Origin of the sequence: Burkholderia paludis (assembly GCF_000732615.1) — a bacterium.
Classification (GTDB): Bacteria; Pseudomonadota; Gammaproteobacteria; order Burkholderiales; family Burkholderiaceae; genus Burkholderia; species Burkholderia paludis.
The window spans coordinates 56,514-109,219 of the sequence record NZ_JPGL01000031.1; the positions used below are offsets into that span (position 1 = coordinate 56,514).

General features: G+C 69.0%; 48 protein-coding genes and 1 pseudogene (1 of these 49 only partly in view). 27 read left to right on the plus strand and 22 right to left on the minus strand.

Translation table 11 applies throughout. The annotated features are described in order from the left end of the window. Positions 1-584, minus strand: partial view of a bifunctional isocitrate dehydrogenase kinase/phosphatase gene (aceK, locus tag GQ56_RS0120450; RefSeq protein WP_031400391.1) — the beginning only. The gene continues 1,234 nt to the left of window position 1, outside the view; only the first 584 of its 1,818 coding nucleotides appear in the window; the start codon lies at positions 582-584; its stop codon lies beyond the left edge, outside the window. Between the two features lie 304 nt (positions 585-888). Between aceK and GQ56_RS0120455 the strand changes: the two genes are divergently transcribed. The 3 genes from GQ56_RS0120455 to GQ56_RS0120465 all read left to right on the plus strand — a co-directional run bounded on the left by GQ56_RS0120455 (position 889) and on the right by GQ56_RS0120465 (position 4,114). Further along, complete coding sequence (locus GQ56_RS0120455) at positions 889-1,965, plus strand: MBL fold metallo-hydrolase (protein WP_031400392.1); 1,077 nt, start codon at positions 889-891, stop codon at positions 1,963-1,965. Between the two features lie 78 nt (positions 1,966-2,043). Further along, positions 2,044-3,831, plus strand: a complete 1,788-nt coding sequence (locus tag GQ56_RS0120460; RefSeq protein ID WP_031400393.1) for an SWIM zinc finger family protein — start codon at positions 2,044-2,046, stop codon at positions 3,829-3,831. Positions 3,832-3,859: 28 nt separating this feature from the next. Next, positions 3,860-4,114: a DUF6429 family protein gene (locus tag GQ56_RS0120465; protein WP_031400394.1), complete on the plus strand. Its 255-nt coding sequence runs from the start codon at positions 3,860-3,862 to the stop codon at positions 4,112-4,114. A gap of 7 nt (positions 4,115-4,121) precedes the next feature. On the opposite strand, the gene GQ56_RS0120470 is transcribed toward GQ56_RS0120465, so the two are convergent. Next, on the minus strand, positions 4,122-5,762 hold the full coding sequence (locus tag GQ56_RS0120470) for an ABC-F family ATP-binding cassette domain-containing protein (RefSeq protein ID WP_031400395.1): 1,641 nt from the start codon (positions 5,760-5,762) through the stop codon (positions 4,122-4,124). A gap of 299 nt (positions 5,763-6,061) precedes the next feature. Next, positions 6,062-7,450 (minus strand): tetratricopeptide repeat protein, encoded by a 1,389-nt coding sequence (locus GQ56_RS0120475; RefSeq protein WP_031400396.1) that lies wholly within the window; start codon positions 7,448-7,450, stop codon positions 6,062-6,064. Positions 7,451-7,771: 321 nt separating this feature from the next. Between GQ56_RS0120475 and GQ56_RS0120480 the strand changes: the two genes are divergently transcribed. After that, entirely contained in the window at positions 7,772-8,047 is a 276-nt protein-coding gene (locus GQ56_RS0120480; RefSeq protein ID WP_031400397.1) for a hypothetical protein, read from the plus strand. A gap of 335 nt (positions 8,048-8,382) precedes the next feature. On the opposite strand, the gene GQ56_RS0120485 is transcribed toward GQ56_RS0120480, so the two are convergent. The 5 genes from GQ56_RS0120485 to argS form a co-directional block, all read right to left on the minus strand. After that, positions 8,383-9,978, minus strand: coding sequence for an ABC transporter substrate-binding protein (locus GQ56_RS0120485; protein ID WP_031400398.1), 1,596 nt, complete (start codon positions 9,976-9,978; stop codon positions 8,383-8,385). A 359-nt stretch (positions 9,979-10,337) separates the two neighbouring features. After that, positions 10,338-11,111: an SDR family oxidoreductase gene (locus tag GQ56_RS0120490; protein ID WP_031400399.1), complete on the minus strand. Its 774-nt coding sequence runs from the start codon at positions 11,109-11,111 to the stop codon at positions 10,338-10,340. Positions 11,112-11,130: 19 nt separating this feature from the next. Beyond that, positions 11,131-11,769, minus strand: coding sequence for a thiol:disulfide interchange protein DsbA/DsbL (locus tag GQ56_RS0120495; RefSeq protein WP_031400400.1), 639 nt, complete (start codon positions 11,767-11,769; stop codon positions 11,131-11,133). 69 nt (positions 11,770-11,838) lie between these two features. After that, a complete protein-coding gene (locus tag GQ56_RS0120500) occupies positions 11,839-12,747 on the minus strand; it encodes an SPOR domain-containing protein (RefSeq protein ID WP_031400401.1) in 909 nt (302 codons plus the stop codon). A 96-nt stretch (positions 12,748-12,843) separates the two neighbouring features. Continuing rightward, on the minus strand, positions 12,844-14,625 hold the full coding sequence (gene argS, locus GQ56_RS0120505; protein WP_031400402.1) for an arginine--tRNA ligase: 1,782 nt from the start codon (positions 14,623-14,625) through the stop codon (positions 12,844-12,846). A gap of 200 nt (positions 14,626-14,825) precedes the next feature. Here argS and GQ56_RS0120510 point away from each other — a divergent pair, with 200 nt between their 5' ends. Continuing rightward, positions 14,826-15,149 carry a DUF1840 domain-containing protein gene (locus tag GQ56_RS0120510; protein WP_011353361.1) on the plus strand — a complete coding sequence of 108 codons (324 nt, stop codon included), beginning with the start codon at positions 14,826-14,828 and terminating at the stop codon, positions 15,147-15,149. 299 nt (positions 15,150-15,448) lie between these two features. Here GQ56_RS0120510 and metH read toward each other — a convergent pair whose 3' ends face one another. From metH to GQ56_RS0120535, 5 genes are all read right to left on the minus strand, one after another. Then, positions 15,449-18,166 carry a methionine synthase gene (gene metH, locus GQ56_RS0120515; protein ID WP_031400403.1) on the minus strand — a complete coding sequence of 906 codons (2,718 nt, stop codon included), beginning with the start codon at positions 18,164-18,166 and terminating at the stop codon, positions 15,449-15,451. Between the two features lie 42 nt (positions 18,167-18,208). Next, positions 18,209-19,276 carry a homocysteine S-methyltransferase family protein gene (locus tag GQ56_RS0120520; RefSeq protein WP_031400404.1) on the minus strand — a complete coding sequence of 356 codons (1,068 nt, stop codon included), beginning with the start codon at positions 19,274-19,276 and terminating at the stop codon, positions 18,209-18,211. 194 nt (positions 19,277-19,470) lie between these two features. Then, entirely contained in the window at positions 19,471-19,728 is a 258-nt protein-coding gene (locus GQ56_RS0120525) for a BTH_I0359 family protein (protein ID WP_006477667.1), read from the minus strand. A 254-nt stretch (positions 19,729-19,982) separates the two neighbouring features. Continuing rightward, complete coding sequence (locus GQ56_RS0120530; protein ID WP_031400405.1) at positions 19,983-21,251, minus strand: DUF3108 domain-containing protein; 1,269 nt, start codon at positions 21,249-21,251, stop codon at positions 19,983-19,985. Positions 21,252-21,357: 106 nt separating this feature from the next. Next, entirely contained in the window at positions 21,358-22,230 is an 873-nt protein-coding gene (locus GQ56_RS0120535) for an IclR family transcriptional regulator (protein ID WP_031400406.1), read from the minus strand. Positions 22,231-22,358: 128 nt separating this feature from the next. On the opposite strand from GQ56_RS0120535, the gene GQ56_RS0120545 reads away from it, so the two are divergent. From GQ56_RS0120545 to rfaE2, 6 genes are all read left to right on the plus strand, one after another. Then, on the plus strand, positions 22,359-23,351 hold the full coding sequence (locus GQ56_RS0120545; protein ID WP_031400407.1) for a fumarylacetoacetate hydrolase family protein: 993 nt from the start codon (positions 22,359-22,361) through the stop codon (positions 23,349-23,351). 123 nt (positions 23,352-23,474) lie between these two features. After that, positions 23,475-24,302 (plus strand): enoyl-CoA hydratase/isomerase family protein, encoded by an 828-nt coding sequence (locus GQ56_RS0120550; RefSeq protein ID WP_031400408.1) that lies wholly within the window; start codon positions 23,475-23,477, stop codon positions 24,300-24,302. Positions 24,303-24,384: 82 nt separating this feature from the next. Further along, the gene (locus tag GQ56_RS0120555; RefSeq protein WP_031400409.1) at positions 24,385-25,125 is read left to right on the plus strand and encodes a PhaM family polyhydroxyalkanoate granule multifunctional regulatory protein; all 741 of its coding nucleotides are present in this window, start codon (positions 24,385-24,387) and stop codon (positions 25,123-25,125) included. Between the two features lie 24 nt (positions 25,126-25,149). Then, positions 25,150-26,376 (plus strand): patatin-like phospholipase family protein, encoded by a 1,227-nt coding sequence (locus GQ56_RS0120560; protein ID WP_031400410.1) that lies wholly within the window; start codon positions 25,150-25,152, stop codon positions 26,374-26,376. A gap of 463 nt (positions 26,377-26,839) precedes the next feature. Continuing rightward, positions 26,840-27,718 carry a ferritin family protein gene (locus GQ56_RS0120565; RefSeq protein WP_034198945.1) on the plus strand — a complete coding sequence of 293 codons (879 nt, stop codon included), beginning with the start codon at positions 26,840-26,842 and terminating at the stop codon, positions 27,716-27,718. A gap of 167 nt (positions 27,719-27,885) precedes the next feature. Beyond that, complete coding sequence (gene rfaE2, locus GQ56_RS0120570; RefSeq protein ID WP_031400412.1) at positions 27,886-28,371, plus strand: D-glycero-beta-D-manno-heptose 1-phosphate adenylyltransferase; 486 nt, start codon at positions 27,886-27,888, stop codon at positions 28,369-28,371. A gap of 16 nt (positions 28,372-28,387) precedes the next feature. Here rfaE2 and GQ56_RS0120575 read toward each other — a convergent pair whose 3' ends face one another. The 5 genes from GQ56_RS0120575 to GQ56_RS0120595 all read right to left on the minus strand — a co-directional run bounded on the left by GQ56_RS0120575 (position 28,388) and on the right by GQ56_RS0120595 (position 33,877). Further along, positions 28,388-28,630 carry a hypothetical protein gene (locus tag GQ56_RS0120575; RefSeq protein WP_031400413.1) on the minus strand — a complete coding sequence of 81 codons (243 nt, stop codon included), beginning with the start codon at positions 28,628-28,630 and terminating at the stop codon, positions 28,388-28,390. Positions 28,631-28,896: 266 nt separating this feature from the next. Further along, on the minus strand, positions 28,897-29,682 hold the full coding sequence (locus tag GQ56_RS0120580) for a type III pantothenate kinase (RefSeq protein ID WP_031400414.1): 786 nt from the start codon (positions 29,680-29,682) through the stop codon (positions 28,897-28,899). Further along, positions 29,679-30,599, minus strand: a complete 921-nt coding sequence (locus GQ56_RS0120585; RefSeq protein WP_031400415.1) for a biotin--[acetyl-CoA-carboxylase] ligase — start codon at positions 30,597-30,599, stop codon at positions 29,679-29,681. The genes GQ56_RS0120580 and GQ56_RS0120585 overlap by 4 nt, the downstream gene beginning before the upstream one ends. A 354-nt stretch (positions 30,600-30,953) precedes the next feature. Next, on the minus strand, positions 30,954-31,799 hold the full coding sequence (locus GQ56_RS0120590) for a tetratricopeptide repeat protein (protein WP_031400416.1): 846 nt from the start codon (positions 31,797-31,799) through the stop codon (positions 30,954-30,956). Positions 31,800-31,807: 8 nt separating this feature from the next. Further along, complete coding sequence (locus tag GQ56_RS0120595; protein ID WP_031400417.1) at positions 31,808-33,877, minus strand: bifunctional 2',3'-cyclic-nucleotide 2'-phosphodiesterase/3'-nucleotidase; 2,070 nt, start codon at positions 33,875-33,877, stop codon at positions 31,808-31,810. A 294-nt stretch (positions 33,878-34,171) separates the two neighbouring features. Between GQ56_RS0120595 and GQ56_RS0120600 the strand changes: the two genes are divergently transcribed. The 10 genes from GQ56_RS0120600 to GQ56_RS0120645 all read left to right on the plus strand — a co-directional run bounded on the left by GQ56_RS0120600 (position 34,172) and on the right by GQ56_RS0120645 (position 43,305). After that, complete coding sequence (locus tag GQ56_RS0120600) at positions 34,172-35,296, plus strand: MlaE family ABC transporter permease (protein WP_031400418.1); 1,125 nt, start codon at positions 34,172-34,174, stop codon at positions 35,294-35,296. Next, positions 35,293-36,207, plus strand: a complete 915-nt coding sequence (locus GQ56_RS0120605) for an ABC transporter ATP-binding protein (protein WP_031400419.1) — start codon at positions 35,293-35,295, stop codon at positions 36,205-36,207. The genes GQ56_RS0120600 and GQ56_RS0120605 overlap by 4 nt, the downstream gene beginning before the upstream one ends. Positions 36,208-36,225: 18 nt before the next feature. After that, positions 36,226-37,155 carry an MlaD family protein gene (locus GQ56_RS0120610; RefSeq protein ID WP_031400420.1) on the plus strand — a complete coding sequence of 310 codons (930 nt, stop codon included), beginning with the start codon at positions 36,226-36,228 and terminating at the stop codon, positions 37,153-37,155. Positions 37,156-37,243: 88 nt separating this feature from the next. After that, on the plus strand, positions 37,244-37,867 hold the full coding sequence (locus GQ56_RS0120615) for an ABC-type transport auxiliary lipoprotein family protein (protein ID WP_031400421.1): 624 nt from the start codon (positions 37,244-37,246) through the stop codon (positions 37,865-37,867). 19 nt (positions 37,868-37,886) lie between these two features. Continuing rightward, the gene (locus GQ56_RS0120620) at positions 37,887-39,038 is read left to right on the plus strand and encodes a VanZ family protein (RefSeq protein WP_031400422.1); all 1,152 of its coding nucleotides are present in this window, start codon (positions 37,887-37,889) and stop codon (positions 39,036-39,038) included. 158 nt (positions 39,039-39,196) lie between these two features. Further along, positions 39,197-39,514: a (2Fe-2S) ferredoxin domain-containing protein gene (locus tag GQ56_RS0120625; RefSeq protein WP_031400423.1), complete on the plus strand. Its 318-nt coding sequence runs from the start codon at positions 39,197-39,199 to the stop codon at positions 39,512-39,514. A 13-nt stretch (positions 39,515-39,527) separates the two neighbouring features. After that, a complete protein-coding gene (locus GQ56_RS0120630; protein ID WP_031400424.1) occupies positions 39,528-40,172 on the plus strand; it encodes an alpha/beta hydrolase in 645 nt (214 codons plus the stop codon). Positions 40,173-40,703: 531 nt separating this feature from the next. After that, positions 40,704-42,017: a D-alanyl-D-alanine carboxypeptidase family protein gene (locus GQ56_RS0120635; RefSeq protein ID WP_031400425.1), complete on the plus strand. Its 1,314-nt coding sequence runs from the start codon at positions 40,704-40,706 to the stop codon at positions 42,015-42,017. Between the two features lie 53 nt (positions 42,018-42,070). Further along, a complete protein-coding gene (locus GQ56_RS0120640; protein WP_031400426.1) occupies positions 42,071-42,997 on the plus strand; it encodes a D-amino acid aminotransferase in 927 nt (308 codons plus the stop codon). Then, the gene (locus GQ56_RS0120645; protein ID WP_011353335.1) at positions 42,997-43,305 is read left to right on the plus strand and encodes an HP0495 family protein; all 309 of its coding nucleotides are present in this window, start codon (positions 42,997-42,999) and stop codon (positions 43,303-43,305) included. The genes GQ56_RS0120640 and GQ56_RS0120645 overlap by 1 nt, the downstream gene beginning before the upstream one ends. On the opposite strand, the gene GQ56_RS0120650 is transcribed toward GQ56_RS0120645, so the two are convergent. Further along, positions 43,289-44,275, minus strand: a complete 987-nt coding sequence (locus tag GQ56_RS0120650; protein ID WP_031400427.1) for a transcriptional regulator GcvA — start codon at positions 44,273-44,275, stop codon at positions 43,289-43,291. The two genes, GQ56_RS0120645 and GQ56_RS0120650, sit on opposite strands and share 17 nt — an antisense overlap. Positions 44,276-44,377: 102 nt before the next feature. Between GQ56_RS0120650 and GQ56_RS0120655 the strand changes: the two genes are divergently transcribed. The 3 genes from GQ56_RS0120655 to lipA all read left to right on the plus strand — a co-directional run bounded on the left by GQ56_RS0120655 (position 44,378) and on the right by lipA (position 46,523). Beyond that, the gene (locus GQ56_RS0120655; RefSeq protein WP_031400428.1) at positions 44,378-44,704 is read left to right on the plus strand and encodes a DUF2917 domain-containing protein; all 327 of its coding nucleotides are present in this window, start codon (positions 44,378-44,380) and stop codon (positions 44,702-44,704) included. Positions 44,705-44,788: 84 nt separating this feature from the next. After that, positions 44,789-45,538: a lipoyl(octanoyl) transferase LipB gene (gene lipB / locus GQ56_RS0120660; RefSeq protein WP_031400429.1), complete on the plus strand. Its 750-nt coding sequence runs from the start codon at positions 44,789-44,791 to the stop codon at positions 45,536-45,538. Continuing rightward, the gene (gene lipA / locus GQ56_RS0120665) at positions 45,531-46,523 is read left to right on the plus strand and encodes a lipoyl synthase (RefSeq protein WP_031400430.1); all 993 of its coding nucleotides are present in this window, start codon (positions 45,531-45,533) and stop codon (positions 46,521-46,523) included. Before lipB ends, lipA begins: the two co-directional genes overlap by 8 nt. Positions 46,524-46,663: 140 nt before the next feature. Here the strand turns inward: lipA and GQ56_RS0120670 are convergent, their stop codons facing one another. Next, positions 46,664-47,068 (minus strand): hypothetical protein, encoded by a 405-nt coding sequence (locus GQ56_RS0120670; RefSeq protein WP_031400431.1) that lies wholly within the window; start codon positions 47,066-47,068, stop codon positions 46,664-46,666. 329 nt (positions 47,069-47,397) lie between these two features. Between GQ56_RS0120670 and tauA the strand changes: the two genes are divergently transcribed. The 3 genes from tauA to GQ56_RS0120685 all read left to right on the plus strand — a co-directional run bounded on the left by tauA (position 47,398) and on the right by GQ56_RS0120685 (position 50,211). Then, the gene (tauA, locus tag GQ56_RS0120675) at positions 47,398-48,414 is read left to right on the plus strand and encodes a taurine ABC transporter substrate-binding protein (protein WP_031400432.1); all 1,017 of its coding nucleotides are present in this window, start codon (positions 47,398-47,400) and stop codon (positions 48,412-48,414) included. 28 nt (positions 48,415-48,442) lie between these two features. Next, complete coding sequence (locus GQ56_RS0120680) at positions 48,443-49,240, plus strand: taurine ABC transporter ATP-binding protein (RefSeq protein ID WP_031400433.1); 798 nt, start codon at positions 48,443-48,445, stop codon at positions 49,238-49,240. 71 nt (positions 49,241-49,311) lie between these two features. Then, on the plus strand, positions 49,312-50,211 hold the full coding sequence (locus tag GQ56_RS0120685) for an ABC transporter permease subunit (protein ID WP_031400434.1): 900 nt from the start codon (positions 49,312-49,314) through the stop codon (positions 50,209-50,211). A 174-nt stretch (positions 50,212-50,385) separates the two neighbouring features. Here GQ56_RS0120685 and GQ56_RS0120690 read toward each other — a convergent pair whose 3' ends face one another. After that, positions 50,386-52,230, minus strand: a complete 1,845-nt coding sequence (locus tag GQ56_RS0120690; protein ID WP_031400435.1) for a YadA family autotransporter adhesin — start codon at positions 52,228-52,230, stop codon at positions 50,386-50,388. A gap of 110 nt (positions 52,231-52,340) precedes the next feature. Next, positions 52,341-52,706: pseudogene (locus GQ56_RS46560) on the minus strand (hypothetical protein); the annotation flags it as partial.

The window sequence follows — 52,706 nt, forward strand, 5'->3', positions numbered from 1 at the left end:
AATTCGTCGTGGATCGCCTGCATCACGCACCCGATGTCGCGCGTGAGATCGTCGAACGCCGGCTCGAGCTGGAAGTTCGTGACGATGCGCTCGAGCGTGGCCGCGAGCCCGTCGGTGGCCGGATAGTACGCGCGGTAGGTCGGCTTCGCGGCCGGCTCGTCGTTCTCCAGATACTCGGTCGAGATCGCCGGGCGCACGAAGATGAAATCGTTGCTGAAATACGAGCGGTGCAGGATCTTGCAGCACACCGAATTGAAGAAGGTCTCCGCGCACTCGGGCTGGCGGTGCGACGTGAGCAGGCCGATGAAGTGCAGCTTGATCTGCTGCCAGACCTCGTCGTCGATGTTCTCCGCGTCGTATTCGTCCTCCAGCACCTCGACGCATTCCGCCACGCGATCGTCGTACGACGTGATCCGTTCGCGCGCGAGCCGCTGCAGCCCGTGCCAGTCGCCGCGTTCGTACAGCGTCTTCGCCTCGACGGCCGCCTCGCGGAAGATCCGGTAGTGGCGATCGAAGTTTTCGAGGATCGTCTGTGCGACGTCGAAACCGATCTGCGAGGACAGCAGTTTGGGGAAGTGATTCATCGCGTGCAGGCTCGTTCGGGAGGGGCTGTAAGCACTCGCCATTTTAGCGCCCAAGCGGGCGGTTCAACGACTATGCGGCAATGCGGGGCCGGCCGGCAAGCGGCGGTTTATCCGCCGTTGGGGGCCGTTCGGCGCATCTTCGCGTAAAGATACGGGTACGGAACCGATTCTGGCACGAACTTTTTTTGACGGGCCGGCGGCCGGCGGACACGCGTTGCGCACGACGGCGATAGAATCGACGCAACGCCCGCCGCGGCCTGCCGCCGGCGCGCATTCGCACAGATAACGACGAGACGCCCCACCGATGAACGCACTGGAACACCAACTCGACTATCCCTTCGCCGACACGCTGCCCGCCGCGGGCGACACGTTCGAGGTCGCGCCCGGCGTGCGCTGGTTGCGCATGCCGCTGCCGTTCTCGCTCGACCACATCAACCTCTGGCTGCTGCGCGACGAGATCGACGGGCAGGCCGGCTGGACGATCGTCGATTGCGGGATCGCGTCGGAGGCGATCCGCGCGCACTGGGAGCGGATCTTCGACGCGCATCTCGACGGCCTGCCCGTGCTGCGCGTGCTCGTCACGCACTGCCATCCCGATCACTTCGGGCTGGCGAACTGGCTGTGCGAAGGCGGCGACAAGGGCCGCTGGAACGTGCGCCTGTGGATGACGCTCGGCGAGTACATGTTCGGCTGCCTGATGGCGGCCGGCAACGGCTCGAACGCGGGCGGCGCGGCCGCCGCCGATCACTTCGCGCGCCACGGGCTGACCGATCCGGCCGCGCTCGACAAGCTGCGCAACCGCCGCCACTACTACTCGGACCTCGTGCCGGCCGTGCCGCCGCGCTACCGGCGCCTGCGCGAGGGCGACGCGGTGACGATCGGCGCGCGCACGTGGCGCGTCGTCACCGGCTTCGGTCATTCGCCTGAACATTGCGCGCTGCACAGCGAGGCGGACGGCGTGCTGATCTCCGGCGACATGGTGCTGCCGCGCATCTCGACGAACGTGTCCGTATTCGATCTCGAGCCGGAAGCGAACCCGCTCGCGCTGTACCTGCAGTCGCTCGGCCGCTACGAGACGATGGCGCCCGATACGCTCGTGCTGCCGTCGCACGGCAAGCCGTTCCGCGGCGTGCGCACGCGCATCGCGCAACTGCGCGAGCACCACGACGCGCGCCTGGCCGAAGTGCGTGTCGCATGCGCGGAACGGCCGACGAGCGCGGCCGACATCGTGCCGATCATGTTCCGCCGCCGCGAGCTGGACATCCACCAGATGACGTTCGCGCTGGGCGAGGCGCTCGCGCACCTGAACCTGCTGTGGCTCGCGGGCGAACTGAAGCGTAGCGAAGACGCGGATGGCGTGATCCGTTTCGTGGGGCGTTGAGCGGGCGAGCCTGCCTCGATTCGCGTCGCGCCTTCCTTCGTATAATTCGGGTCTCGAACCGCATCGATGTCGCAACCCATGGCAGGTAATCTTTCCCTCGCCGATGTCATCACGCTCGCGCAAATCCGCGCGCTGGCCGACCCGCAATCCTTCGTGCGCGGCAAGGCCTATTTCCACGACGGCGCCGTCTCGCGGCTGACCGAGCGCGGCGGCGTGCTGTCGGCGACCGTGCGTGGTACGTATCGCTATCACGTCGAGTTCGCGGTGAGCAGTGACGGCGGGCTGGACTACGCGTGCAATTGCCCGGTAGGCGACGAAGGGGTGTTCTGCAAGCACGCGGTTGCGGTCGCATTGTCGTGGCTTGAAAACAGCGGCGAAGAGGTCTTCCACGATGAGGCGCTCGAACAACCCGCGCGTTCGCGACGCAAGCGCAAGACCCATGCGGAACTGATTCGCGATTATCTGACTACGCTCGACGAGGATGCGTTGCGGAGCTGGCTGCTCGACGCGGCCGAGCGCGATCGAACATTGCGCGACAGGCTGCTGTTCGATGCACGTGCCGCGAATGCCGGCGATGCGGCAAGTCTGCGCGCCGCCGTCCGGCAATTGACGCGTGTGTCGCGGCCGCTCGGCTGGGATGAAGCGCACACGTACGGAGAGGCGCTGTTCGAAGTGGCCGCCATGCTGCGGCGGCAGTTGGCGGGCGTTCATGCCGCGCAGGTGGTCGAACTGGCGGAACTGGCGATTGCCGACGCTGAAGCGAGCCTCGAACAGATCGACGACTCGGACGGCAGTGTGGCGCCCGGAATCGGCGAACTGGCCGGCGTGCACCTCGACGCGTGCATCAGCACTCGGCCGGATCCGGTGAAACTGGCCGAACGCCTGTTTCGCCTGCAGATCGGTGGGCAGTGGGATACGTTCCGCGCCGTGCTGCCGGCCTATGCCGAACCGCTGGGCGAGGCGGGATTGAGCCACTATCGGGAACTGGTCGAGCGTCAATGGACCACGCTGCCCTCGCTGCCGGCCGGGCGGGACGATCGGCGCTCGTACGATTCGGTGCGCTTGAATCTCGAGCATGCGATGGAGTCGCTGGCGAGGCGCGACGGTGACGTCGACGCGCTGATTCGCATCTGGTCGAAGGATCTGTCGGCATCCGGCCGATTCGCGCAAATCGCGGAATTGTGCGCGGAACATGGCCGTTTCGACGAAGGATTGGCGTGGGCCGAACGCGGGATGCGCGAAATGAAGGACCGGCCCGACGATCGTCTGCTGGGCTTTTGTATCGACGATCATGTGCGTCGGCGCGCGTTCGATCGGGCGGACGAACTCGCGTGGCAACGCTTTGCGTACCATCCAACCGCAGACGCATTCAGGGCGCTGATGAAGGTTGCGAAGGCGGCGAAGCGATGCGACGCCGTGCGGGAGCGGGCGATTTCTCATCTGCTGTCGCTCGCCCGGACGCGGGAAACGCCGGGGCGGGCGACTCCGGCCGTACGGCGCTGGGAACCGTCGCCGCGTACCGAACTGGTGAAGCTGCTGCTTGCCGAGCAGAACCACGACGCCGCGTGGGATGCGTTTCTGGGCGGACCTGTCGAGGCCGACGTCTGGCTGACGCTGGCGGCAGCGCGTGCGAAGACGCATCCGGAACAGGCAATCGCACTGCTGCACCGGTACCTGCCGCTCGCGGTCGACCATGGCTCGGGCAGTGCGCGGTATGACGAGGCGTTCGACACCGTACGCAAGATTCGTGCGTTGCGGGTCGCGCATCGGCAGCACGCGGCATTCGACGGGGAACTTGAAGAGATCCGCAAGACCTACCGAGCGAAGCGCAACTTCATCAAGCTGCTCGTGACGCTTGGCGCGTGACAGGGTGACCGGGCCGGAGAAAATGGCGATGAATATAGATCTCGGCGCCATCGATGACGCCGTTCTTGCGCTCCTTTATCTGACCTTGCATGACGGCAATCGCGCATGGAAATCCCTCGATTGGAACGTACTGAATCGGTTGCATGAACGTGGCCTGATTGGCGATCCTGTCAACAAGACGAAATCTGTCGTGCTGACCGATGAGGGCTTGCGGGAGTCCGAGCGACTTTTCATGCAATTGTTCGTCGATTCCGGTGCCACGCCAGCAGGCGACCCGCGATGATTTTCAGTCACGCGACGGGTTCGTAACGCCACCCGTCGCGATGCCACTGCATCGTGTGGGTCGGGTCGAGCGCCGCGAGAAACGCGGTGTCGTGCGACGCGACCACGATCGCGCCGGGAAAGCCGGCGAGCGCGGCTTCGATCGCGCGCACCGATTCGAGATCGAGGTGATTGGTCGGCTCGTCGAGCAGCAGCAGTTGCGCGGGCGTGCCGCGCCACAGCGCGCATGCGAGCGCGGCCTTCAGGCGTTCGCCGCCGCTCAGTTGCCGTGCGGGCTGGGTCGCACGCGCCGCGTCGAGCTGCAGCAATGCGAGGCGGCTGCGCAGGTCGCCTTCGGCGAGCGGCGTGTCGAGCAGCCCCAGTTGCTCGACGATCGAGCGTTCGGGATCGAGCAGGGCGAGCCGCTGGTCGAGATAGGCGGCGCTCACGTGCGTCGTGCAGGTGCCCGAGCGCGGCGCGAGTTCGCCCGCGAGCATGCGCAGCAACGTCGATTTGCCGCAGCCGTTCGGGCCGGTCAGCGCGATGCGCACGGCGCCGCTCGCCGACCAGGTGATCGCCTCGGCCGCGCCGGCGACGCGCCACGGCAGTTGCGCGCGTTCGAGCGTGAACAGCTGGCGACGCGCGCTGACCTCGGTGCCCGGCAGCGACACGAGCACCGGCGCGTCGGCTTCGACGCGCGCGGCCGCGTCGTGCACGCGCTCGTCGAGCGTCGCCTTGAATTCGTTCTGATGGCGTCGCACCTGCCCCATGATGTTGCGGGCCGCGCCCTTGCGGCTCTGTTTCGCCCCCGACGAAAGGTTGGCCGTCTTCGCTTCGCGCAGCGACGCGGCCGCGTGGCGCTGGATCGTGTCGTGCTCCTGTTCGAGCCTGCGTCTCACGCGTCCGCGTTCGGTGCGTGCGTGTTCGAGCGCCGCTTGCGCGGCCTCCTGCTCCGCGTCGCGCAGCGCGCGATAGTGCGCGTAGTTGCCGCCATACGAGCGCGCGCCGTGCGGCGTCAGCTCGACGATGCGCTGCACGCCGGCGAGCAGCGCGCGGTCGTGGCTCACGACGACGAGGCCGCCGCGCCAGCCGTCGAGCGCCGTGCGCAGCCATGCACGGCCCGGCGCGTCGAGATGGTTGGTTGGTTCGTCGAGCACCAGCAGGCCGGCGCCGGACAGCAGCGCGCCGATCAGTGCGACGCGCGCGAGTTGCCCGCCGCTCAGCGCCTGCGCGGGCGTGGCGGCGTGCACGTCGTGCAGGCCGGCCGTGTCGAGCGCGGTGCGCAGCCGTTCGGCGAGATCCCAGCGATCGCCGATCAGATCGAAGTCGTGCGGTTCCGCGCAGCCGTCGGCGAGACGCGCCAGCGCGCCGAGCGGCGCGTCGAGCGCGGCGACCTGCGCGACGGTTCGCGATTCGGCCGACGTGTCGCCGTGCTGCTGCGCGACGTAGACGGCCGGCGCATGCCGGTCGATCGTCCCCGCGCTCGGTGCGCGGCGGCCCGCGACCAGTTGCGCGAGCAGGCTTTTGCCGATGCCGTTGCGGCCGACGATGCCCGTCGGCGTGCGGTCGATCGACAGGTCGAGCGAATCGAACAGCGTGATGCCGTCGTCGAAGCGGAAGGAAACGTGATGAAGCGCGACGAGCGCGCCGGTGGGCGTGGCTGCAGCCATAAGCACCTCCGAAAATGCGTGAAGACCTTCGCGCGCGGTGTGCGTGGCACGGCGGCGAAAACATTTCGGGAAGGCTTAGTTGTTCACTTCGGCTGACGTCCGGTATGAGGAATGAGCGCGCAGTGTAGCAAGCGCGGCGCGCGCCATGCAAGCGGCGGCCCGACGCGTCGTCGCCTGCACGCCACGCGCGACAGGTGTGCGACTGTCCGGTGATGCGCCGCGACGTTGCACGGCGGGGACGCGCTCGTGCGACGGCCGCTCACGCGCGGGCGCGTGAGCATGGCCCGGGGCGGGCGGAGTCAGCTCGCGTCGCGAGGCGCCGCCGCGGCCCGCCGCGCGAGCAGCGCATGGAACGCCTGCCGGATGCGCTCGACGGCGGCCGTCTTGTACGGGAAGCTCGCGTTGTTGCCGTGTACCAGCATGCTCGCATTGACCTCGAACACGACGACCGCACCGTCGCGGTCGAGCCCGCAGTCGATGCCGAAATAATCCAGCCCGATCGCGTCGCGGATCGCCTGCAAGCCGTCGCGCTGCGCGGTGCCGAACACCTGCCACGGATCGTCGAGGAACGCGCGCTCCTCGTCCTGCATCCACGCGTGGTGCGCCATGTCGGTCGTCGCGTGGTGGACCTTCCACTGGCTGCCGATCGCGAGGTGATACGGCAGGATCTCGTCGTCGACATAGACGAAACGGTACTTGCGGAAGTAGCCGTCGGCGGATTGATAATCGGCGTACGGCGTCAGGTAGAAATGTTCCGCGTCGAACCGGTCGACGAATGCCAGCAGTTGTGCCGCGTGCTCCATCCGTTCGAAATCGTCGCCGCCGTGCGTGCCGGCCGGCCTCGCCAGCAGCGGAAACGGCAGCGTCGCCGGCGACGTGCCCGACAGCATCGCGTGCAGCCCGGCTTTGTCGTGCAGCGACGTTTGCGGCACATGGCAGCCCGGCATCTGCGCCAGTTGCCGCGCCACTGCATCGCGGCTCGTCTGCGCGATCACGGCGGGCGCATTCACGACGGGGCGGCCGACGCCCGCGACGAGCGCCTGCGCCGGCGCGAGCAGCGCCCGGCCGCGATCGACGTCGGACACCAGGTTGACGACCACGTCCGCATGGATGCGCAGCCGGTCGACGTCGTACGCCATGTCGGGCAGCAGCGTGATGATGTTGCTTTCGAAGTGCGCCCGTTCGATCAGGAATTCGAACGGTGTATTGCCGGCGCCCGGCGCGAACACGAACAGCGCGCGGAACGCCGCCGGCTCGACGGCGGCCGGGATGGTGACCAACGGCTTCAGTCTCAATGCGCGGCGGAAGCTCGCGTCCGCTTCGTGAGCGAGCCCCAGCGCCTGCTGGAGATTCGCGACGGTATGCGCGAGCGCGGCGTCGTCGGGATCGTGTTCGAGCGCGCGCTGGAAATGGGCGAGCCCGCGTGCGTGGCGGCCCGCGCAGGTCTCGGCGAGCCCGAGCTGGCGACTGACCGCGGCGTGGTCGCCGGGGCGTTCCAGCAGCGGCGTCAGCCAGCCGATGGCCTCGTCGAAGCGGTCCTGCCGGATCAGCACTTGCGCGAGCCCGAAACACGCATCCCAGCAGCCGGGCTCGAGCGCGAGCGCGTCGCGGTAGTGGCGTTGGGCCAGGTCGAGGTGGCCGGCCTGCCGGCATGAGGATGCGAGTGAAAGGGCGTGATCGATGGACATGGCGGCGGCACGCCGCGCGCGGCCGGATGACGCGGCGCGTACGGTGCTGTTGGGCGGAGGTCGGGGAGATCCCGGCCGGATGGAACGAACGCCCGAAAGATAGCAGTGCGACGATCCGTTCCGATCGCCCCCTCAATCCGGAAATTTACCGGCGATTACGGTATGCGGTCGACGTAATGCGACGTAACGCGATATCGCCCGACAGCATCGTTTTCGCCGTTAATCGACCGATTGAACCCGGCGCGCGTGCGGCACGCTGCGAAGGCGCTCGCACGCAACGCATCGCAGCGGGCGTCCGTTCACTCAACCCAGAGGAAAACCATGTCCATTTCCAGCATCTCGACCGGTGCCGTCACGACTCCGGCCCTGCAGGGCAATACCGCCCAGCCCACCGGCAACAGCACGCCCACTTCGTCCCCGGAGCGGACGAGGCACGCACACGGCCATCATCATGGGGCCGGTTCCGCGTCCGCGTCGTCGAGCTCGACCGACAGCACGACGTCGTCGACCAGCAGCACGAACGCCGCGAACGGTACGCCGTCGACCTACTCGCTCGACGGCGCCGCGCTCGGCAGCCTGCTCGACACCAGCGCGTAACGCGTCACGGGCGCCGCGGGTGACACCGCGGCGCCCGTGTGATGCCTGACGCAGGCGACGTCGGGCGCGCTCGCGGCGTACGCGTGGCCGCACGGCGACCGCCTTGCAGTTGCCGCCCGGCTTCATCGGGTGGCGAGCGGGGCAGCGGCGACCGCCGAGGTCCGGGTCGCCGTGGTCGCCGGCCCGGCGCGCGATCGGCCCGTCGTGCCGGGCCGGACTTCGCACGCCCGGCCGGTTCGCCCCGTTCGAGCGTCGCGATCCGGGCCTTTGCGCCAAAAAAAAGCCCGGCGCACGATGCGCCGGGCCCGATTGCCGCATGAAGCGATCGCGCCGGATTACTGCACGGCCACCGTCGTAAAGTTCTGCCGTCCGAACGGACTCACGTGATAGCCGCTCACGTTCGTGCGCGTGAGCGCGGCGGCGGTCGGGTAGCCGAGCGGGATCCACAGCGCCTGGTCGTGGATGATCTTCTGCGCCGCTTCGTACAGCTTCGCGCGCTTGCCCTGGTCGGCGGTCGACTTGCCGTCGGCGATCAGCTTGTCGAGCTGCGCGTCGCAGAAGCGCGCGAAGTTGATGCCCGACTTCACCGCGTTGCAGCTGAACAGCGGCGACAGATAGTTGTCCGGATCGCCGTTGTCGCCGGCCCAGCCCATGAACAGGATGTCATGCTGGCCGAGCTTCGCCTGCTTGATCAGCTCGCCCCATTCGATCACCTTGACCTCGGCCTTCACGCCGACCTTCGCGAGGTCGGCCTGCAGCAGCTCCGCGCCCACCTTCGGGTTCGGGTTCAGCACGCTGCCGGTCGGGCGCGTCCAGATCGTCGTCGAGAAGCCGTTGGGGAAGCCGGCCTGCGCGAGCAGTTGCTTGGCCTTCGCGGGATCGTACGCATACGGCGCCACGTCCTTCGCGTAGCTCCACGTGTTCGGCGGGTACGGGTTGTTCGCGGCCGTCGCGGTGTTGTCGAACACGACCTTCAGGTAGGTCGCGCGATCGAACGCGAGGTTCAGCGCCTCGCGCACCTTGTCGTTGTCGAGCGGCTTCTTCTGCGTGTTCAGCGCGACGAACGCGGTCATGAACGCGGGCGTCTGCACGACCTTCAGCGCGCTTTCACCCTTCGCGGCGAGCACGTCCTGCGGCTTCGGCGACAGCGCGATCTGGCATTCGCCGGCCTTCACTTTCTGCAGGCGCACCGACGGGTCGGGCGTGATCGCATAGATCAGCCGGTCGACCTTCGGCTTCGCCCCCCAGTACGTCGGGTTCGCGTCGTAGCGGATCAGCGCGTCCTTCGTGTAGCTCTTCAGCACGAACGGGCCCGTGCCGACCGGCTTCGCGTTCAGGTCGGCCTGCTTGCCGGCCTTCAGCAACTGGTCCGCGTATTCGGCCGAGTAGATCGACGCGAAGCCCATCGTCAGGATCGGCACGAACGTCGCGTTCGGCTCGTTCAGCACGAACTTCACCGTGCTGTCGTCGACCTTCGAGACCGACTTCACGAGCTTCACGAGGCCCATCGACTGCGCATGCGGGAAGCCGCTCGCGCCGGCCACCTTGTGCCACGGATTCGAATCGTCGAGCATCCGCGAGAACGTGAACACGACGTCGTCCGCATTGAGCGTGCGGCCCGGCTTGAACGTGTCGGTGGTCTGGAACGCGACGTTCGGGCGCAGGTGGAACGTATACGTGAGGCCGTCGGCGCTCGCTTCCCATTTGTCGGCGAGCGCGGGCACGACCTTCTTCGTGGCTTCGTCGTACGACACGAGCGTGTTGAAGATCACGTCGGCCGATGCGTTGGTCGTGACGAGCGAGTTGTACTGCACGACGTCGAAGCCGTCCGGGCTCGATTCCGTGCAGACGGTGAGCGGCTTGGCGGCGGCGAGGCCGGGGGTGGCGAGGGCGGCGGCGAGCGCGGCCGCGGCGAACAGCTTGACCTGCATAGGATCTCCCACGTGGCGTGTGCTTTTTGCTTGATGACGGATGCGGGCGCGGCCCGGAAGCGGGCGGGGCCGGCGCGGCTGGCGAATAGCATACCGTTAAAGCGTGCGGCGCGTGAAAAAAGGCGCCTGAACGCGGCAACTTGAGCGAAAAACGGCTGCGTTCGCGACGGAATGGATGTTGGGGCGGCGGACGCCGTCGCGGCGGCGGAGAGTGCGGAGGGCGGGTGCGCCGGGCGGTGCGTGCGACGGGAGCGGCGCGGTTGCCGCGCGAAGTACGGAGAAATCGCCGCTTCGAGCGCGGTTGCGTCGAAGCGGCGACGGACGGCCCGGCGCAGGTCGCGCGGGCCGTTGGCGTTGCGTCAGTGCGCGCCGGCCTTCGGCTTGCGCGGCGCCTTCTCGAACAGGCGATCGTAGAGCCAGCGCGGCAGCACGTGCAGCACCTTCGCGACGACGCCCATCTGCCACGGAATCACGCGGAACGCGTGCTGCCGCGCGATCGCGCGCGACGCGCGGGCGGCGAAGCGGTCGGCGTCCATCAGGAACGGCATCCGGTACGGGTTGTGCGCGGTCATCGGCGTGCGGATATAGCCGGGCGCGATCGTCACGACGCCGACGCCGGCCGGCCGCAGTTCGACGCGCAGCGATTCGAGGTACTTGATCGCAGCCGATTTCGACGCGCTGTACGCGCCGGAGCCGGGCAGCCCGCGTACGCCGGCGACGCTCGCGACGCCGACCAGCGTGCCGTGCCGCGCGGCCGTCATCGGGCCGACGAACGGCTCGAACGTCGCGACCATCCCGTAGTAGTTGATGTCCATGACGTCGCGAAAAGTCGCGAGATCGCCCTGGCCCGTGACGGCGCCCTGGCTGATGCCCGCGTTCGCGATCACGACGTCGGGACAGCCGTGCGTCGCGATGAACGACGCGGCGGCCGTCGCGAGCGCGCTGGCGTCGCGCACGTCGGCGGAATAGACGGTGATGGAATGCTTCGGGAAGCGCCGCGCGAACGCATCGAGTGCATCGGTGCGGCGCGCGACGAGTGCGAGCGTGGCGCCCTGGCGGGCGTATTCCTCGGCCATCGCGAGGCCGAGGCCGCTCGATGCGCCGGTGATGAAGACCTTCAGCGGAGTAGTCATGCCGGCGCGCGGACGGGGATCAGAGCTTCTTGTCCTGAACCTGCTTCACGAGGAAGTCGAGCACCTGGGAGGTACCCGGGATGCTGTTCGTGTAAGCGGGACCCGTCTTGTACTTGCCCTGGACGACGACCGTCGGCACGCCGTCGATCGCGTAGTCCTTCAGCAGCTTGGCCGACTGGTTCACCTCGCCCTGCACGCTGAACGAGTTGTACGCGTCGAGGAACTTCTTCTTGTCGACGCCCTGCGTGAAGAGGAAGTCGGCCTGGGCTTCCGGCGTCAGCAGGTAGTTCTTCTGCTTGTGGATCGCGTTGAAGATGGCCGGCGTGACCTTCTCGGAGATGCCGAGCGCGGACACCGCGTAGAACAGCTTCGAGTGCGGGACGAAATCGTCACGGAATGCGACCGGCACACGCTTGAAGTCGATGTTGTTGCCCTGCTTCTTCACCCAGGCCTCGATCGTCGGCTCGAATTCGTAGCAGTGCGGGCAACCGTACCAGAAGAACTCGATCACCTCGACCTTGCCGGCCGGCGCGGACACCGGCTGCGGCGACTTCATCACCTCGAAGTCCTTGCCGGAAACCGGCGCGGCGGGCGAAGCCTGCGCGAGGCCGGCGGCCAGGCCCAGGGACAGAAGGAGCGTGCTAAGCAGTTTTTTCATGTTGTGAAAGTCGAATCAGTTGCTCGGGTTGCGAAACGTCGCGGGTTGAGAGTAGGCCCGACCGGCCGCTCATTGCTTCGTGAAGCGGATCACTGCCGTGTCGACACCTGCATCGGACAGGCGCTGGCGAGCCGAGTTCATATCCTCGAACCTGGAGAACGGGCCGACGCGCACGCGGAAATAGGTCACGCCGCTGACGTCGCGCTTCGACACCTTCGACTCGAAGCCCTGGAAGCCCAGGCGCGCACGCTGCTGCTCGGCGTCGCCTTCCGTCTTGTATGCGCCGACCTGCAGGAAGTAGCCGGTGTTCGCGTCGTTCGCGGCCGGCGGCTTCGCTGCCGCGGCGGCGGCCGTGGCCGTGGCCGACGACGTCGGCTTGGCCGCGTTCGCCGCCTGTTGCTGCTGCTTTTGCGCGGCGGCCTGCTGCGCCTGCTTCTGCGCGGCAAAGCGCCCGAGGTCGTCCTCGCCGGCTTGCTGCTGCTGCTGCTGGGGCGGCGGCGTCTTCTTCGGCGGCGGCGTGGTATCGGCCGGCTTCGGCGCGACGGCGACGCCGTTGCCCGACGACGGCGTGTTCGATGCGGTGGTGCCGTTCGAGCTGCCGGTGCTGTTCGAGCCGCTCGACCCGCTGGACGACGGCGGCACTTCGACGATCTGCGGCTCGGGCAGCAGGCCGCCCTGGGTCTGGTTCGCGGCCTGGCCGGGCGCGGTGTTCGGCGGCGCGGGCTGCGCGGCCTGCGGCACCGGCTGGCCGGGCGTCTTGCCCTGCAGCGCGCGGTTCGGGTCGAACTGCTGCGGCTGGCTGGCGCCGGCGTCGGCCGGCGGCGGTGCGACCTTCGACACGAACGGCGACGGCGAACGCGTGATGTAGAGCGCCACCACCACCGCGATCGCGAGGCCGACGATCAGGCCCAGCACGATTCCAAGAAATGTCCCTCCGGCTTGTTTCGATTGCTTCGAAGTTCGGCGTGGTTGTGCCATTGCTTGAGTCACCTGCAAAAAGAATCGTGAAAGTGCCGCGGCAGGCGCTCCTGCGGCGCGTGCTGTCGCGGCCGTTCGCTGCCCGGTTCGGGCCGCTTACATCTTGGCTGGCGCGGACACGCCGAGCACCGCCAGACCGTTTTCGAGCACCTGCCGGGTTGCGGCGAGGAGCGCGGCGCGCGCATTGCGCGGCGCTTCGTCGTCGACCAGCACGCGCTCCGCATTGTAGAACGAGTGGAATTCGCCAGCGAGGTCGCGCAGGTAGAACGCGACCGCGTGCGGCGCCAGCTCGTTCGCCGCGTGCGTGAGCATGTCCGGGTACTCGGCGAGCTTCTGCATCAGCGATGCGGCCTGCGCGCTCGTGAGCTGCGACAGGTCGGCCCCCGGCAGTTGCGCTACCTCGACGCTGTAGCGCGATTTCAGTTCGTTGAGCACCGAGCAGATCCGCGCATGCGCGTACTGGACGTAGTAGACCGGGTTTTCGTCGTTCTGTTTCAGCGCGAGGTCGATGTCGAACACGAACTCGGTATCGGCCTTGCGCGAGATCAGGAAGAAGCGCACCGCGTCGCGGCCGCGCGTGATGGTCGCTTCGTCGATCAGGTCGGGGGCCGCTTCCTGGCCTGCCGCCGCGCCGCCCGACCATTCGATCAGGTCGCGCACCGTCACGTAGCTGCCCGCGCGCTTCGAGATCTTCACTTCCTGGCCGTCGCGCATCACGGTGACCATCTTGTGCAGCACGTAGTCGGGGTAGCCCTTCGGGATCCCGATGTGCAGCCCCTGCAGGCCGGCGCGCACGCGCGCGATCGTGCCGTGGTGGTCCGAGCCCTGGATGTTGATCACCTTCGTGAAGCCGCGCTCCCACTTCGTCACGTGGTACGCGACGTCCGGCACGAAGTACGTGTACGTGCCGTCCGACTTGCGCATCACGCGATCCTTGTCGTCGCCTTCGTCGGTCGTGCGCAGCCACAGCGCGCCGTCCTGCTCGTAGGTCATGCCGGCCTTGATCAGCGCGTCGACCGTCTTCTCGACGCGGCCCTCGCTGTACAGCGACGACTCGAGGTAGTACTGGTCGAACTTCACGCCGAACGCCTGCAGGTCCATGTCCTGCTCGCGGCGCAGGTAGGTGACCGCGAACTTGCGGATCGCGTCGAGATCCTCGACGTCGCCCGTGCCTTTGACCGGCTCGCCGTCGGATGCGGCGACCGTTTCGCCGTTCAGGTAGTCGCGCGCGATGTCGGCGATGTACTCGCCGTTGTACGCGGCTTCCGGCCAGCCCGCGTCGCCCGGCTTCAGGCCGCGTGCGCGCGCCTGCGTCGAGATCGCGAGGTTGCCGATCTGCACGCCGGCGTCGTTGTAGTAGAACTCGCGGTGCACCGCGTAGCCCTGGCTCGCGATCACGTTCGCGAGCACGTCGCCGAGCGCGGCCTGGCGGCCGTGGCCGACGTGCAGCGGGCCGGTCGGGTTCGCCGACACGAATTCGAGCAACACTTGCTTGCCTTTCTCGCGATCCGACGTGCCGAACGCGCGGCCCTGCGCGAACACGGCGGCGATCACCGCCTGCTTCGCGGCGGCCGACAGGCGCAGGTTGATGAAGCCGGGGCCGGCGATCTCGGCGGCTTCGACGAGGCCCTGGGCGGCCGGCTGCGCGGTGAGCGCGGCGACGATCTGTTCGGCGAGCTGGCGCGGGTTCGCGCCGAGCGGCTTGGCGAGCTGCATCGCGACGTTGCACGCGACGTCGCCGTGCGCCGCGACCTTCGGGCGCTCGAGCGTGATGGCGGGGGCGATGAACGCCGCGTCGGCGCCTTTCAGCGCGTGTGCGACCTGCTTGACGCTATCCGCGAGCAGGGCTTCGAGGGTCTGTTTGTGTGCTGGCAGCATGCTGGTAGAAGGCTTCGTTGGTGGCGGCCGGAAACGCCGGCCCGCCGGCGCGCTTTTCGAGCGCGCGTTTCAGGGATCGCAGAATTTTAACAGGTGCTAATATGCCGCTCAGGCGGCCCGCGTCCGCGAGGCCGGACGCCGGTCTGCCGGCGTTCCCCAATCGCGCCGCGCAGGCACAACAAGATGAAAAGGGAATTGTCATGATTACGTTCAAGAGCAAGGCAGCACAGGATCTCGACGTGCTGAAGGATTTCGCCGTATATGTGCTGGGTCTCGTCGGCAAGCAGCTGGGCGAGCGCGGCGTGATTACGCACGACGAACTGGACCACGCGATCGCCAAGCTGGAAGGCGCGGTTGCGCAGGCGAAGCAGGAGCGGGCCGAGCACGCCGGCCATTTCCATGAGGACGAAGCCGACCACGCGCACCACGAAGTGCCGCCGAGCCTGGCGCAGCGCGTCGCACCGTTCCTCACGATGCTGCGCGAGGCGAAAGCCGGCGAAGCCGACGTGCACTGGGGCTTCTGAGCGTCATTGCCCGGCAGGACGAGCATTCGTCAGTAAAAAGCCCGCATCGAGCGGGCTTTTTATTTTGTCTGATGAAATCAGGCGTTCCGCACCCGAATCTCGCGGCCGCCCGGGCTGGCGCGCGGCGACCTGCGCAGCGCAATCTTCCGGGCCTCCTTGCCTGAAAGCGCACGCTTTCGCGGCCTCGATCGCCGTGCATCGGTCCGGTATCCGGATCGACCGGCGGCGCGCCTTGCAACGCGCTCCGCGGCCGGCGCGCGTGACGGCGTGACGCGGCGGGCGCCGCGCCCCCTTCCGGATTACAGCTGCGGCGCGAGTGCGCGGCGTGCGTCGTCGAGCGACAGCGCCATGCGTTGCGCGTAGTCCTCCAGCTGATCCTGCCCGATTTTTCCGACCGAGAAGTACGTGCTGTCCGGATGCGCGAGGTAGAAGCCCGATACGCTCGCGGCCGGCAGCATCGCCAGCGAGTCGGTCACGCTCATGCCGATCTCGTCCGCGCGCAGCACGTCGAACATGTCGCGTTTCACGAGGTGGTCGGGGCAGGCCGGGTAGCCGGGCGCCGGGCGGATGCCCGTGTATTTCTCGGCGATCAGCGCGTCGTTGTCGAGCGCCTCGCCGCTCGCGTAGCCCCACAGTTCGCGGCGCACGCGCGCATGCATCGCTTCCGCGAACGCTTCCGCGAAGCGGTCGGCGAGCGCCTTCAGCATGATCGCGCTGTAGTCGTCGTGGTCGGCCTCGAACTGCTTTTCCTTCGCGTCGACGCCGAGGCCGGCGGTCACCGCGAACATCCCGATGTAGTCGGCGACGCCCGACGCCTTCGGCGCGATGAAGTCGGCGAGCGAGCGGTTCGGCCGCATCACGCCGTCGACCACCGGACGCACGCTCTGCTGGCGCAGGTTGCGCCACGTGAGCAGCACTTCCGAACGCGATTCGTCGCTGTAGATTTCGATGTCGTCGTCGTTGACGGTGTTCGCCGGCAGCAGCGAGAGCACGCCGCTCGCGGTCAGCCAGCGGCCCTGGATCAGGCGCGACAGCATCGACTTCGCGTCGGAGAACACGCGGCGCGCCGATTCGCCGACGATTTCGTCGTTCAGGATCGCCGGGTACGGGCCCGCGAGATCCCAGGTCTGGAAGAACGGGCCCCAGTCGATGTAGTGCGCGAGCTCGCTCAGGTCGTAGTTCCTGAACACGCGGCGGCCGATGAACTTCGGCTTCACCGGCGTGTAGCCGGCCCAGTCGATCTTCGTCCGGTTCGCGCGCGCCTCGGCGAGCGTGACCATCGGCTGCGCCTTGCGGTTCGCGTGCTGGTCGCGGATGCGTTCGTAGTCGGACTTCAGCTCGTCGAGATACTTCGCCGCGCCTTCGTCCGACAGCAGGCTCGACGCGACCGACACCGAGCGCGACGCATCCGGCACGTAGACCACCGGGCCTTCGTAGTGCGGCGCGATCTTCACGGCCGTGTGCACGCGCGACGTCGTCGCGCCGCCGATCAGCAGCGGGATCTTCTTCACGCGGAAGTAGTCGTCGCGCTGCATTTCCGATGCGACGTACGCCATTTCCTCGAGGCTCGGCGTGATCAGGCCCGACAGCCCGATGATGTCCGCGCCCTCGACCTTCGCCTTCGCGAGGATCTCGTTGCACGGGACCATCACGCCCATGTTGACGACTTCGAAGTTGTTGCACTGGAGCACGACCGACACGATGTTCTTGCCGATGTCGTGCACGTCGCCCTTCACGGTCGCGATGACGATCTTGCCCTTCGCGCGCACGTCGCCGCCCGCTTCCGCGAGCAGGCGCTTTTCTTCCTCGATGAACGGGATCAGGTGGGCGACTGCCTGCTTCATCACGCGCGCCGATTTCACGACCTGCGGCAGGAACATCTTGCCCTGGCCGAACAGGTCGCCGACGATGTTCATCCCGTCCATCAGCGGGCCTTCGATCACGTTGATCGGGCGGCCGCCGGCCGCGTCGATCTTCGCGCGCACTTCCTCGGTATCCTCGACGATGAAGGTCGTGATGCCGTGCACGAGCGCGTGCGAAAGCCGCTTCTCGACCGGCTGGTTGCGCCACTCGAGGTTTTCTTCCTTCTTCGCGCCGCCCGCCTTGAACTTGTCGGCGATCTCGAGCAGGCGGTCGGTCGAATCGGCGCGGCGGTTCAGGATCACGTCCTCGACGCGCTCGCGCAGCTCCGCGTCGAGATCGGCGTACACGCCGAGCTGGCCCGCGTTGACGATGCCCATGTCCATCCCCGCCTGGATCGCGTGGTACAGGAACACGGTGTGGATCGCCTCGCGCACCGGGTCGTTGCCGCGGAACGAGAACGACACGTTCGACACGCCGCCGCTCACCTTCGCGTACGGCAGGTTCTGCTTGATCCAGCGGGTCGCCTCGATGAAGTCGACCGCGTAGTTGTTGTGCTCCTCGATGCCGGTCGCGACCGCGAAGATGTTCGGGTCGAAGATGATGTCTTCCGGCGGGAAGCCGACCTGGTTCACGAGGAAGTCGTACGAGCGCTTGCAGATCTCGGTCTTGCGCGCGTACGTGTCGGCCTGGCCGGTTTCGTCGAACGCCATCACGACGGCCGCCGCGCCGTAGCGGCGGATCAGGTGCGCGTGGTGGCGGAACGCCTCCTCGCCTTCCTTCAGCGAGATCGAGTTCACGATCGCCTTGCCCTGCACGCACTTCAGGCCGGCCTCGATCACGTCCCACTTCGACGAGTCGATCATGATCGGCACGCGCGCGATGTCCGGTTCCGACGCGATCAGGTTCAGGAAGCGCACCATCGCCGCCTGCGAATCGAGCATCGCCTCGTCCATGTTGATGTCGATCACCTGCGCGCCGTTCTCGACCTGCTGGCGCGCGACGGCGAGCGCCTCGTCGAACTGGCCGTTGAGGATCATCCGCGCGAACGCCTTCGAGCCGGTGACGTTGGTGCGTTCGCCGACGTTGATGAAGAGCGTTCCGGACGTAACGTTGAACGGCTCGAGGCCGGCAAGGCGCATCGTGTGATCGGTCATGGCGGTGCGAAGTCTGGTGATGGGGAGCGTGGGGCGGTCGGGTCAGGCGTTGTCGCCGTACTGGCTCGGCCAGCGGCGCGGCTTCACGCCGGCGAGCGCCTTCGCGATCTCGGCGATGTGCTCGGGCGTCGTGCCGCAGCAGCCGCCCGCGAGGTTCACGAGCCCGGCTTGCGCGAATTCCTTCAGCAGGCCCGACGTGACGTCGGGCGTTTCGTCGAAGCCGGTCTCGGCCATCGGGTTCGGCAGGCCCGCGTTCGGGTAGCACGACACGTAGGTGTCGCACAGCTTCGCGAGCTCGGCGATGTACGGGCGCATCAGCGCCGCGCCGAGCGCGCAGTTCAGGCCGAACGTGAGCGGCTTCGCGTGGCGCAGCGAATTCCAGAATGCCTCGACGGTCTGGCCCGACAGGATCCGGCCCGATGCGTCGGTGACGGTGCCGGAAATCATGATCGGCAGGCGCTCGCCGGTGTCCTCGAACAGCTCGTCGAGCGCGAAGAGGGCGGCCTTCGCGTTCAGCGTGTCGAAGATCGTTTCGACGAGGAACAGGTCGACGCCGCCGTCGAGCAGCGCTTTCGCCTGCTGGTAGTACGACGTGCGCAGCTCGTCGAACGTGACGTTGCGCGCGCCCGGGTCGTTGACGTCCGGCGAGATGCTGGCCGTCTTCGGCGTCGGCCCGATCGCGCCCGCGACGAAGCGCGGCCTGTCGGGCGTCGCGTATTTCCCGGCCGCCTCGCGCGCGAGCTTCGCCGATTCGATGTTCATCTCGACGACGAGGTCTTCCATCTCGTAGTCGGATTGCGCGACGGTCGTCGCGCCGAACGTGTTGGTCTCGACGATGTCGGCGCCGGCCGCGAAGTACTGGTCGTGGATCTCGCGGATGATCTGCGGCTGCGTGATCGACAGCAGCTCGTTGTTGCCCTTGATGTCGCGCGGGAAATCCTTGAAGCGCTCGCCGCGATACGCGGCTTCGTCGAGCTTGTAGCGCTGGATCATCGTGCCCATCGCGCCGTCGAGGATCAGGATGCGCGACTTCAGCAGCGCAGGCAGTGCGGCGCCGCGCGTGTACGGCGCGTCGAGCGGGACGGAGGCGGCGAGAGGAGTCGCAGACATGGGGGAAGACCGGCGAAGACGGGAAAGCCGTCATTGTAGCCGGTGCGACCGGGCGTCGCCGGGCGCGGCGCGGGCCGGCCCGCCAAATGAAAACCCCCGCGCGGCGAACCGGGCGGGGGCATGATCGGAGTGCTCGCGGCGCCGCGTCGTGCGCGGCGAATGGCCCGGCCGCGCGATGCGCCGGGCCGCGGTCGTCAGTGCAGCACGACGGGCATCATCATCAGGCTGTCGAATTGTCCGAGGAATTCGTCGACTTCGTCGAGCGACGGTTCATCCTCGATCAGCTGCTTCACGTGTGCGCGGAATCGCTCGGCAAGTTCGCCGTCGATGAAGATCTCGCGCTGCGCGTTCTTGTCGACGATCTCGTATCCGCCGGCATTCATCAGGTGATGGCCGGCCTGCGGCGCGAATTCGACGACGCAGTAGTTGGGGCTGTTGTAGATCATTTGCATGGCGGCACTCCTCTTCGCAGTGGCATCTGGCCTTGTTGTTCCCTAGGTGGGGCGAGCCTTGCCGGTTTCAAGGGGCTTGCGCTGCACACCCCGGTCCCGTTTGCGTGGGGTGTATCGGTTAGAAGCCGATGTCTATGAAACGTTTCCCATTGTCCGCCGGTGGACTGAAATAGTTGTTAAAGAGTGTCATCGGCCATTTTTCGAAAATCTGTAATCGGTCGAAATTGCCGGGTCGTGCGCGACCGCTCGCGCGTTCACTGTGTGACAGGCGATGACGTCGACGGTGCGGCCGGTTGTGCGTCCGGTTGTGCCGGCGGTTGCGCGCCGGCCGGCGGCGCGGGTTGTGCCTGGTCCCCGGCCGGTGCGACCGGTGCGGCAGGCGCCTGCGTGGCGGCGCCTGCCGGTTGCGCGCCGGCCGGCGCGTCCGGCGCCGCGAGCCGGCCATGCCACAGCAGCTCGATCTGCGCGCCGTTCGGCTCGGTCTGCACGAGCCGCGCGGGCAGCCAGCCGAGCGACGGCGCGAGCCACATGTCGATGCGGCGCGTGTCGCCGTCGCGGCGCGGCAGCCGCATGAAGTGTCGCGCGCCGATGTTGCCGGCGAGCGTCTGCACCTGCTCGTCGCCGATCACGGTAATCGGCCAGGTCTCGCCGCTGTTGTTGTCGATCACGAAGAACTGCTGCGTGACGCCCGGCTTGTACGCGGCCGGATTGCCGCGCACGAGCCCCGACAGCTGCATCAGCATGCTGAAGCGGTCCTGCACGGCGTCGGGCAGCGGCGCGTTGTTCGGCGTGCGCGTAAACACGACCTGCCGGATCTCGCGGTTGAAGATCGCGATGTCTTCCGGCCGCTTGCCGCGCTTCTCGACGTAACGGTCGGGCGCGATGCCGAACGCGTCGATACGGCCCTCGCTGCGATAGGTGTACGGGCCGACGAACGGCACGGGCATCGACACCGACAGGTCGTAGGTATGCTTGTCGGTGCGCCAGTGGATCGTGCCGATCATGTTCTGCATCCCGTTGTAGAACGTGTCGTACTGCAGGTCGCCGGATGGCGGCGCGTCGAACTTCACGCCCGCCGTCGCGGGGCCGGGCGTCGCGGCGCCGCTTGCGCCGGCCGCCGGCGCGGCGTGTGCGCCCGAGGCGCCCGGTACGCCGCTCGCCGTGGAGGCGGGCGCGGCGGCCGGCGGTTCGCCGTGTTCGGCCGTTTGCGTCGACGTGAGCACCGGCTCCGGCGCCGGTGCGGGTTGCGGCGCGGCGGCCTTCGGCGCGGCCGGAGCGGGCGCGGCCGGCTGCTCGACCGGGCGCGGGGCGGGCGGCGCCGGCTGGCGCTCGATCGGTTGCGGCTTGAGCAGCTCGATCTGCACGGGGATCGCGGCGGGTGCGGGCGGCGTGAACGCGTCGCGGTTGCGCATCAGCCAGAGCCCGGCGAGCGTATGCAGCGCCAGCACGACGACGAGCGCGACGCTCACCCGCAGCCAGCGGCGGGGCGGGGCGTGATGCGGGCGGAGGTCGGCAGGCTGCATGGGTATCGGGGCGGAGTCAGGGCGGGCGCGTCGCATGCGCCACGGCTATCGGACCGCCGGATGCGCCGCAGGTTCGCGGCGCGGGTGTCGCGGGGGCTTGCGTGCGTCAGGCGTCGCGTGCGTCGGGACTATAGCCGAGTTCGTAGGACAGTTTCTGCGCGCATGCGCGCAGCGCGGTATCGATCTCGCCGCCCCAGGCAATGTCGAACGAGCCTTCCTGGCCGAGCGCGACGATCGCGAGCGCGAGTTCGCCGACCGCATCGAACACGGGCATGCAGAACGCGTGGATCGTCGGCAGCAGCATCCCCTCGACCCGCGCGGCCTCGTGCCCGCGCACGTCGGCCAGCACCGCTTCGATCTCGGCGAGCGTGCGCGGGCCGCCGTGATGCGGCGAGCGGCGTGTATCGGCGAGCTCGCGCTCGAGCATCGCGGCGGTCTTGCTGCGCGGCAGGTACGCGGCGAACAGCAGCCCCGTCGCGGAACCGAGCAGCGGCATCACGTCGCCGAGCTTCAGCGACGCCTTCGCCGGATGGCTCGATTCCATCCAGTGCACGATCGTCGGCCCCTGGTTGCCCCATACCGCGATGCCGACCGTCTGGTCGAGGCGGTCGCGGAATTCGGTCAGCGCGATCCGCGCGAGCTTCACGCCGTCGACGCGCGCGAGCCGCGCGAGCCCCATCTGCAGCGCGAAGCCGCCGAGCTCGTAGCGGCCGGACACCGGATCCTGCGACACCACGCCGAGACGCGAGAAGCTGACCAGATAGCGGTGCGCCTTCGCGGGGCTCATGCCCGCGCGCTGCGCGAGGTCGCGCAGCATCATCGCGCGCGGCTCGCTCGTCAGCACGTCGAGCAGCCGGAAGCCGACCTCGATCGACTGGATGCCGGAGCGGACCTTCTCGCCGTGCTCGCCGGAGACGGCGTCGTCGGTGTCGGTGTCGGAATCGGCGAGATCGTCGTCGGGAAGCGGGCTGGCGGGCATGGGCAACGGGGCGCGCGAAGGCGGCAGGAATCGGGGCGAAAACGGCGTGCGCGATCGCGGCGCGCCGCAGGGATTCACCATCGTAAAATAGATTCCCTCCATCGTCACTACAACGGCAGATTCCCCCTATGAAACTTGCTTCGCTGAAGGACGGCACGCGCGACGGCCAGCTGATCGTCGTGTCGCGCGACCTGCACACCGCGGCGATCGCCGACGCGATCGCGCCGACGCTGCAGCGCGTCCTCGACGACTGGGCGTTCTACGCGCCGCAGCTGCGCGACCTGTACGACGCGCTGAACCAAGGCCGCGCGCGCAACGCGTTCGCGTTCGATCCGGCCAACTGCATGGCGCCGCTGCCGCGCGCGTTCCAGTGGGCCGACGGCTCCGCCTACGTGAACCACGTCGAACTCGTGCGGCGCGCGCGCGGCGCCGAGATGCCGCCCGAGTTCTGGACCGATCCGCTGATGTATCAGGGCGGCAGCGACGATTTCCTCGGGCCGCGCGACGACGTCGTGTGCGCGTCCGAAGACTGGGGCATCGATTTCGAGGCGGAAGTCGCGGTGATCACCGGCGACGTGCGGATGGGCGCCACGCCCGACGACGCGCTGAAGGCCGTGCGGCTCGTCACGCTCGTGAACGACGTGTCGCTGCGCAACCTGATTCCGGCCGAGCTCGCCAAGGGTTTCGGCTTCTTCCAGAGCAAGCCGGCCACCGCGTTCGCGCCGGTCGCCGTGACGCCCGACGAGCTCGGCGAAGAATGGCGCGAAGGCCGCGTGCACCGTCCGATGATCGTCCACTGGAACGGCCGGAAGGTCGGCCAGCCCGATGCGGGCACCGACATGGTGTTCCATTTCGGCCAGCTGGTCGCGCACGCGGCGAAGACCCGCAACCTGCGCGCCGGCTCGATCGTCGGCTCGGGCACGGTGTCGAACAAGGACGCGAAGCGCGGCTACTGCTGCATCGCCGAGAAGCGCTGCCTCGAGACGATCGAGCACGGCGCGCCGCAGACCGGATTCATGCGCTACGGCGATACCGTGCGCATCGAGATGTTCGACGCGGCCGGCAAGTCGATCTTCGGTGCGATCGAGCAATCGGTCGCGCCGCCCGACGGCGCGGCGTGAGCCGCGCGGGGCGCCGCGCGCCCGTGAACACCCGGCTGCGGCCCGCGCGCCGGGTTTCGCCTGATGTTTGACCGCGCGGGCTTGGTTACACTCGATTCAACAGCCTCGAGCAAGGAGCGGCACATGGCCGATCTCGCCGCATACGGCGGTTACGAAGCACTGAAGGTGACGCGCCGCGACCACGGCGTGCTCGACATCGTGATGAGCGGCGCGGGCGCGAACCGCAGCGGCCTCGCGACCGCGGACGCGCGCATGCATCGCGAGCTCGCCGAGATCTGGCGCGACGTCGACCGCGATCCCGACACGCGCGTCGCGGTGATCCGCGGCGAAGGCAAGGGTTTCTCGGCGGGCGGCGATCTCGCGCTCGTCGAGGACATGGCGAGCGACTTCGACGTGCGCGCCCGCGTGTGGCGCGAGGCGCGCGACCTCGTCTACAACGTCATCAACTGCAGCAAGCCGATCGTGTCGGCGATGCATGGTCCGGCCGTCGGCGCGGGGCTCGTCGCCGGGCTGCTCGCCGACGTCTCGATCGCCGCGAAGGATGCGCGCATCATCGACGGCCACACGCGGCTCGGCGTCGCGGCGGGCGACCACGCGGCGATCGTATGGCCGCTGCTGTGCGGGATGGCGAAGGCGAAGTACTACCTGCTGCTGTGCGAGCCGGTGAGCGGCGAGGAGGCGGAGCGGATCGGCCTGGTGTCGCTCGCGGTCGAGCCGGCCGACCTGCTGCCCCGGGCCTATGAAGTGGCCGAGCGGCTCGCGCACGGTTCGCAGTCGGCGATCCGCTGGACCAAGTACGCGCTGAACAACTGGCTGCGTACGGCGGGGCCGACCTTCGATGCGTCGCTCGCGCTCGAATTCATGGGTTTTGCGGGGCCCGACGTGCAGGAAGGCATCCGCTCGCTGCGCGAGCGGCGGCCGCCCGACTTCCCCGGCGACGCGCCGTTCTGACGAGCGCTATGATCGAACCACGCGCGGCTTTCGCGACGCACCGTGGCGGCCTCGCTCCCTTCCAGTCAACCAGGATGCCCGTATGACGACCGATGCCTCTGGCGCCAACCCCTTCGCCGGTTTTTCCGGCTTCAAGCCCGCCGACATGATGGACCGGATGTGGGACATGATCCGGATGTCGCCGTTCGGCGGGATGACGCCGTTTCCGGGCGCCACGCAAGGGCTGCCGCCGTCGCTGTCGAGCATGTCCGACATGATGGCGCCGCTCACGAGCGTCGAGGAGCTCGACAAGCGGATCACCGATCTGCGCGCGGTCGAGCAGTGGCTGAAGCTCAATCTCGGGATGCTGCAGTCCGCGATCCAGGCGCTCGAGGTGCAGCGCGCGACGCTCGCGACGCTGCGCGCGTTCGGCGCGTTCGCGCAAAGCTCGATGTCGGCGGCCGAGGAGGCAGCCGTTGCGGCCGCGCAGGCGGCGAAAGCGGCGCCGGGCGATGCGCCGGCGGCGCAGGACGCCGTGGAGGGCGCACCGGCGGGCGACGCCGCGCAGCAGGCCTTCGACCCGGCCGGCTGGTGGAACCTGCTGCAGTCGCAGTTCAACCAGCTCGCGAGCCTTGCGATGGCGCAGCCGGGCGTCGCGCCTGCGGCGCCGGGCGACGCGCCGCCTGACGCGGCCGCCGCGCCGCAGCAGGCCGCCAAGCCGGCGCCGGCCGCGGCCGCGCCGCGCAAGCCCGCCGCGAAGCGCGCGAAGCCGGCCGGTTCGGCCGCGGCGCGCGCGGCGGCCGCATCGTCGCCCGAGACCCGTCCGCCGAAGCGCTCGACGTGACGCGGCGCAGCTAGCAGGTCGACCATGCGGCTCGCGCTCGTTCTGATGGGAGGCGGCGCGCGCGCCGCCTACCAGGTCGGCGTGCTGAAGGCGCTGGCCGAGATCGCGCGCGAGGCCGACCCGCACCGCCACACGCTGCCGTTCGCGGTGGTGTGCGGCTCGTCGGCCGGTGCGATCAACGCGACGTCGATCGCGAGCCACGCGGACGATTTTTCCCACGGCGTGCGGCGTCTGCTCGAGTTCTGGGAGCCGCTGCGCGCCGACTACGTGTACCGCACCGACTGGCTCGGCATCGCGGCCGCCGGCGCGCGCTGGCTCGCGACGATGACCTTCGGCTGGGCGGCCCGCCGCTCGCCGCGCGGCCTGCTCGACAACACGCCGCTGGCGCACCTGCTGCAGCGCGAGCTGAGTTTCCACCGGATCGAGCAGATGCTCGAGGCGCGCCTGCTGCACGCGCTCTCGATCACCGCCCTCAGCTATTCGAGCGGGCGGCATCTCACGTTCTACCAGGCGGCCGAGCCGATCCAGACGTGGCGCCGCGCGCAGCGCACCGCGCGGCTCGTCGACCTGTCGGCGTCGCACCTGCTCGCGTCGTCGGCGATTCCGTTCGTGTTCCCGGCCGTGCCGCTCGTGCTCGACGGGCAGATCGAGTACTTCGGCGACGGCTCGATCCGGCAGATCGCGCCGCTGTCGCCGGCGATCCACTTCGGCGCGGACCGGATCGTCGTCGTCGGCGCGGCCGATCCGCGGCCCGAGATTCCGGCCGCGAACGGCGCGGGCCGGGTGCGCGGCTACCCGACGCTCGCGCAGATCGGCCAGCAGGTGCTCGCGAGCGTGTTCCTCGACTCGATCGGCTCGGACATCGAACGCATCGAGCACATCAACCGGATGATCGAGCACCTGCCGCACCAGGTCGAGGTGGACAGCGGCTGGCGGCACGTCGACGTGCTCGCGATCGCGCCGTCCGAGCGCATCGAGCTGATCGCCGCGAAGCATCTGAAGCAGATGCCGGCGACGATGCGCGGGCTGCTCGGCGCGATCGGCGGCAGCCAGCCGGCCGGCGCGTCGTTCGCGAGCTATCTGCTGTTCGAGGAGGCGTTTACGCGCGAGCTGATCGAGCTCGGCTATCGCGACGGGCGCGCGCAGCGCGATACGCTCGCCGGCTGGATCGCGCGGGCGGACGGCGGTGGCGTGCCGGCCGCCGGCATGCCGCCGGAGGACGGTCTCGCGGCCGGCGAAATACGGGTCTGACGCGCGCGCATGGCGCGAGGTTGCGTTTTCGCGACGGTCTGCCGCGACCGATCGCCGCACCGGGGCTGGCGGGGCATGACCGGGCGGGTGTCGCAGAACCGTCTTGCACGCGTGCTATCATGGCCGCCGCCGTATATACCATATCGAACAGCCCGCCGATCCGGCATCCGCACGGGACCCTTCGGGGAACCCGCCTGGGGCAGGGGACGGGCTCGTCAACGAGCCGGCCAGCGCCGGCCCCCACACAGGCAAGCGCGGTCGGTTCCGTTCGGGCGGAGCGCGGCTGCGGCTTGCCGCAACGGCGGCGCGGCCGCCCGGCTGCCGGACAAGCAATGCGCGTCCGGCCGGTCGGTTTCACGCGTAAAATTACAGTCTTGGCTGCAAAAAAGCGCGCCCGGCGCGCCTACGCGGCAACAGTCACGTTTAGAGAAGTCGCATTGCGCAGAACAGGGGTGGGACCATCATGAACACCATGCTTTATCCGGAACTTTACAGGTCGCTCGAAGCTGTCCGCTGGGACATGGAGAAGGACATTCCGTGGGACAAGTTCGACGCTTCGCTGCTCACCGACGAGCAGGCAAAGACGATCAAGATGAACGCGATCACCGAATGGTCGGCGCTGCCCGCGACGGAAATGTTCCTGCGCGACAACCAGCACGACAGCGATTTTTCCGCGTTCATGAGCGTGTGGTTCTTCGAGGAGCAGAAGCACTCGCTGGTACTGATGGAATACCTGCGCCGCTTCAAGCCGGAGATGGTGCCGACCGAAGAGGAACTGCACGCGGTGCGCTTCGAGTTCGATCCGGCGCCGCCGCTCGAGACGCTGATGCTGCACTTCTGCGGTGAGATCCGCCTGAACCACTGGTACCGTTGCGCGGCCGACTGGCACACCGAGCCGGTCATCAAGCAGATCTACGAAACGATCTCGCGCGACGAGGCGCGTCACGGCGGCGCGTACCTGCGCTACATGAAGAAGGCGCTGAACAACTGCGGCGACGTCGCGCGTGCGGCGTTCGCGAAGATCGGCGTGCTGATGGCGTCGGCGCGCCGCACCGAGAAGCCGCTGCACCCGACCAACCTGCACGTGAACCAGGCGCTGTTCCCGCGCGACACCGTGCAGTCGCGCCTGCCCGATCCGGAATGGCTCGAGCGCTGGCTCGACGAACAGATCCGGTTCGACGGCGAGTGGGAAAAGAAGGTCGTCGAGCGCATCCTGCACAACCTGTCGATCCTGTTCGAGCGTACGTTCGCGACCGCGCAGGAACTGAACCGCTACCGCAAGGAAGTCACCGGCCGCCTGCAGGCCGAAAGCGGCCCGTCGTCGGCCGCGCAGCCGGCCTGAGGCCGGCAGGCGCCGCAGCTGGTGCGCGTCGCGCCGGCCGCCGCGTGCGCCGTTCCGCGCAGTCCGTTGCATGAAGCCCGCCCGGCCGGTCCGGCGGGCTTTTTATCTGGCGCGGTGCCCTGACGTCGGGCGCTGCCGCGCCGTTGCCCATTTCGTCCTCCCTCATCATGCCCGCCACCTTCGAACGCAAGCTGATCACCCGTGATGCCCTCGTCACGCTGCGCGCATCGCTGCCGTCGCCCGTCGTGTTCACCAACGGCGTATTCGACATCCTGCACCGCGGTCACGTCACGTATCTCGCCGACGCGAAGGCGCTCGGCGCGTGCCTGATCGTCGGCGTGAACAGCGACGCGTCGGTGCGCATGCTCGGCAAGGGCGACGACCGGCCGATCAACCGCGAGGACGATCGCGCGGCGCTGCTCGCGGCGCTGGAAAGCGTCGACTGGGTCGTGAAGTTCGAGGAAAAGACGCCGGTGTCGCTGATCGAGGCCGTCCGGCCGGACATCCTCGTGAAGGGCGGCGACTACGACATGGATGCGTTGCCGGAGTCGGCGCTGGTACGCGGCTGGGGCGGCCGTGCGCTGGCGATTCCGTTCGAGCACGACCGCTCGACCACCGCGTTGCTGAAGAAGGTGCGCACCCAGCAGTCCTGAGCACGGCCCGGCGCCGTCAGGGCGCGGACGCCGCGAGCGGCTCGGCCGCGACGGCCGGCGGCGCGATCGGGCCGCCGATGACGGGCTGGTCGCTTGCCTGCGCCAGCGGCGTCACGCGCAGCGATTCGGGTCGCACCTGCCGCGACAGCATGCCGGGTTCACGTGGGCCGGCAGCCGGCAGCGGCCCGAACACGCCGCACGCTACCGCGAACGCGAGCAGGTTGGCGAGAAAGAGAACAGCGATCAGCCAGCGCAGCATCGTCGACACTCCTCATCGTCATTCAGTCATTCAGTCGTTCATTCTTCCATCGTTTGGCCGGGCCCGCGCGAGCGCCGGCCTGTTCGCCGTTTCCGTGACCGCGCTCAACGGCTCGGCAACGCAGGCGCCGCCGTTGCTGCATGTCGGCCCCACGCGGGAATCGCGACGACGGTGCGCGTTTCGTTACCGCTGCCGCGACGCAGCCGTGTACGGCCGTCCGCCGATATGGCCGGCTCGACCGCGCAGCCGGCGTGTTCCGGCTCCGGTCAATCCTGCGCCGCTTCCGCGGCGATCAACGCCAGCCCCGACAGGATCAGCGCGTCGTGCCGCGTATACGGGACGGTCAGCGCCCGCGCGACGTCGTCCGCCGCGCCGCCGGCCAGCACGAGCCGCACCGGCGCCTGCCACGCGGCGGCGAGATCGCGCCACGCGCGTTCGATCAGCCCGGCCTGCGCATACAGGCACCCGGCCGACAGCGAGCGCGGCGTATCGACCTGGAACGGTTCGGCCTGCGGATCCGCGAGCAGCCCGCTCGCGATGTCGGTGGTCAGCGTCGGCAACTGCGCGGTATGCGTGCCGAGCGCGCGCATCATCAGCGCCCATCCCGGCGCGATCAGCCCGCCCGTGAAGCGGCCGTCCGCGCGCAGCGCCTCGAGCGTCGTCGCGGTGCCGAACGTCGCGATCAGCAGGTGTTCGCCGGGAAATGCCGCGCGCGCGCCGATCAGGCCCGCCCAGCGGTCGCTGCCGAGCTGCTCGGGCGTCGTATAGCCGTTCGTCACGCCGCCTTGCGCGTCCCGCGCGCGTATCGTCGTGCGGGGCAGGCCCGGCCAGCGCGCGTCGAGCAGTGCATCGAGCCGGGCGGCCGCGTCGGCGCCCGCGACGTTCGAGATCCAGGCGCCGAGCGGGCGCGGCAGGCCCGACCAGTCGGGATCGGCGCCGCCGTCGCGCGCGTGGCCGAATGCGCCGGTCGCGACGAGCGTGCGCCGGGCATCCGCGAGCGCCCACTTGATCCGGCTGTTGCCGGCGTCGATCAGCAGGTGCGGCTCGCTCATCGCGCTTCGCGCAGCGACACGTCGCCGGCCGCGATCGCCTGGACGCCGTCCGGCGTGTCGAGCAGCAACTGGCCGGTCGCGTCGATGCCGGTCGCGATACCGCGCACGCGTTCGACGCCCTGTTCGAGCAGGACGACTTCGCGCCCCGCGTACGCGTGCAACGCGTGCCAGCGCGGCAGGAACGGCGCGAGCCCGTCGGCGCCGAATTGCGCGAGCGCCGGCGTGAGTGCGTTCAGCGACGCCGCGAGCGTATCGGTGAGGTTGGCCGACGGGCACGCGATCGACAGCGCGGCGGGCGGCAGCCCGCTCGCGAGCGTCGCTTCGCGCGCGCGCAGCGCGTCGACCTGCGCGGCGACGGCTTCCGCGCCGCGCACGTTGACGCCGAAGCCGATCACGACGGCGGTGGCGTCGGCGGTGGCCCAGGCGGTTTCGATCAGGATCCCGGCGAGCTTGCCGACGATGTGCGGCGTGCCGTCGTCGGTGGCCGTCAGCAGCAGGTCGTTCGGCCATTTGAGCGCGACGCGCGTGCGGGCGTCGAGCGGCAGCGCGGCCAGCCCTTCGGCGAGCGCGACGCCGATCGCGATGCTGAGGCCGCCAAGCGCGTCGACCGGGCGCGGCACGATGCAGCCGACCGAGCACAGCAGCGCGTTGCCGGGCTGCGCGAACCACGGGCGGCCCTGCCGGCCGCGCCCGGCCGTCTGCTCGAACGCGACGCGCACGAGCGGCGCGGGCAGCGCGTTCGCGCTGCGCGGCAGCGCCTTGAGCCGGGTTGCGACGTCGGCATTGGTCGAGCCGGTGGCGGCGACGATGTCGAGCGGCCACGCACGCGGCGCGGCGTCCAGGTGCGCCTCGAGCCGGTTGCGCGCGATGTGCGCGTCGCCGGAATCGGGCGTGTCGGGGGAAGTGGGGGCGTTCATGGCGCCTATTGTAGCGACAGGGGGCGCCGGCGCGTGCTGGGGGGCGGCGCGCGGCCGCCTGCACGCGCGCGGAGCAAGGGCGCCGCTGGGCCGGTCATGGCCGCCTCGTCGGCTCCGTCGCCCGCGGGCGTCATTTAGCGGGCGAGCCGCGTCTTGCCCTGCGGCGCTGGGCGGGCCGACACGAGGATCGGCCCGCCCGGCCCGTGCACGGTCAGCCGGCGCGAGCAGCCGGCCGGCGATCCACCCGGCAGGCGGCCCTTCTCGGGGCCGGCTTGCCGGGGTGCGCGGGGCGTCGGGCTATGTGCGTCAGGCGGCCGCCGTGACGCCAGACCGCGCCCGCGCGCGCAACGACCATCACGGCGCGACGACCGGATGCTTCAGCGCATGCGCGGTCTCGATCCACTGCGCGTGGAACTCGTCCGCATCGGGCCGCAGCCCCAGCTCGCCGTTGCGATAGGCCATCGCGAGCGTCTGCACGGCTTCCGGCAACTCGTGCTCGGCGGCCCGGCGATACAGCGCCAGGGCACGCGCGTCGTCGCGCGGCACCCCGCTGCCGTCGCGGTACGCGTTCGCGAGCATGAAATCCGCGGCCGGGATGTCCGCGCGCGACGCGATGTCGAACCAGTGCGCGGCCTGCACCGGATCGGCGGCGACGCCGTAGCCGCTACGGTAGATCAGCCCGAGGTAGTACGCGGCGGCCGGGTCGCCCTGCGCGGCGGCTTCGCCGAGCAGCGCGCGGGCGCGTGCGTAGTCCTTCGGCAGGTCGCTGCTGCCGAGCAGCAGCGCCTTGCCGAGCGCGAGCTGCGCGCGCCGGGCGGCCGGCGCGCCGGCCTTGCCGTCCGCCTGCGCGGCGGTTTCCAGCCAGCCGCGCCCTTCGTCGCGCAGCCCCGCCTCGTGCGCGTCGACGAGCGCGATGCCGAGCGCCGCCTGCGCGTCGCCCGAGCCGCGGCGCGCCAGCGTGCGCAACTGCGCGAGCGCGTGCGGCTCGGTGGCCTGCGTGACCATCGCCTGCCACTCGTCGAGCTGCGCGGCGCTCGGCGCGGGGCCGGCGCCGCGCAGGCCGGCCGCCGCGACGACGGCCGCGACGGTCGCGGCCGCCGCCGCGAGCAGCGCGGCGGGCGGGAGTTTCGCGCGCAGCAGGCGCCGCGCGGCGGCGGCGACGCCGGTTTCGGCCGGCCGCATCGTCCTGATCGGTTGCATCGCGTCTCTCATCGGGTGAGGTCGATCTCGTAGATCGCGAGGTTCTTGCCCGAGCCGTCGTCGGCCGCGACCTGCGTGATGCCGGCCAGCCCGGCCGCCGCCGCGTCGCCGAGCCGGTTCGGCGCGGACGTGAACTGCACGTGCGCGACCGAGCTCGCGACCTTCGTGAAGCGCCAGCTGCGTTGCGCGCCGTCGGCCGTGCGCGTGATCTTGCCGCGCTGCTTCACGAACGCGATCAGCACGTCGCGGTTCGCATCGGGCGAAGCAAAGATCGTCTTGCTGCCGTCGAGGCCCGGGAAGTTGCCGCCGCCGCTCGCGCGGTAGTTGTTGGTCGCGACGATGAACTGCGCGTTCGGGTCGATCGGCGCGCCCTTGTACGTCAGGTTCCTGATGCGGCTGCCGACGGCTTGCGTGACGTCGATCTCGTACGCGAGATCGGCCGACGTGAACATGTCGAAGTTGTAGCCGGGGAAGGTGCTGACGAGCGGCTGCACGGTCGCCTTGGTCGGGTCGATCCGGTTGAAGCGCTTGGCGGCCGTCTCGAGCCAGTTCTTCACGTCCGCGCCGCTCACCTTCACCGCGTACACGGTGTTCGGGTACAGGTACAGGTCGGCCGCGTTGTTGATCGCGAGCGCGCCCGGTGCGACGTCGGTGTAGTCGCTGCCGCCGCCGAAGCCGCTCTTGAACGGCGCGCTGACCGACAGCACCGGCAGCGACGCGTACTGCGGCAGGTTCGCCTGCACGTAGGTCTTCACGTAGTCGGCCTGCGCCTCGTTGACGATCTGGATCGCGCCCGGGTCGCCGACGTCCGCGAAGTACGAGTTCATCCGGTAGTCGGTCGAGCCGATCGGCGTCTTCACGTAGTCGATCGTCGCCTGGTGCTCGGCGGCGATCGCGGCGGACACGGACGGATCGGCCGCGACGTAGCTCTTGTCGGCGTTCTGGATCGGCCGCGCCTCGACGGTCGTCTGCGACTTGTCGACGCTCCACGCCTTGCCGTCGAATTTCAGGCCGAGCTTGATCACGCCGAGGTGCTTGCCCCAGTAGTTGGCCATCACGGTCGGCACGCCGTTGACGGTGCCCTTGACCTTGTCGACGCCCGGCAGGTTGAACTGCGACACGGTGCTGTTCGCGTCCGGGAACACCTGGTGCGAGTGGCCGATCAGCATCGCGTCGATGCCCGGCACCTTCGACAGCCACCAGCTGCCGTTCTCCATCGTCGGGGAGTACGCGGAATTGTCGAGGCCGCCGTGCGAGATCGCGACGACGAGGTCGGCGCCCTTCGCGCGCATCTCCGGAATGTACTTCTCGGCGGCTTCCTTCAGGCCGGTCGTATAGACCTTGCCGTCGAGCCAGCGCTTGTCCCAGTTCATGATCGCGGGCGGCGTGAAGCCGATGATGCCGATCTTCACGGGCGCGCTGACCGTCTTGCCGTCCGGCGTGGTCGCCGTCACGGTGCGGGTCAGGATCGTGTACGGCGTGAACAGCGGCGCGTTGGTCTTCGCGCTGATCACGTTCGCGAGCACCTGCGGGAAGTTCGGGCCCGCGCATTTCTTCTGCTGGGCCGGAGCCGGCAGGCCGTCGACCTCGAACGTGTTGCCGGTCACCTGCGACAGGTACGGCAGCCCGTAGTTGAATTCATGGTTGCCGATCCCGCCGCCGTCGAACTTCGCGGCGTTCATCACCTTGTAGATCGCGAGCGTCTGGTCGCAGCCGACCGGCTTCACGAGCGCCTGGTAGTCCGACAGCGCGGTGCCCTGGATCGTGTCGCCGTTGTCGAGCAGCAGCGTGTTCGGGAACTGCGCGCGCGCCTGCGCGATCAGCGTCGACACGCGCTCGAAGCCGAGCGAATTGTCGGCGGCGAGCTTGAAGTAGTCGTACGACAGCACGTTGGTGTGCAGGTCGGTGGTCTCGAGCAGCGCGAGCGTGGCCGTCGTGCCGACCGGCGCCTGGGCCGCCGGCGGCGTGACCGGCGGCGAGGTGACGTCGTCGCCGCCGCAGGCGGCGAGAACGAAGGCGAGGCTGGCGAGCGCGGCGATGGCCGGCACGCGGCGACGGGAAGGCAAGGGGAGACGCATCGGTTGTCCTGTTCGGTGTTCTGTTTTATGAATCGGATGAAACGCGAGGTATGCAACGCATGGCGGCGCGGGGCGCCGACGGCCTGATATGCGGCGCGTGAGAGTATCGAAAGGAAACGTGACGGAAGAATGAAAGGTGACGATGCCGATCGCGCCGGGCGCGCGCGGCTTCCCGGCCGGATCGGCGCGGCCCCGGGGCCCGGCGCCGCCGGCCGCCCGTCGAAATCCTCCCGTCGCGCCTTCGGGCGGTTCGCTACAATGGCCGCTGTCACCTTTTTGCAAACAACCCGCCCCTTGGACTTCGAGACTCCTCCAGGCCTGTCGGTCGACGCCGGCGGCCAGGGCCAGACGGTGCGCCTGTACGGCCAGTGGACCGCGCTCGCGCTCGCGCGCAATCGCGGCGCGGTGGCGCGTCGCGTCGCGAGCATCGCGTCGGGCCGCGTAAGCGAGTGGGACCTGTCCGGCATCGAGCGGCTCGACCACGTCGGCGGCCAGGCGCTGTGGCGCGTGTGGGGCCGCAAGCTGCCGGCCGGCGTCGCGCTCAGCGTCACGCAGCGCACGATCTTCGAGCGCATCGAGCGGCTCGACAGCGAGCGCGAGGCACCGGAGCGCGTCGTGCGCGTCGATCCCGTCACGCGGCTCGGCCAGGCGATCTTCAGATTCGGCGAGCACCTGCAGGGCGGCATCGCGATGTTCGGCCTCGTGATCCTCGACGCGCTGTCGGTGCTGCGCCGGCCGCAGACGATGCCGTGGAAGGAAACCTCGGCGAACATCTACAGCGCGGGCGCGCAGGCGCTGCCGATCACGGCGCTCGTCGCGTTCCTGATCGGCATCGTGCTCAGCTACCTGTCCGCGCAGCAGTTGCAGATGTTCGGCGCGAACCGCTACATCGTGAACATCCTCGGGCTGTCGGTGATCCGCGAGCTCGGCCCCGTGCTGTCGGCCATCCTCGTCGCCGGCCGCTCGGGCTCGGCGATCACCGCGCAGATCGGCGTGATGCGCGTGACCGAGGAACTCGACGCGATGCGCGTGATGGGCATCCCGCACGGGCTGCGGCTGATCCTGCCGCGGGTGCTCGCGCTCGGCGTCGCGATGCCGCTGCTCGTGATGTGGACCAACATCATCGCGTTGACCGGCGGCGCGCTCGCCGCGAAGTTCGTGCTCGGGATCGACGTCAACTATTTCGTGCGCTCGCTGCCGGGCGTCGTGCCGATCGCGAACCTGTACATCGGCGTCGGCAAGGGCATCGTGTTCGGCATGCTGATCGCGCTGGTGGCGTGCCATTTCGGCTTCCGGATCAAGGCGAACTCGCAGAGCCTCGGCGAAGGCACGACGACCTCGGTCGTCACGTCGATCACGGTCGTGATCCTCGCCGACGCGGTGTTCGCGATCCTGTTCCAGAACGTGGGGCTCGGATGAACGCATCGAACGAAACGGCCGCCAGCGTCGCGGCAACCGGCGCCGCCGCTGCCGGCACGCCGCCGGCGGCGGCGGTGCAGCCCGGCGAGCTCGTGATCGAGGTGCGCAACCTGACCAAGCGCTACGGGCGCAACATCGTTCACCAGAAGCTCGACTTCGACGTGCGGCGCGGCGAGATCGTGTCGATCGTCGGCGGCTCGGGCTCCGGCAAGACCACGCTGGTGCGGCAGATTCTCGGTCTCGAGCGGCCGACGTCGGGCACGATCAAGGTGTTCGGCGAGGATACGGCGACGATCGACGACGCGAGCGCGCGGATGATGCGCACGCGCTCGGGCATGCTGTTCCAGCAGGGCGCGCTGTTCTCGTCGATGACGGTGTTCGACAACGTCGCGCAGCCGCTGCGCGAGCTCGGCCGCGTGCCGCCGGATCTGCTCCACGACATCGTGATGCTGAAGCTGGAGATGGTCGGGCTGCCGTGCAAGCACGCGTCGAAGATGCCGGCGGCGCTGTCGGGCGGGATGGTGAAGCGGGTCGGCATCGCGCGCGCGATCGCGCTCGAACCCGAGCTGCTGTTCCTCGACGAGCCGACGGCCGGGCTCGACCCGCAGGCATCGGACGAATTCGTCGAGCTGATCGCGACGCTCCACCGCACGCTCGGCCTGACCGTCGTGATGGTGACGCACGATCTCGACACGATGGTCGCGCTGTCGACGCGCGTCGCGGTGCTGGCCGACCGCAAGGTGCTGGTCGCCGCGCCGGTCGAGGAGGCTGCGAACGTCGATCATCCGTTCATCCACGAATATTTCCTGGGGCTGCGCGGGCGCCGCGCGTTGCAGGCGCTGCCGCCCGAGCGGCGCGCGAAGCTGCCGAAGGCGGCCCTCGAACCGGCGCTGTCGAGCGTCGAGCTGTAGGAACGAAGGAATCCGCGAATGGAAAACAAATCACATGCGTTCTGGGCCGGCCTGTTCACGATCGCGCTGACGCTCGCGATCGCCGGCACCGTGTTCTGGTTCAACGTCGACCGCACCGTGCGCGTGCCGTACGACCTGCTGGCGCGCACCAACGTGACGGGGCTGTTCCCCGATGCGGCCGTGCGCTTTCGCGGTCTCGACGTCGGCAAGGTGCAGTCGATCGGTTTCGATCGCTCGCACCCGGGCCAGATCCGGATCCGGATCCTCGTCGACCAGGACGCGCCGATCACGCAGTCGACCTACGGCAGCCTCGGCTTCCAGGGCGTGACGGGCATCGCGTTCGTGCAGCTCGAGGATACCGGCCGCGACCTGGCGCCGCTGCCGTCGTCGCCGAAGGTGATCGCGCAGATCCCGATGCGCCCGAGCCTGTTCGACCAGATCCAGGAGCGCGGCGACGTGCTGCTGCGGCAGCTCGAACTGGCCGCGAAAAGCGCGAACGCGCTGATGTCGCCCGAGATGCGCGAACAGTTGCTCGCGACCGCCGAAAGCCTGCAGCACGCGGCCGACGGCGTGACGACGCTGTCGAAGCAGCTCGGCCCGACGGTCACCGCGCTGCCGGGGGCGATGCACGAGGTGACGCGCACCATGTCGTCGGCGAACACGCTGCTGCAGCCGAACGGGCCGCTCGTGTCGAACCTGAACAAGGCCGGCACGGCGGCGCAGCAGATCGGCGTCGCGCTGAACGATCTCAACGCGCGCGTGCAGTACGACACGCTGCCGCGTTTCAACGCGCTGGCCGGCAGCGTCGGCGACGCGTCGCGGCAATTGAAGGACGTGGCCGGCGAACTCGGCCGCAACCCGAGCAGTCTGTTGTTCGGCTCGCCCGGCGCGGCGCCGGGCCCCGGCGAGCCGGGCTTCGTCTGGCCGGGGGCGACGGCCGGAAAGTGAAGCGCGGCGGCCGCCCGTCGATCGTCCGGCCGGAAACGGCCGGACCGTGACGTTCATCGAAACCGGAAATCTGATGCAGGAACACGCCATGCCACGAATCCTTGACCGCGCGCTGCGCCCGGCCGCTGCCGCGCTCGCCGCGCTGACCCTCTCGCTGGCGGCCGGCTGCGCCGGCAACGGCGCGGCGTTGTCGAACCTCCGCTACGACCTCGGGCCGGCCGCGCCGGTCGCGACGGCCGGCCCGGGCCCCGCGCTGAAGGTGCTCGACGTCGCCGCGCCCGACGCGCTCGACTCGGACAAGTTCGCGTACCGCCTCGCGTATGCGGATGTGCAGCAGGTGGCCGTCTATCGCGACAGCCGCTGGACCGCGCCGCCCGCGCAACTGCTCACGCAGCGGCTGCGCGGCGCGCTGTCGTCGCGCGGCACGGTGCTCGAAGGGTCCGACGGCGTGCGCGCGCCGACCCTCAAGGTCGACCTGAACGAATTCGAGCAGGTGTTCGACGGCCAGTCGCAGAGCCACGGCGCCGTCGCCGCGCGGGCGACGCTGACGCTGGACGGCAAGGTGCTCGCCCAGCGCACGTTCGTCGCCCGTGCGCCGTCGAGCACGCCCGACGCGGCGGGCGGCGCGCGCGCGCTCGCGGCGGCGAGCGACGAGCTCGTGTCGCAGATCGCCGCGTGGGCCGGCATGCAGGCGTACGCGGGGACGCCGTGACGCGGGCCGCGCAGCCGCGATGAGCGAGACCGGCGCGGCTCGCGCATCGCCGCTCGCGCGGCAGGCCTTTGCCGCTTACACGGCGCTGATCGTCTACGCGTCGCTGTATCCGTTCGAAGGCTGGACGTCGCTCGGCATCGGGCCGTTCGACTACCTGTTCGCGCCGATGCAGCGCTACGTGACCGCGTTCGACGTGGTCACGAACGTGCTCGGCTACCTGCCGTTCGGCGCGCTCGGCGTGCTCGCGCTGCACCCGCGCTGGCGCGGCGTGGCCGCGACGCTGATCGCGGGCGGGCTCGGCGTGCTGCTGTCGGGCTCGATGGAAGCGCTGCAAACCTACCTGCCGACGCGCGTCGCGTCGAATCTCGATCTCGCGGCCAACGCGCTCGGCGCGCTGCTGGGCGCGGCGCTCGCCGCACCGGCCACCGGTGCGCTGCTCGACCGCGGTGCGCTGCGCCGGCTGCGCTTCGCGTGGTTCGAGGCCGACGGCGCGACGCCGCTGCTGCTTGCCGGGCTGTGGCCGTTCGCGATCCTGTTTCCGTCGCCGTTCCTGTTCGGCATCGGCGACTGGCCGGCCGTGTTGTGGGAGCGTGCCGACGCGTCGATGCAGGACGCGCTGCTCGCGTGGCTGCCGGCCGCGTGGCGCGTGGGCGAATGGCCCGAGCGCGTCGACGGCTGGTTGTCCGACTCGGGATGGGAGGCCGTGCTCGGCGGGTTGATGCTGTTCGCCGCGCTGACGATCGCGTCGCTCGCGATGCGGCCGGGCGCGCCGCGCGTCCGGCTGCTGATCGCGCTCGTCGCCGCGACGCTCGTGCTGAAGGCGGCCGCGACGTTCATGCAGTCGGCCACCGGCCTCGTGGTCGTGTGGGCGACGCCCGGCGCGCGGCTCGGGATCGAGCTCGGTTTCGCGGCCGCGCTCGTCGCGCTGCGCGTGCCGCCGACATGGCGCGCGACGCTCGCGGGCCTCGCGCTGCTGGCCGGCGTGACGCTCGTGAACCTGCTGCCCGTCAATCCGTTCTTCGATTTCACGCTGTCGGGCTGGCGGCAAGGCCGCTACGTACACTTCAACAGCCTCGCGCGCTGGCTCGCGTGGATCTGGCCCTACGCGGCGCTGATCTGGCTCGGCCAGCGCGTCGAGCACGCGTGGCTGCCGGCCGCGCAGCGGCGCTGACACGGCGGCGCGGGGCCGGGCAGGCCGTGCGGCTGCCGCCGTATCGCGGGCAGCCGCGCGCGCCGGTCGCTATAATCTTCCGCACCATCCGTTGCCGCGTGCAACGGCAATCGCCCCCTCTTTCCGCACGGCCTCGCGCCGGGCCGCTCGCCACCATCATGGATTCCTACTACCAGCACCACGTCTTCTTCTGCCTGAACCAGCGCGAACCGGGCGCCGAACGCCCGAGCTGCGCGCAATGCGACGCGCAGACCATGCAGGAATACGCGAAAAAGCGCGTGAAGGAGCTCGGCCTGGCAGGGCCCGGCAAGGTTCGCATCAACAAGGCCGGCTGCCTCGACCGCTGCGAGGAAGGGCCCGTGATGGTCGTGTACCCGGAGGGCACGTGGTACACGTACGTCGACCAGGCCGACATCGACGAGATCGTCGAGTCGCACCTGCGCGACGGCCAGGTCGTCGAGCGCCTGAAGATCTGAGCGGGCCGGCCGAATGAACGTTCATACGCAGAAGTCGCTGATCGCCGGCCCGGTGGGGCAGATCGAAATCGCGGTCGATCTTCCCGACGCCGTGCGCGAAAGCGGCGCCGCGCCGCGCGGCATCGCGCTCGTCGCGCATCCGCATCCGCTGTTCGGCGGCACGATGGACAACAAGGTCGCGCAAACGCTGGCGCGTACGCTGGTGCAGCTGAACTACGTCGTGTTCCGGTCGAACTTCCGCGGCGTCGGCGCGACCGAGGGCGTGCACGACAACGGCACCGGCGAGGCCGACGACCTGCTCGCGGTGCTCGCGCACATGCGCGCGCAGCCCGCGTACGCCGACCTGCCGCTCGTGCTGGCCGGCTTCTCGTTCGGCACCTTCGTGCTGTCGCACGTCGCGAAGCGGCTGCGCGACGCGGGCGAGACGATCGAGCGGATGGTGTTCGTCGGCACGGCCGCGAGCCGCTGGCAGGTTGCCGACGTGCCCGAGAACACGCTCGTGATCCACGGCGAAATCGACGACACCGTGCCGATCGCCTCGGTGTACGACTGGGCGCGGCCGCAGGAACTGCCGGTCGTCGTGATCCCGGGCGCCGAGCATTTCCTGCATCGCAAGCTGCATGTGCTGAAGCGCATCATCGTCGACGCGTGGCGCTAGCCGCGGCGGGCCTCTCGCCGGCGCGATGCCGGCACGGGCGGGCCCCGGCGCCCGCGGCCCGCGCCACCTGACGCACCCGGGCGCACCCGGGCGCACCCGGGCGGCGGCCTGCGACGGTCGCACGATCCTGCGCGCGATATCGCGCCACGGCGCGCGGCACCTTCCGGCTTTCTGTCGTCCCGCGCGCGCCTGTCGCACACCGTCGAGCGCGACCCCGCGCGACACGCCGTCACCGTGCGCCCGGCGCCGGTGAGCGGCCGTCGGGCGCCCGGTTAGCGAAAACGCCCTGCGCGGGCACGTATAATGGCCGCATTCCGCGTCGCCCGCGGCCCGGCTGGGCCCATGCGGCGCTCGATTCGCCCGCCTGTCCGCCCGCTCGCGACGGCCGCGAACCGAACGCGTCCGCACGAGTCCAACCGGCGCGTTTCGCGTCGTCCGACGATGTCGGGCGAGTGCCCGAAACGCCCGCCGCCTTGCCGTTCAACCCTGCGCGTTTCGCACCGCACTTTCTGCCATCAGCCTGAATCGATCATGCGTCTGTCTCCCCAAGGCCTCAAGTCCCTCGCTTCCTCCATCGCCTTCGGCACCGCCGCGCGCAACGTCGCGCTCGGCGTGATGCTGCCCGTCGCGCTTGCGTCGACGATCGTCGTCGCCGAGGCGAAGCCGGCCGCCAAGGCCAAGGCCGCGCATGCCGCGCCGGCCGCCGCCGAGCAGTTCACCGGCGCGCCCGCGACCTACATGCCGGGCGCGGTGCCGCCGCCGGGCGTGAACGCGCGCTCGTGGGTGCTCGTCGATGCGACCAGCAACACGGTGCTCGCGTCGGGCAATGCGGACGAGCGTGTCGAGCCCGCATCGCTGACCAAGCTGATGACGGCCTACCTCGTGTTCGAGGCGCTCGACAAGAAGAAGATCTCGATGGAGCAGATCGTCACGCCGAGCGAAGCGGTGCGCCGCGTCGGCCGCGACGAGTCGCGCATGTTCATCGAGGCGAACAAGCCGGTGTCCGTGCACGACCTCGTGTACGGGATGATCATCCAGTCGGGCAACGATGCCGCGATCGCGCTGGCCGAACTCGTCGGCGGCAGCGAAGGGCAGTTCGTCACGATGATGAACGACGAGGTGCAGCGCCTCGGCATGAAGGGCACGCACTTCGCCGACGTGAACGGCATGCCCGACCCGAACCACTACACGACGGCCGGCGACCTCGCGAAGCTGTCCGCCCACCTGATCCGCGATTTTCCGCAGTACTACAGCATCTTCTCGGAGAAGGAATTCAAGTACAACAACATCCGCCAGGGCAACCGCAACCGTCTGCTGTGGCTCGACCCGACGGTCGACGGCCTGAAGACGGGCCATACGCAGGCGGCCGGCTACTGCCTGATCGCATCGGCGAAGCGGGCGATCCCGGGCGTGGACGGCCAGCGTCGCCTGGTGTCGGTGATGATGGGCGAGCAGAAGGAAGGCGAGCGCACGCAGGACAGCATGAAGATGCTGAACTACGGCTACAGCGCGTTCGATTCGGTGCGCCTGTTCAAGGGCGGCCAGGCGATCTCGACGCCGCGCATCTACAAGGGCAAGACAAACACCGTGCAGGTCGGCGTGAAGGGCGACCAGTGGGCGACCGTGCCGCGCGGCCTCGGCGACAAGGTCAAGACGGAAGTCGACGTCAATGCGCCGCTGATCGCGCCGCTCGCCGAAGGGCAGCAGGTCGGCACCGTGAAGATCGTCGCCGACGGCAAGACGCTGTCGGAATTCCCGGTCGTCGCGCTGCAGGCGGTGCCGGAAGCCGGTATCTTCGGGCGTATCTGGGACTCGATCCTGCTGATGTTCAGCAAGAAGAAGTAAGCGCATCGCAACGGGCCTTTGTTTTCACGACTTCATCCCCATCTGTCATAGCCATGAGCCAAGCCGAATTCGAACCGATCGTCTACCTCAGCGTCTCGTCGCGGGAGGAACTGGTACCGCTGTCCGAAGCCCGCGTCCCGGTGCTCGACCGCGGGTTCATCTTCGGCGACGGCGTGTATGAAGTCGTCCCCGTCTATGCGCACGACGGCGCGCACGTGCCGTTCCGGATCGGGCAGCATCTGGAGCGGCTCGCGCGCAGCCTGAAGAAGATCGGCATCGACAATCCGCACGACGAGGCCGGCTGGCGCGCGCTGATCGAGCGCATCGTCGCGGCGAATGCGGAAGGCCTCGGCGCGGGCGACGCGCTCGTCTACCTGCAGGTGACGCGCGGCGTCGCGAAGCGCGGCCATGCGTTCCCGGCGGACGCGGTGCCGACGGTGTTCGCGATGGCGAGCCCGCTGCGCCTGCCGCCGGAGCAGGAGCGCGCGAACGGCATTCGCTGCGTGACGGCGGAGGATCGCCGCTGGCTGCATTGCGACATCAAGTCGATCTCGCTGCTCGGCAACGTGCTGATGGCGCAACATGCGGCGGAGCACGATGCGTTCGAGACGCTGCAGTTGCGCGACGGCAACCTGACCGAAGGCTCGTCGTCGAACGTGTGGATCGTGAAGAACGGCGAGCTGCTCGCGCCGCCGCGCAGCAACAAGATCCTCGAGGGGATCCGCTACGGGCTGATCGAGGAACTGGCCGACGAGTGCGGGATTCCGTTCGTCGCGCGCGAGATCAGCGAAGTGGAGTTGCGCGCGGCCGACGAGATCATGATCACCTCGGCCACGAAGGAAGTGCTGCCCGTCACGTTGCTCGACGGTCTGCCCGTACAGGGCGGCAAGCCGGGCCCCGTGTTCGCGGCGTTGTACGACGCGTACCAGCGCGCGAAGGCGCGCGAGTTTGAACAGTTTGACCTAACCCGGAGAAAATGATGAGCGAACCGACCAAAACCATCGAGGTGACCGGCGCGATCGATACCCGGAAGGAGTCGCTGCTGGAGTTTCCGTGCGATTTCCCGATCAAGATCATGGGCAAGGCGCACCCCGAGTTCAAGGACACGATCTTCAAGGTCGTGGCGGTTCACGACAACGAGATCGACGTCGAGAAGATCGAGGAGCGCGCGTCGAGCGGCGGCAATTACACGGGGCTCACGATCACCGTGCGCGCGACGAGCCAGGAGCAGCTCGACAACATCTACCGCGCGCTGACCGGCCATCCGATGGTCAAGGTCGTACTCTGAGCGCCCTCCATCCGCCTTCCTGCGCGCACTCGGCGGGGGTCTTCCCCGCCGCACGCCGCGCGTCCAGTTCGTCGCACAGCCGCCTGTATTCGGCGACTTCCTGAAGCAGCCAGGTCCTGAACGCCTGCACGCGCGGCGTGTTCAGGAGCGGCGGCGGACACACGAAAAAATAGTGCCACGGGCTCGGCCCGTCGATGTCGAACAGGCGCACGAGGCGCCCGTCCAGCAGGTCGTGCACCGCGAGCGAGCGCCGCACGAGCGCGATGCCCTGACCGTCGATCGCGGCCAGCAGCAGGTTCGACGAATCCTGATACAGAATCCCCCGTTTCGGCTCGGTCAGCGTATCGAGCCCGGCCGCGTCGAACCACGGCCGCCACAGCTCGTCGTCCGAGCGCAGCAGGTTGTAGCGCGCGAGATCGGCGGGCGTCTGCGGCAGCTTGCCGCCGTTCAGCGTCGGCGAGCACGCCGGAAAGAACACCTCGTCGAACAGCGGCTCGACGTGCAGCCCCGGGTAGCTGCCGTGGCCGAAGCGGATCGCGAGATCGACGTCGTCGCGCGAGAAATCGGTGAGCGAGTTGGTCGACTGCAGCTCGACGTCGATTTCCGGATGCCGCTCGATGAACGTCCCGATGCGCGGCGTGATGAAGCGCGCGGCGAACGACGACAGCATCGACACCACGAGCCGCCGGTCGCGGTCGCTCGCGCGCACGTCGCGCGTCGCGTCGGCGATCACCATCAGCGCGGTGCGGATCTGCTGCGCGTAGCGCATGCCGGCGTCGGTCAGGCACAGCCGCTTGCCGTTGCGGGTGAACAACTGCACGCCGAGCTCCTCCTCGAGCGCGCGCACCTGGTGGCTTACCGCGCCGTGCGTGACGTACAGCTCGTCGGCGGCGCGCGAGAAATTCTCGTGACGGGCGGCGGCTTCGAACGCGCGAATCGCGTTCAGCGCAGGCAGCTGGCGGAGGTCCATTTGCTAATTTTCCTCACATCGACGTGAAAATTGGTCGTTTGGTCGGGTGCCTTGAAATGACTACGATTGTAGCCATCGAAGCATTTATTGGCGGAGTCGATCATGCAAGAAATTTCTTCAAGCGTCACATTCGAAATCCCGGTGGGCGAAACGGTGCCGCTGAAGGTACAGCGCAGCACGAGGCTGACGGTCCAGTGCGGTCCGGTGTGGGCCACGCGCAGCAACGACGTCGACGATTACTTCCTGGTCGACGGCGAGACGCTGAAGCTGCGCCGCGGCGAGCGGCTGTGGCTCAGCGCGGAAAGCCGGGAAGGCGCGCGCGTCGCGTTCTCGGTGGCGAGGCCGCCGCAGGAAGTCGCGCTAAGCGGGCTGGCACGGCTGCGCGAACGCGTGGCCGCGCTGCTCCATGACGGCTGGCGCACCGTCTGACCATTATTTCCTCCGACGGATACCGGCGATCCGTCCCCGCGCCCAGGCCGGCGAGACCCACGGGTTTTCGGTAAACTACCGCCCATGTCCGTTTCGCCGGTTTCCATCGTGTCCACGCCTGTCGCCGTTTCCGCATCGTCCGCCGAACTGCCGGCCCCGCCGGTCACCGTGCAGTGGCGGGGCGTCGAGGCCTACGCGGCGAGCTTCGACGCGATGCGCGCGTTCACCGACGCGCGCACGGCCGACACCGGCGACGAAATCTGGGTGGTCGAGCACCCGCCCGTCTACACGCTCGGCCAGGCGGGCGACCCGGCCCACCTGCTGGTGGCCGACAGCGGCGTGCCGCTCGTGAAGGTCGACCGCGGCGGGCAAATCACCTATCACGGCCCCGGCCAGATCGTCGTCTACCTGCTGCTCGACTTGCGGCGGCGCAAGCTGATGGTGCGCGCGCTCGTGACGAAGATCGAGGAGGCCGTGATCGAAACCCTCGCGGCGTATAATCTCGCATCGGTCCGCAAGGCCGGCGCACCCGGGATCTACGTGGCATCAGGCGCGCACGAAGGCGCGAAAATCGCGGCCCTCGGCCTGAAGATCCGCAACGGCTGCAGCTATCACGGGCTGAGCCTGAACGTGAAGATGGATTTGCGCCCGTTTCTCGCGATCAACCCGTGCGGCTACGCCGGACTGGAAACCGTCGACATGGCGAGCCTCGAGGTTGCCGCCGACTGGAACGACGTCGCCCGCACGCTGGTGCGCCGTCTGATCGCCAACCTCGGCGGCGTATCCGCGGCCGCCGACAAGCCGCAGGCACTGGAACCACATTCGAATGACTGACGTTACCGCTTCCCCCGCACCGGCCGATTCGGCCGCGACCGCTGCCTACGATCCGACCGCCAAGCAGAAGGCGCAGGCGAAGACGGCACGCATCCCGATCAAGGTCATTCCGATCGAGAAGCTGAAGAAACCCGAGTGGATCCGCGTGAAGGCGGCCACCGGCAGTTCGCGCTTCAACGAGATCAAGACGATCCTGCGCGAGCACAACCTGCATACGGTGTGCGAGGAAGCGAGCTGCCCGAACATCGGCGAATGCTTCGGCAAGGGCACGGCGACGTTCATGATCATGGGCGACAAGTGCACGCGCCGCTGCCCGTTCTGCGACGTCGGCCACGGCCGCCCGGATCCGCTCGACGCCGACGAACCGAAGAACCTCGCGCGCACGATCGCCGCACTGAAGCTCAAGTACGTGGTGATCACGAGCGTCGACCGCGACGACCTGCGCGACGGCGGCGCCGCCCACTTCGTCGAGTGCATTCGCGAAGTGCGCGAACAGTCGCCGGAAACGCGCATCGAAATCCTGACGCCGGACTTCCGCGGCCGTCTCGATCGCGCGATCTCGATCCTGAACGCCGCGCCGCCGGACGTGATGAACCACAACCTCGAAACGGTGCCGCGCCTGTACAAGGAAGCGCGCCCGGGTTCGGACTACGCGCACTCGCTGAAGCTGCTGAAGGATTTCAAGGCGCTGCATCCGGACGTCGCGACGAAGTCGGGCCTGATGGTCGGCCTCGGCGAGACGGAAGAGGAGATCCTGCAGGTGATGCGCGACCTGCGCGCGCACGACGTCGACATGCTGACGATCGGCCAGTACCTGCAGCCGTCGGAGCACCACCTGCCGGTGCGGGCGTACGTGCATCCGGATACGTTCAGGATGTACGAGGACGAGGCGTACAAGATGGGCTTCACGCACGCGGCCGTCGGCGCGATGGTGCGCTCGAGCTATCACGCCGATCTGCAGGCCCATGGGGCCGGGGTGGTCTGAGCGCCGCGTTCGCGCGGCAGCAGCCCCGTGCAGTCGAAAGAGCCCGCAGCGATGCGGGCTTTTTTTCGTCCATGGATCCGGCGAAGCAACGGTTTTCGAGTCGGGCGATCGAAGCAGGCGTTCCCCCACGCGTATCCGGTCTACGGATGATCTGTCGTCCCCCCGCCTTGATATTCTTTCTCTTCGTAACAAAGCGCGGCAATCTGCCACCGATCGTCGTTGACCAGCCATAGCTCCAGAAAATCGAACCGGGTAAGTATTCCTTCGCCGCGTTGCATCGAGCCGGTGCCGGAAATCGATGCCCAGAGCGGGCTTTCCTCGATTGCCGTGATCTCGTCGCGAACCTGCAGGGAAAAGCCACGCCAGGTCTTTTCGGACAGATGCCGCTGCATGGCGGATATCTGCTGGAGCCTGGTCAGGATACGGTCTCCCCGCTTGACGAAGAAATGCGGGCTCTCTACGAATTTCAGCTGATCGATGTCGCCGTTCATATAGGCGTCGATCCACACATCCCTCATTTCCAGCAAGCCGTATCGGGTTTTCATGGAATTCTGTCAGACAGGAATTGACGGGCCGGCCCTCCGGGTTCGAGATGAAAAACTAACGTTCGCTTCGACGAATGGATATGGGACTCGTATGAAAGCTTGCATGCGTGGCGGAGCGCGCGAGATTTCCGTCGGCGGTCAGGGGCGATCGGTGACGGCATGTTTTCGTATGCTGATTGCCGCTCCATCGTCGCCGCCATTCAATCGAACGTGGAAAGCAAAGCTGAAACGGCATCGATAGCTTCGCAGGATAAGTTGGCTCCCGCCGTACGCAAAGCTCCTATAGTCGGCTCTCCCGCAGCAATGCCCGCATTCCGAAGGAGAGCCGCATGTCCCGTTTCAGCTTCATCCGCCGCGCCGTCGTCGCGCTGACCGCCTTTGCCGCGCTCGGCGCGGCGCACGCCGAATCGCGCGAGGTCGTGATCGCGTACCAGGACATGGTGGTGCCGTGGCGCTACGCGCAGGCGAGCGGTGAAGTCGAAAAGGCGACCGGCTACAAGGTCACGTTCCGCAAGCTCGACAGCGGCGCGGACGTGATCCGCGCGCTCGCGTCGGGCTCCGTGCAGCTCGGCGAAGCCGGGTCGAGCCCGATCGCCGCCGGCCTGTCGCAAGGGCTCGACATCTCGCTGTTCTGGGTGCTCGACAACATCAACGACGCGGAAGCGCTCGTCGCGCGCAACGGCTCGGGCGTGACCAGCGTCGCGGCGCTGAAGGGCAAGAAGATCGGCGTGCCGTTCGTGTCGACGTCGCATTTCCACACGCTCGTCGCGCTGCAGGCCGCGGGCGTGAACCCGAACGACGTGAAGATCGTCAACCTGCGTCCGCCCGAGGTCGCGGCCGCCTGGGCGCGCGGCGACATCGACGCGACCTACATCTGGGATCCGGTGCTCGCGAAGGTCAAGCAGTCGGGCACCGTGCTGACGACGTCGGGCCAGGTCGCGAAGGAAAGCGGCAAGGCGACCTTCGACGGCTTCGTCGTGAGCCGCAAGTTCGCGCGCGAGAATCCGGAGTTCGTCACGCGCTTCGTGAAGGTGCTCGCGGCCGCGGATGCCGACTATCGCGCGCATACCGCCGCCTGGAAGGTCGGTTCGCCGCAGGTCGCGGCGGTCGCGAAGGAATCGGGGGCGAACGCGCAGGACGTGCCGGCCAGCCTCGCGCTCTACGCGTTCCCGACGCCGGCCGAGCAGGCGTCGCCGACGTGGCTCGGCGGCGGCGCGCAATCGGGTGCCGCGAAGTCGCTCGCGGCCACCGCGACGTTCCTCAAGTCGCAGGGCACGATCCAGACGGTGCTGTCCGACTATTCGGCCGGCGTCGATCCGCAGTTCGTGCAGAAGGCCGCGCGCTGAGCGCGGCGATCGTAGCGGAGGCCCGACCATGAGCACGCTGGAAGTTCGTCAGGTATCGGTCGACTATCCGGGCGAGCGCGGCCGGCCGACGACGCAGGCGCTCGCGCGCGTCGATCTGCGCATCGATGCCGGCGAGTTCGTCGTCGCGCTCGGCGCGTCCGGGTGCGGAAAGACGACGCTCCTGAACTGCATGGCCGGCTTCGTTGCGCCGACGACCGGCGACGTGCGCGTCGACGGCGTGCCGGTCACGGGCCCCGGCGCCGATCGCGGCGTCGTGTTCCAGAAATACGCGCTGCTGCCGTGGCTCGACGTGCTCGACAACGTCGCGCTCGGGCTGCGGTTCGCCCGCGTGTCGAAGGCCGAGCGCGAAGCGCGCGCGCGGGAGATGCTCGCGCTCGTCGGGCTCGAACGGCATGCGCATGCGCGCGTGTACGAGCTGTCGGGCGGGATGCAGCAGCGGGTAGGCATCGCGCGCGCGCTCGCGAGCGACCCGCGCGTGCTGCTGATGGACGAGCCGATGGGCGCGCTCGATGCGATGACGCGCGGCACGATGCAGGCGCTCGTGCTCGACGTCTGGGCGCGCACCGGCAAGACGGTGTTCTTCATCACGCACGACGTCGAGGAGGCGCTGTTCCTGGCGACGCGTCTCGTCGTCATGACGCCGGGCCCCGGCCGGATCGCGGAAACCTTCGAATTGCCGTTCGCGCGTCGCTACGTCGAATCGCGCGATGCGCGCGCGGTGAAGTCTTCGCCGGATTTCATCGCATGGCGCGAACGGCTGATCGCGTACCTGCATCGCGACGAGGCGACCGAGGCGGCGGCGTGACGCGCGCACTCGCGCGACAGGGCGCGTCTGTCGGGCGCGGTCGGATCAGTACTTTGCACAGGCGGGACAGCATGAGCACGCAGGAATCGTGGACGGCCGACGGAACGGCCGCGGGTGCCGGGCAGGGCGATCGCGCGGCACCGCCGCGCGCCGCACGCCACGCGCATCGATCGTCGCCGTCGCGCCGCTACCGGTTGCCGGGGCAGGGCAGGACGGCAGGGCTGAGCGCGGCGACGGTCGCGGCGCTGGCCGTGCTGTGGTGGGTCGCCACGCATCGCCAGTGGCTGCCGCCGCTGTTCCTGCCCGCGCCGGAAGCCGTGTGGGCGGCCTTCGTCGATGCATGGCACGGCCGCATCCAGGGCGGCCTGCCGTTGTCCGAGCATCTGCTGTGGAGCGCGGCGCGCGTGTTCGGCGCGTTCCTGCTGGCCACCGCGTTCGGCGTGCCGGCCGGCATCCTGATGGGCGTGAGCCGCATCGCGCGCGGCGTGCTCGATCCGCTGCTGGAATTCTATCGGCCGCTGCCGCCGCTCGCGTACCTGCCGCTCGTCGTGATCTGGTTCGGCATCGACGAAACGGCCAAGCTCGTCGTGATCTTCCTCGCCTGCTTCGCGCCGATCGCGATGGCGGCACGCGCCGGCGTGCGCGCGGCGACGGTCGAGCAGATCAACGCCGCGTATTCGCTCGGCGGCAGTTTCGCGCAGATCGTGCGCCACGTGGTGCTGCCGGCCGCGCTGCCGGAGATCCTGACCGGGCTGCGGATCGCGATCGGGTTCGGCTGGACGACGCTCGTCGCGGCCGAGATGGTCGCCGCGACGGCCGGGCTCGGGCAGATGGTGCTCAACGCATCGAGCTTCCTGCGCACGGACATCGTCGTGATGGGGATCCTGATCATCGGCGCGATCGCATGGCTGTTCGATCTCGCGATGCGCTGGGTCGAGCGGCGGATCGTGCCGTGGAAGGGGCGGGCGTGAACGCACGCCGTCCGTATCGCTCAGGCAGGTGAAAGGGCCGGATTCCGCACGATGCGGAATCCGGCCCTCGGCTTATTGCGCTTGCGTGCGCCCACTGGCTTGCGGGAGCGCTTCACTGCCGGTCCTCGTTGCGACGTGACGCCGTTCGGCCGACGACTCGTCGCGTCCGGACGCTTACCAGCGATAGCCCGCACCGGCGCCGACCGCGACCGTGCCGCGCGTATTGGTCGAGCCGGATGCCTTGACCACCCAGCGTCCGTTGCGCGTGGCGGTCGACAGGCCGAATGCGACAGCCGACTGGCCGCCGTACGTGCCGCCGGCAACCGCAACCATGCTTTCGCCGGCCAGCGACGCCTGCGGCAGGTTCGCGATGGCGACCGCGGATGCAATGCCGCCGCTCGCGTCGCGCCGGTAGTGATCGATGTCGGCGCGAACGCTGCCGATCTGGCTGTTCAATTGCTGCACGTTGACCGCGTCGGTCGGTGCGGTGCCGGCCGCGACGTTCGTGATCTGCCGTTCCTGTCCGGGGGCGCCGACGGAGACCGTGTTGTCGCGGTCGGCAACGGAATTCGCGCCGAGCGCGACCGAGTTCTGGCCCGACGCATTGGCGTTCGTCCCGATCGAGACGCTGCTGTCGCCGGAGGCGCTCGACCCTTGTCCGAGCGCCATCGTGTTCGACCCGGTCGCGCCGCTGCCGTCGCCGATCTGCTCCAGCTTGTTGCCGGTCTCGCCGGACGGATTGCCGCCGGGGCCGCTCTGCTCGACGTTCGACAGGCGCGAATCGAGCGCGTCGATGCCGCTCTGGAACTGCTGCTGCATTGAAAACAGTTGCGAGCCGTTGACGGCCTGCAGGCTGCCTTCGGCGATCGCGCCCGCCGCGACGTTGTCGAGCACGGTGCCGCCGATGCCGCCGAGGGTCGCGCGGGCAAGCGTCAGGTCGTCGTAGACGACTGCGCCGAGCGGCTTTCCGGACGGGTCGACGAGGCCGGTGGCCTTGAGTTGCGCGATCGTCACGGCATCGGTGTCGTCGACGCCGTTGGACAACCCCGTCAGCACACGCGTGCCGCTCGAGCCGGCGACGCTGACCGATGTGCCGCCCTTGTCCGCGCCGATCGAAATCGCGAGGCTGTCCGGATCCTGCCGGACAAGCCCGGTCGTGCCGTTGTCGATCCGTGTGCCGAGATCGTCGACATCGGCGCGGATCGACGTCACGTTGGTCTCGACCGTCGTGACGCGGCCGTCGATCGTCGTGACACGCTCGTCGAGCACGGTGAGCGACGCATTCGCGTCGTCGAGTCCCTTGCCGTTCGCGACGACCCGGCTGTCGAGATTCGTCAGCGCGCTGCCGACGTCGCCGAAGGTATGGTCGCCGATCTCGTAGCTCGGCGCGCTGACGGTGCCGTCCGCACCGACGGCGGCGTTGCCGCCGAGCGCGTCGACGACGGGCTTGAGTTGCGACAGGTTGAGTGCGTCGGTGTCGCGCGAGCCGGCGCGCACGTTGACCAGCTGGCGCTCGGCGCCCGTGTCGCCGATCGACACCGTGTTCGCGCGGTCGGCGACGCTGCCATGGCCGAGCGCGACCGCGCCGTGCGCCGTGACGTTCGTGTCCGCGCCGAGCGCGAGGCCGCGGTTCGCATTGACGCTCGACGACACGCCGAACGCGCCCGAGCGGTCGCCGTGGACCTTCGCATTCTCACCGACGGCCACGACCGCTTGACCGTCGGCCACGGATCGGGCGCCGATCGCGATTGCCGAGTAATCGCCGTGGGAGACGCCGGCTGCATTCGCGCCGGCCCCGATGGCGATCGATCCGAAGCCGGTGGCGGACGGCTTGCCGCCGCTGCCGTCCTTGATGATCACGTTGTCCTGGACCAGATCGGCGTGACCGTAGCAGGGTGCGAGCGCCGCGATGGCGAAGGCAAGCGCCGAGAGGCGGGTGGCGTGCGTGCGTCGCTGTTGCGCCGATGCGCGTGAATGCGCACACGGAATGCCGGGTCGACCGGCGAATGGGATCGTCATATTTGTCGTAGTCCTGATTAATTGATCTCGTGCGCGACGTGTCCGAGTGGCGCGTGCGCGGTTTCGTCGACAGGGGCCGGACCCGGTGCCGCACCCGCGAGCGACATGTCTCAATCGGACAACCCGGGTGTGAGCGAGCGACTATACCGAGCGGCCAAAGTGCCGTCGATCAGACATCTACGAAATTGAATGACCGAATTGGGACACGACTGAAATCGTGCATCGGTCCATTCGCCGGCCCGAAGCAGGCATCGGGCAGGGCGAGCGCGCGGCGCCGCCACGCGTCGCGACCGGTTGCCGGCGCCGGGCAGGACGGCCGGGCTGCGGGCGGCGACGGTCGAGCGGATCGACGCCGCGTATCCGCTCGGCGGCAGTCTCGCGCGGAGCGTGCGCCATGTGGCGCTGCCGGCGGCCGCGCCGATCTCGCGATGCGCGGGGTCGGGCGGCGGATCGCGCCGTGGAAGAGGGGCGGATGG

Excerpts from the sequence above, each read along its gene's own strand:
- GQ56_RS0120455 (WP_031400392.1), top strand. The coding sequence starts at position 889 with ATGAACGCACTGGAACACCAACTCGACTATCCCTTCGCCGACACGCTG.
- GQ56_RS0120460 (WP_031400393.1), top strand. The coding sequence starts at position 2,044 with ATGGCAGGTAATCTTTCCCTCGCCGATGTCATCACGCTCGCGCAAATC.
- GQ56_RS0120465 (WP_031400394.1), top strand. The coding sequence starts at position 3,860 with ATGAATATAGATCTCGGCGCCATCGATGACGCCGTTCTTGCGCTCCTT.
- GQ56_RS0120470 (WP_031400395.1), bottom strand. The coding sequence starts at position 5,762 with ATGGCTGCAGCCACGCCCACCGGCGCGCTCGTCGCGCTTCATCACGTT.
- GQ56_RS0120475 (WP_031400396.1), bottom strand. The coding sequence starts at position 7,450 with ATGTCCATCGATCACGCCCTTTCACTCGCATCCTCATGCCGGCAGGCC.
- GQ56_RS0120480 (WP_031400397.1), top strand. The coding sequence starts at position 7,772 with ATGTCCATTTCCAGCATCTCGACCGGTGCCGTCACGACTCCGGCCCTG.
- GQ56_RS0120485 (WP_031400398.1), bottom strand. The coding sequence starts at position 9,978 with ATGCAGGTCAAGCTGTTCGCCGCGGCCGCGCTCGCCGCCGCCCTCGCC.
- GQ56_RS0120490 (WP_031400399.1), bottom strand. The coding sequence starts at position 11,111 with ATGACTACTCCGCTGAAGGTCTTCATCACCGGCGCATCGAGCGGCCTC.
- GQ56_RS0120495 (WP_031400400.1), bottom strand. The coding sequence starts at position 11,769 with ATGAAAAAACTGCTTAGCACGCTCCTTCTGTCCCTGGGCCTGGCCGCC.
- GQ56_RS0120500 (WP_031400401.1), bottom strand. The coding sequence starts at position 12,747 with ATGGCACAACCACGCCGAACTTCGAAGCAATCGAAACAAGCCGGAGGG.
- argS (WP_031400402.1), bottom strand. The coding sequence starts at position 14,625 with ATGCTGCCAGCACACAAACAGACCCTCGAAGCCCTGCTCGCGGATAGC.
- GQ56_RS0120510 (WP_011353361.1), top strand. The coding sequence starts at position 14,826 with ATGATTACGTTCAAGAGCAAGGCAGCACAGGATCTCGACGTGCTGAAG.
- metH (WP_031400403.1), bottom strand. The coding sequence starts at position 18,166 with ATGACCGATCACACGATGCGCCTTGCCGGCCTCGAGCCGTTCAACGTT.
- GQ56_RS0120520 (WP_031400404.1), bottom strand. The coding sequence starts at position 19,276 with ATGTCTGCGACTCCTCTCGCCGCCTCCGTCCCGCTCGACGCGCCGTAC.
- GQ56_RS0120525 (WP_006477667.1), bottom strand. The coding sequence starts at position 19,728 with ATGCAAATGATCTACAACAGCCCCAACTACTGCGTCGTCGAATTCGCG.
- GQ56_RS0120530 (WP_031400405.1), bottom strand. The coding sequence starts at position 21,251 with ATGCAGCCTGCCGACCTCCGCCCGCATCACGCCCCGCCCCGCCGCTGG.
- GQ56_RS0120535 (WP_031400406.1), bottom strand. The coding sequence starts at position 22,230 with ATGCCCGCCAGCCCGCTTCCCGACGACGATCTCGCCGATTCCGACACC.
- GQ56_RS0120545 (WP_031400407.1), top strand. The coding sequence starts at position 22,359 with ATGAAACTTGCTTCGCTGAAGGACGGCACGCGCGACGGCCAGCTGATC.
- GQ56_RS0120550 (WP_031400408.1), top strand. The coding sequence starts at position 23,475 with ATGGCCGATCTCGCCGCATACGGCGGTTACGAAGCACTGAAGGTGACG.
- GQ56_RS0120555 (WP_031400409.1), top strand. The coding sequence starts at position 24,385 with ATGACGACCGATGCCTCTGGCGCCAACCCCTTCGCCGGTTTTTCCGGC.
- GQ56_RS0120560 (WP_031400410.1), top strand. The coding sequence starts at position 25,150 with ATGCGGCTCGCGCTCGTTCTGATGGGAGGCGGCGCGCGCGCCGCCTAC.
- GQ56_RS0120565 (WP_034198945.1), top strand. The coding sequence starts at position 26,840 with ATGAACACCATGCTTTATCCGGAACTTTACAGGTCGCTCGAAGCTGTC.
- rfaE2 (WP_031400412.1), top strand. The coding sequence starts at position 27,886 with ATGCCCGCCACCTTCGAACGCAAGCTGATCACCCGTGATGCCCTCGTC.
- GQ56_RS0120575 (WP_031400413.1), bottom strand. The coding sequence starts at position 28,630 with ATGCTGCGCTGGCTGATCGCTGTTCTCTTTCTCGCCAACCTGCTCGCG.
- GQ56_RS0120580 (WP_031400414.1), bottom strand. The coding sequence starts at position 29,682 with ATGAGCGAGCCGCACCTGCTGATCGACGCCGGCAACAGCCGGATCAAG.
- GQ56_RS0120585 (WP_031400415.1), bottom strand. The coding sequence starts at position 30,599 with ATGAACGCCCCCACTTCCCCCGACACGCCCGATTCCGGCGACGCGCAC.
- GQ56_RS0120590 (WP_031400416.1), bottom strand. The coding sequence starts at position 31,799 with ATGCAACCGATCAGGACGATGCGGCCGGCCGAAACCGGCGTCGCCGCC.
- GQ56_RS0120595 (WP_031400417.1), bottom strand. The coding sequence starts at position 33,877 with ATGCGTCTCCCCTTGCCTTCCCGTCGCCGCGTGCCGGCCATCGCCGCG.
- GQ56_RS0120605 (WP_031400419.1), top strand. The coding sequence starts at position 35,293 with ATGAACGCATCGAACGAAACGGCCGCCAGCGTCGCGGCAACCGGCGCC.
- GQ56_RS0120610 (WP_031400420.1), top strand. The coding sequence starts at position 36,226 with ATGGAAAACAAATCACATGCGTTCTGGGCCGGCCTGTTCACGATCGCG.
- GQ56_RS0120615 (WP_031400421.1), top strand. The coding sequence starts at position 37,244 with ATGCCACGAATCCTTGACCGCGCGCTGCGCCCGGCCGCTGCCGCGCTC.
- GQ56_RS0120620 (WP_031400422.1), top strand. The coding sequence starts at position 37,887 with ATGAGCGAGACCGGCGCGGCTCGCGCATCGCCGCTCGCGCGGCAGGCC.
- GQ56_RS0120625 (WP_031400423.1), top strand. The coding sequence starts at position 39,197 with ATGGATTCCTACTACCAGCACCACGTCTTCTTCTGCCTGAACCAGCGC.
- GQ56_RS0120630 (WP_031400424.1), top strand. The coding sequence starts at position 39,528 with ATGAACGTTCATACGCAGAAGTCGCTGATCGCCGGCCCGGTGGGGCAG.
- GQ56_RS0120635 (WP_031400425.1), top strand. The coding sequence starts at position 40,704 with ATGCGTCTGTCTCCCCAAGGCCTCAAGTCCCTCGCTTCCTCCATCGCC.
- GQ56_RS0120640 (WP_031400426.1), top strand. The coding sequence starts at position 42,071 with ATGAGCCAAGCCGAATTCGAACCGATCGTCTACCTCAGCGTCTCGTCG.
- GQ56_RS0120645 (WP_011353335.1), top strand. The coding sequence starts at position 42,997 with ATGAGCGAACCGACCAAAACCATCGAGGTGACCGGCGCGATCGATACC.
- GQ56_RS0120650 (WP_031400427.1), bottom strand. The coding sequence starts at position 44,275 with ATGGACCTCCGCCAGCTGCCTGCGCTGAACGCGATTCGCGCGTTCGAA.
- GQ56_RS0120655 (WP_031400428.1), top strand. The coding sequence starts at position 44,378 with ATGCAAGAAATTTCTTCAAGCGTCACATTCGAAATCCCGGTGGGCGAA.
- lipB (WP_031400429.1), top strand. The coding sequence starts at position 44,789 with ATGTCCGTTTCGCCGGTTTCCATCGTGTCCACGCCTGTCGCCGTTTCC.
- lipA (WP_031400430.1), top strand. The coding sequence starts at position 45,531 with ATGACTGACGTTACCGCTTCCCCCGCACCGGCCGATTCGGCCGCGACC.
- GQ56_RS0120670 (WP_031400431.1), bottom strand. The coding sequence starts at position 47,068 with ATGAAAACCCGATACGGCTTGCTGGAAATGAGGGATGTGTGGATCGAC.
- tauA (WP_031400432.1), top strand. The coding sequence starts at position 47,398 with ATGTCCCGTTTCAGCTTCATCCGCCGCGCCGTCGTCGCGCTGACCGCC.
- GQ56_RS0120680 (WP_031400433.1), top strand. The coding sequence starts at position 48,443 with ATGAGCACGCTGGAAGTTCGTCAGGTATCGGTCGACTATCCGGGCGAG.
- GQ56_RS0120685 (WP_031400434.1), top strand. The coding sequence starts at position 49,312 with ATGAGCACGCAGGAATCGTGGACGGCCGACGGAACGGCCGCGGGTGCC.
- GQ56_RS0120690 (WP_031400435.1), bottom strand. The coding sequence starts at position 52,230 with ATGACGATCCCATTCGCCGGTCGACCCGGCATTCCGTGTGCGCATTCA.